Origin of the sequence: Kribbella sp. VKM Ac-2571, assembly GCF_004362255.1 — a bacterium.
Lineage (GTDB): Bacteria > Actinomycetota > Actinomycetes > Propionibacteriales > Kribbellaceae > Kribbella > Kribbella pratensis.
In genome coordinates this window covers 226942-283701 of record NZ_SNWS01000005.1, presented here as the reverse complement: position 1 = coordinate 283701, position 56760 = coordinate 226942, and the positions used below count along the sequence as shown (strand labels likewise).

Sequence of the window (56760 nt, the reverse complement as noted above, 5' to 3'; positions counted from 1 at the left end):
CGCAGGTGCTGGTCGGCGAGCTGCGTGCCCTTGCCCACCAGACCGCGCGGCTTCTGCGGGTTCATGAAGGTCATCAGGCCGGTCTCGGGCAGCGGGTTCACCGCGACGATCGAGGCGCCGTTGCGCTTGGCGGTCTCGAGGTGGGTGAGCATCCGCGGCGCGTTCGTGCCCGGGTTCTGCCCGACGACGACGATCAGCTCGGACTCTTCGAGCATCTCCAGCGTGACCGCGCCCTTGCCGCTGCCGATCACCCGCAACAGCGCCGTACCGGACGACTCGTGGCACATGTTCGAGCAGTCGGGGAGATTGTTGGTGCCGTACGCGCGGACGAACAGCTGATACAGGAAGGCGGCCTCGTTGCTGGTCCGGCCGGAGGTGTAGAAGACGGCGTCGTTCGGGTCGGCGAGGGCCTTCAGGTGCCGGGCGACGACCCGGAACGCCTCGTCCCAGCCGACCGGCTCGTAGTGCGTGGCGCCGGCCCGCAGCAGCATCGGTTCGGTGATCCGGCCGAGTTTGCCGAGGTCGAACTCCGAGATCCGGTTCATCTCCGCGACCGAATGCGAGGCGAAGAACTCCCGCGGCACCCGTTTGCGGGTCGCCTCCCAGGCCACCGCCTTCGCCCCGTTCTCACAGAACTCCGCGGTGTGCTTGTGCTCCGGGTCCGGCCAGGCGCAGGAGGGGCAGTCGAACCCGCGGTCCTGGTTCATCTTCAGGAAGGCGCGGCCGGTGCGCACCGGCCCCATCTCGCGGAGACCGAACTTGAACGACGACAGCACGGCGGGCACGCCGGCGGCCTTCTGCTTCGGCTGTTCGATATCGACCATGTTTCAACAATAGGTCCAGCTATCGTGACGCGCTGCCCTGATAGCCAAGGTTGTGGATGAGTGGCTCGCCGGGCTATGCCGCCGCGTCGGGTTGTGTGGCCGCATCCCATAGTGCGCGGGGGTCCGGATTTCTACAGTCATCGGCCATGGAGACCCGTCGAGCCCTCGTCACCGGCGCCGCGTCCGGGATCGGTGCCGCGTGCGCCCAGCGCCTGGCCGCGGACGGCGTCCACGTGGTGGCCGTCGACTTCGACCAGGCCGGTCTGCAGACGCTCGGCGCGCTGGACGGCGTTGAGACGGTCGTGGCCGACCTGTCGGACCTTGAGCGGCTGTCCGACCTCCCGACGGATGTCGACATCCTGGTGAACAACGCCGGCGTACAGCAGGTCGCACCGGTCGAGCAGTTCCCACCGGAGCGGTTCAGCTACATCCTGCGGCTGATGCTGGAGGCGCCGTTCCGGCTGATCCGGCAGACGCTCCCACACATGTACGGCGCCGGCTGGGGCCGGGTGGTGAACATCAGCTCGGTCCACGGGCTGCGGGCCAGTCCGTTCAAGGCGGCGTACGTCGCTGCGAAGCACGGACTGGAGGGACTCAGCAAGGTCGTCGCTCTCGAAGGTGCTGCGCACGGTGTGACCAGTAACTGTGTGAACCCGGCGTACGTCCGGACGCCACTGGTCACCGCGCAACTGGCGGACCAGGCCGCGACCCACGGCCTGTCCGAGTCAGAGGTGCTGGACAAGGTCCTGCTCGAGCCGGTCGCTGTGAAGCGGCTGATCGAGCCGGACGAAGTGGCAGAGCTGGTGGCCATGCTGTACGGCCCGGCGTCCGCCTCCATCACGGGGAGCTCGTTCGTACTCGACGGCGGCTGGACCGCCCATTAACTCAGGAGCCCGCCCAATGACAGCTACAGAACCAGTGCGCACCCGTTCGTCGATCGTGCGGGTGGTCGGCGCGAGTCTCGTCGGTACGACGGTCGAGTGGTACGACTTCTTCTTGTACGGGGTCGCCGCATCGGTGGTGTTCGGCGACCTGTTCTTCCCGAAAGGCGAGGAGCTCACCGGAACGCTGCTGAGCTTCGCCACGTTCGCGGTCGGTTTCTTCGCCCGCCCGATCGGCGGCGTGGTGTTCGGGCACTTCGGTGACCGGCTGGGCCGCAAGCAGTTGCTGGTGCTGTCGCTGCTCATGATGGGTATTGCCACGTTCGCGATCGGTCTGCTGCCGACGTACGCACAGGTCGGTGCGCTAGCTCCCATCCTGCTGACGGTGCTCCGGCTCATCCAGGGGTTCGCGCTGGGTGGTGAATGGGGAGGCGCGGTACTGATCGTCTCGGAGCATGGTGATCCGGCGCGACGTGGCTTCTGGGCGTCCTGGCCGCAGGCCGGTGCGCCAGCGGGTCAGCTGATCGCCAACGGCGTACTGGCCGGGTTGGCTGCGTTCCAGACCGATGCGGCCTTCGACTCGTGGGGCTGGCGCATCCCGTTCCTCTTGTCCGCAGTACTCGTGCTGGTGGGGCTCTGGGTGCGGCTGCGCATCGAGGAGTCACCTGTCTTCCAGGAGGCGCGCGCTCGTTCGCAGGAGGAGCCGGCAGAGAAGCTTCCGATTCTCGAGGTGCTCACGCGGTACCCACGTGAGGTGCTGACCGCGATGGGTGCGCGGATGGCGGAGAACGTCAGCTACTACATCTTCACCATCGTGATCGCGACGTACGCGAAGGAACACCTCGGCATGGGCAAGTCCTTCGCCCTGAACGCCGTACTGATCGCCGCGGTTGTGCACTTCTTCGCCATTCCGCTCTGGGGCGCGCTGTCGGACCACATCGGCCGCAAGCCCGTGTACCTCATCGGCGCGGTCGGTGTCGGTGTCTGGGCGTTCCTGTTCATCGCCCTGGTGGACACTCGCAACTTCGCCCTAGCGACGCTCGCTGTGACAGTCGGCCTGGTGCTGCACGGTGCGATGTACGGACCGCAGGCGTCGTTCTTCACCGAGCTGTTCGGGACACGGGTGCGGTACTCCGGGGTGTCGGTCGGCTACCAGCTCGCATCGATCGTCGCGGGCGGTCTGGCGCCGTTCATCGCGGTCGCATTGCTCAAGGCGTACGACTCCGGCTACGCGATCGCTGTGTACGTCGCGGCCTGTGCGGTCATCTCGATCGTCGCAGTGACGTCGTACTCCGAAACACATCGTCGGGACCTCACTACGCTGTAGAACCATGGAGGAGCTTCTGCGGCTGCTGGCTGAGGATGCGTCCGGCAGCGAGCTGGCCCGGGCGGCGGGCGAGGACGCGGTGGCACGCGACCTCGCCCTGCGGATCCGGGCGGGCATGGACGCCAGCAAGAAGCGTGAGGCCGAGCTGTCCGCACTGGTCGATGTGGCACGGGAGCTGGCGTCCGCCCGCGATCCTGGCGGCGTACTGCACACCATCGTCCACCGCGCCCGCACACTCGTCGGCACGGACGTCGCGTACCTGACCCTGTACGACGAGACCCGTGGCGACACGTACATGCGGGCCACCGACGGCTCCGTCTCGGCCGCGTTCCAGCAGTTGCGGTTGCCGCTCGGCGCAGGACTGGGCGGACTGGTCGCGGAGACCTACAAGCCGTACTGGACCGCGGACTATCCCTCTGACCACCGCTTTCGGCACACCACGCCGATCGACGACGCGGTCGGCGAGGAAGGGCTGGTAGCGATCTGCGGTACGCCGTTAGTGGTCGACGGAGCGTTCGTCGGTGTGTTGTTCGCGTCCAACCGGACACGACGCCCGTTCAGCCGTGACGAGGTGTCGCTGCTCGGTTCATTGGCCACACTGGCCGCGGTGACCCTGGTGCAGGTACGTGCCGCGGCGGAGACCGCTGCCGCACTGGACCAGCTGTCTGCTGCACATGCGGGGGTCGAGCACGCAGCCGCCGCGCACGACCGTTTTGCGGAGATCGTGTTGTCAGGCGGGGACGTGGACGCCATCGCCGCCGCACTGGCCGAGCTGCTCGACATGTGGGTCGTACTGGTCGATGCCAGCGGCAACGAGCTGGCAGCGGCCGGAAACGTCCCCGGTACGCCGGTGCCCTGGCAGGAGTCCGAGTCCGGTCGATTGACTCGCATCGGTGACTGCTGGGTCGTGGCAGCGACCGCGAAGGGCGAACGGCTCGGTGCGCTGGTCATTGGCGGTGCCGACGACCTGTCAGGCGCAGACCAGCGCATCGTCGAGCGAGCAGCCGTCGTCACCGCCCTGGTTCTGCTGTTCCGTCGACAGGCCGCTGAGCAATCCCAACGTGCACAGGCAGACCTGTTGGCCGACGTACTGAGCGGAAGCGCCGATCCGCGCGCTCTGACCGATCGACTCCGGTTACTCGCACCCAACCATCGGAACGATCCCCTGGTCGTCGCAGTGTGCCGTGGCGACCACACCGCCGTACGTGCTCGGCTGTCCGCGCCACTGGAAGACAGACTGGTGCTGTCTGGTCCGTACGGCGGGGACCTGGTGCTGCTGTTTGCTCGTACGAGTGCCGTGTCCACTGCACGTGACCTGTCCGAGCTGGCCAAGCGCACCGGCGTCACAGTCGCTGTCACCGGCCCCGCGACCTGGGGAGAGCCCTTGGTCGAGGCACACCGGCAAGCATCTCGCCTAGTCACCACGATGGTCCGCCTGAGCCGCTTTTGCGAATCCGCCACACCTGACGACCTGGGTGTGGCCGGTCTGGTCGGTGCCTCCGAGGTCGACGTCCGCACCCACGTGCACCATGTGCTCGGCAAGGTCCTCGACTACGACACCCAACGAGGCACCGACCTCATCGGCACCCTGCAGGCCTACTTCGCCGCCGGCCAAAGCCCAACCCGAGCCGCCACCTCACTCCACATCCACCCCAACACAGTCCAACAACGCCTAGACCGCATCACCGCTTTGCTAGGCGACGGATGGCAGTCACCGGACCGCGCCCTCGACGTCCAAGTAGCCCTCCGCCTCCACTCCGCCCTCGGCTGATCCCTGTCAGGCGTTCGGCTGACGCGACGTCGTCCGAACGATGCGGCCTGTCATCCGTTCACCCGCTGTGACGAAATCCCCCTGACGGCCACTCTTAGTGCCAGGTCAGCGCCGTAAGCGATGACAGCGAGTGGCGCAGGGGGTGGGTCAAGATGTCGGACGGGCGGATCATCACCGTCTTCGCAGCCAAAGGCGGCTGTGGAAAGACGACGATCGCGACGAACCTGGCCGTCAGCTTGTGGGCCTTCGGTGCCCGTCGGGTCTGCCTCGTGGACCTCGACCTGCAGTTCGGCGACGTGGCCATCGCGCTCGGAATGCGCTCGCAACGCAGCCTGTGTGATGCGGTCCAGTGGACCGGCTCTCTGACCGTCGAACGCGTCGCCGGACTCATGACGCCGTTCCGCCCGGGCCTGGACTGCCTGCTCGCTCCGACAGGTCCTGGCAACGCGATGCAGATCCCGCACACCCTCATCGACGAACTCCTGCCCGTACTGCGTGATGCGTACGACTACGTAGTCGTCGACACGCCGGCGCAGTTCAACGCGTCCGTACTTGCGGCCTTGGACGCGGCCGACCACCAGGTGCTGGTCGCGACGTCAGAACGGCCGTCGCTGAAGAACCTGCGGCTGACGCTCGACGTCCTCGACCTCCTGTACGACGCGAGCGCTCGGTCGGTCGTGGTCAACCGGTCGGACCGTCGGGCCGATCTGACCGCGGCCGACGTGGACCAGCTGGTCAGGACTCCGATCACGGTCCAGCTCCCCAACTGGACCGACGTACCCGCCTCCATCAACCGCGGCGAACCCATCACCGTCGGCTACCCGGACCACCCCGTCAGCCAGGCCGTGCGCGAGTTCGCCGACGTCCTGGTCGCGAGCGACGGGAGGTGCAGCCGCGATCCGCCCTCCGCGTAGCACCACCGTCACATCCATCAAATCCTTTGCACAGAAAGAGAAAACCAATGCTCAACCGAATCCAGAAAGCCCGCAACAACCAGTCCGGCTTCACCCTGATCGAACTCCTCATCGTCATCGTCATCCTCGGCGTCCTCTCCGGCATCGTCGTCTTCGCGGTCAAGGGCATCACCGACCGCGGTGACCTCGCCGCCTGCAAGACGGAGGTCAAGACCATCGCTGTGGCCGAAGAGGCTCACTTCGCCAAGACCACGCCGGGTGCGTACGCCGATCTCGCGGGGCTCGTGACTGATGGGCTGCTGCGACCGGGCCCGACCAAGTACGTCCTCAGCGCCAGCGCGACGGACGGCTCAATCGCGATGAAGGCCGGTGTGCCTGTCGGTTGCGACGCTGGCTAATCCGCAGATCTCCGGTGGGGAGGGGTTTCCCCAAGGGCCCTTCCCCGCCGGTTCCACGCTGTACACCAACTACCTGGAGAAGCACCATGATCAGTCTTGCTCGTGGCAGCCGGGTCGACCTGCTGCTCGAAGAGCTCTGGAACGCCGGCGGCACCGACCTCCTGCTGACCGCGGGCATGCCACCGCAGCTGCGCGTCCACGGACGCCTGTACTCCGTCAACGGCCTGGACGCACTGACCCGCGACGACACCGACACCCTTCTCGACGAGATCCTGACCGCCGAGCAAAGCGCGGAATGGAACACCAAGCACGAACACGACTTCTCGTTCTCCTGGCGCGACGAGGCCCGGATCCGCGGCAACGCGTTCACCCAGCGCGGTGACACGGCGGTCGCGCTCCGGATGATCCCGCGCCAGATCCCGACCATGGACGAACTCGGCCTGCCGCCCGTCCTGTACGACTTCGCCCGCAAGCACCAGGGCCTGGTCCTGGTGACCGGCCCGACGGGCTCCGGCAAGTCGACGACCCTGGCCGCGATGATCGGGCAGATCAACACCGACCGCGCCTGCCACATCATCACTGTCGAAGACCCGATCGAGTACGTCCACGACCACAAGCTCTCCGCGGTCAACCAGCGCGAGGTCGGCAGCGACACCGCCAGCTTCCCGGACGCACTGCGCTCGGCGCTCCGCGAGGACCCCGACGTACTGCTGGTCGGTGAGATGCGGGACCTGGAGTCGATCCGGTTCGCGCTGACCATCGCCGAGACCGGTCACCTGGTCTTCGCCACCCTGCACACCAACGACACGGCGCAGTCGATCGCCCGCATGATCGACGTGTTCCCGGCCGAACAGCAGTCCCAGGTGCGAGTACAGCTCGCCGCCGCACTGACCGGAGTCGTGTACCAACGGCTGATTCCGCGGATCGGCGGTGGCCTGATCGCGGCGTACGAGGTGATGGTCGCCGACGCCGCCGTACGCAACCTGATCAAGGAAGGCAAGACGCACCAGCTGCGCAACTCGGTCGTCACCGGGCAGCGCGACGGCATGCTCACCCTCGAACAGTCGCTGTCCACCCTGGTGCAGAACGGCATGGTCACGTACGACGACGCCGTCGCTCGCAGCCTCTACCCGAAGGACGTCGAGGCGCGGCCGCGCCTCCGGGCGGGGGTGCCGGCATGAAGCTCCGCAAAGCCGCCCCCGAACCCCGGCACGCCGCGCCGAACGCGCGACCCGAGGTACTCCCGGCCGCCACCGAACAAGACCTGCACATCGAGCGGACCAAGGCTCGTCACCTCGCCGAGCAGCACAACCTGGAACTGGTCGACCTGCGCACAGCCAGCCCTGACCCGACTGCCGCAGCCCTGATCGACGAACACACCGCACGCAGTCTGGTCGCCGTACCGCTCGAGGTCCGTGACGACGTCGTCACGGTCGCAGTGGCCGACCCCTCGGTGGTCGAGGATCTGCAATCCGCACTCGGCCGGCGGGTGATCGTCAAGCTCGCGGCACCGACCGATGTCCTTCATGCGATCGGTACGGCGTACCGCGCCCTGACCGGAATCGACGATCGGGTGAAGGTCTTCGAGGCCCGCGACGCGGTCCGCAAGGATTTCCGTGACGATGCTCCCGGTGCCAGCGACGACGCGCCTGTCGTGCAGGTCGTCCAGCTGGTGATCACCCAGGCGTTGCGTGACCGGGCGTCCGACGTACACATCGAGCCGCACGGCGAACGGGTCCGCGTCCGCTACCGCATCGACGGCGCGCTGCACGACGTACTCGAGCTGCCAGGGTCGATCGGCCCGGCGGTGGTCAGCCGGATCAAGATCCTCGCCGACCTCAACATCGTCGAGCGCCGGCGCCCGCAGGACGGCCAGATCAGCATGGACGTCGAGGGACGGCCCGTAGACATCCGGGTTTCCACCACGTCGGTGATCGGCGGCGAGAAGGTGGTACTGCGGTTGCTCGACAAGAGCCGTCCGCTGTACCAGCTGGCGCAGCTCGGGATGCCGGACCACATGGCCGCGACGTACTCCAACCTGCTCAGGGCGCCGTACGGCATGGTCATCTGCGCCGGACCGACCGGCAGCGGCAAGACCACGACGCTCTACGGATCGCTGGGTGAGATCAACAGCCCTGAGCGCAACATCATGACGATCGAGGACCCGGTCGAGTACACCTTCGACTCGATCAACCAGATCCAGATCAACGAGGCGGCCGGCATCACGTTCGCCGGCGGTCTGCGATCGATCCTACGGCAGGACCCCGACGTGATCCTGGTCGGCGAGGTCCGCGACGTGGAGACCGCGCGGATCGCCGTACAGTCGGCTCTGACCGGTCACTTCGTGCTCTCGTCGTTGCACGCAACCGATGCCGCGACCGCGCTGCATCGCCTGTTGGACATGGGGATCGAGACCTTCTTGATCGCGTCCTCGGTCACCGCCGTGGTCTCTCAGCGTCTGGTACGGCGGGTCTGCGCGAACTGCCGCGAGTACTACCAGCCGAAGGCCGAGGAGCTCGCGTTCCTGGCCAGCGTGGGTGGTGCATCGCCGGTGGACGGCTTCATCCGTGGCGCCGGCTGCAACTTCTGCACACACACCGGCTTCCTCGAGCGGACCGGCGTCTACGAGCTGATGGCGGTGTCCGACGCGATCCGCGAACTGATCGTGGACCGCGCATCGCACGACGAGATCCGCAAGACCGCTCGCTACGAGGGCATGCGGACCCTCACGGAGGAAGGTGTGCGGCTGGTCGAATCCGGCGTCACCACTCTCGGCGAGGTCATGCGTTCCATCTACATGGTCGGGAGCTGACCGATGACCAGGTACGCGTTCGTCGCGATCGCGCCCGACGGGCAGGTCGCGAAAGGTACGACGAAGGCGGAGACCCAGGAGGAGGCCGAGCTGGCGCTGTACGAGCGCGAGCTCCGGGACATCCGGGTCACCGAGAAGCGTGGGATCCTGCAGTTGGAGATCACGCCGCGCCGGGTGAAGCGCGAAGAAGTCATGCACCTGTCCCGGCAGCTGGGTGCCTTCATCAAGGCCGGTCTGCCGCTGATCGACGCCGTACACTCACTGGGCGAAGAGGCCGACAACGCCTCGGTCCGGCGGATGATGACCGAGGTCGAGCACGGACTGCGCGGCGGCGAGAAGCTGTCGGACTGCTTCGACCGGCACCCGAAGATCTTCCCCGAGTACTACCGCGGCATTCTCCGCTCGGCCGAACTCAGCGGCCAGCTCGAGTCGGTGCTCCAGCAACTGGCGAAGTACCTCGAGCGCGACCTGGAGGCGCGGCGCAAGGTCAAGCAGGCGATGATCTATCCGACGATCGTCGCGCTGATGTCCTTGGTCACTGTGGTCGTGCTGTCGGCCTTCGTGCTGCCGCGGTTCAAGGACTTCTTCGCCAGCCTGCACGCCACCCTCCCGCTGCCGACCCGGATGTTGCTCGCCGTCACCGACTTCTTCACAGCCTGGTGGTGGGCGGTCGGCGGCGGCGTCGCTGTCCTTGCGCTTCTGATCCTCGGCATCATCCAGACTCACGGCGGCCGCTACGTGCGGGACAAGCTGTTCCTCGCGCTGCCGGTGCTCGGCAACACGATCCAGTTCGCGCTGGTCGAACGGTTCTGCCGGATCCTCGCGTCGATGGTGGGCGCCGGCGTGCAATTACCGGAGGCTCTTCGCGTGGCGACCGGTTCGCTTCCGAACCTTGTGTTTCGGCGCTCTCTCGGTGAGGTGGGCGAGGCACTGCTGGAGGGCGAGGGGCTGGCTCGTCCGCTTGCCGCGACCAAGCTGTTCCCCAGAACTGCGGCCCAGATGATGCGGGTCGGCGAAGACACCGGAACCCTGGACATCCAGCTGGAAGTCACCGCCGAGTACTACGAGGGCGAGCTCGACTACAAGCTCAAGAAGCTGATCGGCCTCTTCGAGCCGCTCGTCATCGTCGTCATGGGCGTCATCGTCGGCTTCGTCGCCGTCGCCCTCGTCTCCGCCATGTACGGCATCTTCCGCCAGGTCCAGACATGACCAGGCCACCATCATCGGATGAGACCGGCGAGACGCTTCTCGAAGTCTTGATCGCTGTAGCCATCATGGGCATCGCCGTGGTGGCGATCATGGCCGGTCTGACCACATCGATTCTGATGTCCGATATCCACCGCAAGCAGGCTACTGCGGGGACCTACGTTCGTGACTACGCGGAGGCTGTGCAGACCTCGGTTGCCGGAGGCACCTACGGCAGCGCGGCGGACGACTACGCGCCGGACAAGGTTGCTTTCGAGGTTCCGCCAGGGAGCGGGCTCATCGCGACAGTGGATGCCATGACGTGCTGGAGCGGTAGCGCATGGCAGTCGTGCGGCCTGGGCGACACCGGCCTCCAGCGGATCGCGCTCAAGGTCACCGACAACAAGCGCGTGACCGAACGCCTTGTGACGATCGTGCGGAAACCGTGAGGGGAGTGCTGATGTCAAGGACACGTCGCCGGCCACGATCCGATGCCGGTTTCACGATCGTGGAGTTGCTGGTCGCAGTTGTGATCCTCGGTGTGATCACTGTTCCGCTGTCGAACGCGGTGATCGGGATCCTGCACAACGCACAAGGGACGAGCGCCCGGCTCGAACTGTCCCACGATGCACAGATCGCAGGGGCATACTTCGCCGCCGATGCCGCGACCTTGGGCGTCAGGGACTACGTCACGGAACCCGTCGGTGGCGGGGTCGCGTTCAACCGCTCCTTCTACGTGGGATCAGGAGGTCCTGCCTGCGGCCCGTCGTCGATCGTGAAGATCCTGTCGGACAACTGGCAGGGCGGCTCCGCCGCGACCGATGTGGTTTCGTACTTCGTCGACGGGACCGATCTTCGAAGGGCCAAGTGCGAGCGCGGATCGACGACGCCGTCCTCGAACACCGTGGTAGCGCATCACGTCAAGACGGTCGGTGCGCTGAAGTGCAAACCGTCTTGTTCCGACAACGCCCCACAGACTCTCGAGCTGACCTTGACGGTCGCCACAGCTCAGGCCGACGACTACACCTTCACCCTCTCGGGACAACGGAGGCAGACATGATCCGCCGCAGGCATCGCGATGAGACCGGCGCAGCACTGGTGCTTGTGCTTGTCATCATCTCGATCCTCGCCTTGGGCCTGGCCGGGCTCCTGTCCTTGTCCGACACGAGCGTCCGTACGACGATCGGTCTGGACGAGCAGGCCGCAGATCAGTACAACGCGGATGGTGCGACGAAGGCCGCCATCGGCAACCTTCGCAACGGCAAGTTCAACAACGACGTAACCAGTACCACGTACCCCTACTGCTTCGGCAACGGCGTCGGCGGAAATCCCGGTGCCGAACTGCCGCTGCCGAACTTCTACCCACCTGCGGGCAAGGTCCAAAGCCAATCTTCAGCGGCTGTCAGCTGTGCGCCGGATCCAAACAGCGGGGCCGCGGGGGGACTGGTGCCGATCCACGAGGACAACAAGCCAGGCAACGCCATCCTGACCCTGGGACAGGTAGCCGGCGAGGACGGCATCAACATCAAGGCGCTGGCGAAGAACACCAAGAACGAGCCGGTTCCGTTCAACGTTCGCGGTCAGATCGTCTCGGATTCGAACATCAATGTCGTCAGCGGCACCCTCCAGAGCAATGTCAGCGTACGGGCGCACTCGGGCTGCAGCGGGACGATCATCAGCAACCCGGCGCCGCTGTGCGCTTCGAGTACCGTTGGCGATCCCAACTATCAGACCGAACTGGCCTTCGACCCCGACCCCAATGCGGTGGCAAAAGCCTTGACCCTGCAGAAGGTTCCGAGCACCTGCCCGGGAAAGATCGTGACGTTCACCGCGGGGTACTACGACGACGCCAACGCGCTGTCGCAGTTGATGGACGGGACCGGATCGTGCCGTGGAAGCGTCTGGTGGTTCCAGCCGGGCACCTATTACTTCGACTTCAAGAACAACGCGAACCCGTTGCTGTCCAAGCAGAGCGGCGACGTGTGGACCATCAAGGACGCCGGCAGTCAACTGGTCGCGGGGTCACCTTGTGTCAACCGAGTGAACCCGAACACGACCCGCTGCACCCCGACCCCCAAGCCGCAGGTACCCGCTCTGACGCCGGGGGCATGTCAGAGCCCGGCCGAGAACGACGACACGCGTTACCCCGGCGTGCAGTTCATCTTCGGCGGCGACAGCAGGCTCACAATCGCGGCCGGTGACGTCGAGATTTGCGGCACCTGGCACGACCACCGGCCACCGATCGCCCTGTTCGGCCTGAAATCAGGTACGGCGACCGACGCGTCCCAGACTGGACTCAGTCTGACCAAGGTCACGACGCCGGGTGATTACGGCGCCAGTGCGACGGTGGCTGCCCTCGGCGCCGCAGGTGGCGATTTCGCCACCTGGAAGAGCAAGAAGAACAATGACAGCGGAAGCATGACCGTCGAAGGGTTCGCGCCGGCGACCCCGATCCCGGCTGGATCGATGCTGAAGTCGGCCACCGTTCGGGTCACGCACCGGCACGCGCTCGGATCGACGGATGCCTTGTCCGTGACTGTCACTCCGACCGGCGGGAGCCCTCTGGCGGCGGCGAGCGCAACAGGCGTGGTCGGCCCGAGCACCTTCAAGGAGACGCCCATTCAGGTGGACACGAGCGGAGACGGCTCACTGGCCGACCAGATCTACAAGGGAACATTCAGCGGTGCCAAGATCGCGCTGACGACGGGGCTCCTGACGACCGGAGACATCGAGGACATCGACACGATCGCGCTCGACCTGGTCTACGTGCCGCCGGCGTTCCGGGGTGAAACCGAGACCTCGGTTCCGGGCAACTGTCTGACCCTGGCCTACACCGGCGGTGGCGGGCCGTGCGCGGTGTTCTCGACCACCACCAACTACGCGGACAAGTTGTATCTGCAGGGCACGACGTACACGCCTGCCGCAGTCGTCGACATCACCTTGAGCAATGTCACTCAGCAGGTGCTGCGGTTCGGATTGGTCTCCCGGGCTCTGTACATCAAGGAGACCGGCGCGCTGTCCTATTCGGGGCCCGTGATCGAGTTGCCGGACAATTCACTCGGCTACGGACCGGGCGGGACGATCGTGTATCTCAGCACCTACGTCTGTCCCGGCAAGCCGAGCTGCAGCTCGTCGACAGGCACTTTGCTCGTGCGGTCGAGAGTGTTCCTCTACGACCCGAGTGGCACGCCCGAACCTGTCAGCAGGAAGGTGGTGATCCAGAGTTGGTCTCGAACACGCTAGCTGTCCTGGCCGGGCTGCTGGGGCTCGTTGTCGGGTCGTTCCTGAATGTGGTGGTGTATCGGGTGCCGCGGGGGGAGTCGATCGTCAGTCCGCCGTCGCATTGTCCGCGGTGTGGGAGTCTTGTGCGGGCCAGGCACAACGTGCCCGTGGTCGGGTGGGTGTTGCTGCGCGGGCGGTGCGCGGACTGTCGGCTGCCGATCAGCGTGCGCTATCCGCTCGTCGAGCTTGTTACGGGGCTGTTGTTCGCCGCGGTGGCGTTGCGGTTCGGCGGTACTGCGGCGCTACCGGCGTACCTGTGGTTCGCCGGTGTCGGTGTGGCGCTTGTGTTGATCGATCTCGACGTACGGCGGTTGCCGAACGTGATCGTGGCGCCGTCGTACCCGATTCTGCTGGCGCTGCTCGTCGGGGCCGCCGCGTGGGATCACGATTGGCGGGCGCTGATACGCGCTGTGATCGGCGGTGCGGTGCTGTTCGGGTTCTACCTGCTCCTGGTGGTGGCGTACCCGGCCGGGATGGGCTGGGGTGACGTCAAGCTGTCCGGCCTCGTCGGCGGCGTACTGGCGTACCTTTCGTGGCAGGCGTTGCTGGTCGGTGCCTTCGCGGCCTTCGTGCTCGGTGCGGCCGTCGGCCTTGTGGCGATGGGGATTGGGCGCGGTGGCCGGAAGACTGCGCTTCCGTTCGGGCCGTTCATGATCGCCGGCGTCCTGCTCGCCGTCTTCGCCGCGGGCCCGCTGTCCGCGTGGTACGAAGCGCTCCTCGTCTGAGGGTGCCCGGCCTCCGCAACTTGGTTACGGAACGTTTAGGTTGTTTAGATTAAAAGCACCTGTTTCAAAATGCGTAACGATCCGTGAGCGGGCCCGATGATAGTTACAGCAGGTGACGCTCGTCACGCTGTGCTGGGGGACTCAACGGGGGCAGAAATCATGGGCAAGCCGATCACGGTCGTCGTCGTCGACGGCCACACACTGACCAGGTACGGACTGATCCGGCTGGTCAGTGCGGACACCGACATCAAGATCGTCGGTGAATGCGGCCTCGCCGCCGACGCGCCAGCCCAGATCGCGGCCGCGGTCCCTGATGTGGTCGTGCTCGACGTCGTGCTGCCGGATGCCGACGGCCTCCGGCTCGCCCGGGAACTGCGCGACAGGCATCCAGCCTTGGGGATCGTCGTACTCACCTGCCACGACGAGGACGACATTCTGTTCCGGGCCTTGGAGACCGGGGTGTCGGCGTTCGTGGCCAAGACCGCCCCGAACGCCGAGTTGCTCGGGGCGATCCGGCACGCTGCGGTGGCGTCCGCGTCCTTTACCGCGACCGGTCTTGCATCGGCTCTCGCCCGACGCGGGCAGGTTGCCTTGCACCCGGCCGCCACTCTCGCCCTCAGCCCGCGAGAGCAGGAAGTCCTGTCGTTGCTGGCCTGCGGGCACTCGGTGCCGACTATCGCGGCCTCGATGTTTGTCAGCCTGTCGACGGCCAAGACGTACGTGTCACGCCTCTACGACAAGCTCGGAGCGACGAACCGGGCCAACGCGATCATGGCCGGGCTGCGCCTCGGTCTGATCAAGTCCGAGTTGAGTGCTACCGCCTAGGGCACCAGGACGAGTCGGCCGCGCACACCGCCCGCAGCCACGCGCTTGTAGGCGGCTGCGGCCTCGGTGAGCGGGTGAACGTCCGCGACGCGAGTGGAGAGCGCTCCTGCGTCGACGAGTCGCACCAGTTCCTCCAAATCACTGCGGTTCGCTTGCACGAGGATTTGCTCCACGCTGATCCCTCGAAGGTGTGGTGGGCATGGTCCTCCTTGTACATGCACATGGCGGCCGCCGTTGCGTACAGCCTCCTGTGCGCCGACACCGACCACCGCTGCGTCCACCAGGGCGTCGACGCCGGCCGGTGCGATCCGCCGTACGGCTGTAGCTAGGTCCTGCGACCGGTCGACGAAGTGTTCCGCGCCCATCAGCCGCACCAGTTCCTCGTCGTGCGCGCTGGCGGCGGCGATGACGGTCAGGCCGAGGTACTTCGCGATTTCTACTGCGTACCCGCCCACTCCTCCTGCGGCGCCGGTGACCAACAGCGTCTGACCTGGCTCAGGCTCGAGCGCCTTGATCGCCTGCAGCGCTGTCAGACCGTTGAGGCCGAAGGTCGCAGACTCGACCAATGAGAGTCTGTGGGGCGCCGGCACTACGGTGTCCGCGTCCAGCACCACGTACTCCGCATGAGTCTTGAGATCGCGCCCGAGCAGGTCGGCAACTCCGACCGCCGCGTCCCCGATGTGAAGTCGGCCTCCGCGCGTGGTTTCGCCGCGGCCACCGTTCTGGGTCGGTCCGACGGCGTCCACAGTGCCGGCGACGTCCCAGCCGAGGCCGAACTGCTGCCTCGCAGCAGTCAGGCCGAACTCGACCAGCGCCCCGGTAGTGACCGCCAGATCCACGGGGTTGATCGCGGCGGCTGCGACCTTGATCCGGATCTGGCCTGCGGCGGGTTCGGGTGCGGCGGTCTCGATCAGTTCGATCGCTTCCGGCCCGTCCAGGCGGCGGGCTACCAGTGCGCGCATATCGTTCTCTCCTCGTGGTGTCTGGGACTGCACCACTCTCGGAGAGCTACTCTCTCCTGGGAAGTACGCACTTCGGAGTGCGTTCCGTACGTCGAGGAGAGCCATGCCGACCCGCACCGCAGCACAGCTCCGCGAAGAAGCGGCGCGCGAGTACGACGCGTTCCTGGCGACCTGTCCTGCGCGGCAACTTCTCGACCGCATCAGCGACAAGTGGGTGACGCTCGTACTGACCGCCCTCGCGGACGGCCCGCAGCGCTACTCGGACCTGTCGCGCCGCATCGCCGGTGTCAGCCAGAAGATGCTGACCCAGACCCTCCGATCCCTGGAACGCGACGGCCTCCTGACCCGATCGGTCACGCCATCCGTCCCCGTCCGCGTCGACTACGACCTCACACCACTGGGCCGCACCCTGATGCCACTCATCTCCGCCATCAAGTCGTGGGCCGAAGCCCACATGCCCGAAGTAGCCGCCGCCCGCAGCACCTACGACGCGAGCACCCCAGCATGACCACTTCGGACGGGGCAGACCGTCGGGTGGTGGTGGTTGTCGTGCCGGACGCTGGGACCTGGGCTCCGCCGGGCAGGGACTCCGAGGCGTGGCGGTTGGCGATGGCCGAGGACACGTACGAAGTGATCGCCGCGCTCGACCGGGTCGATGTCGCGGTCGCAGTCGCCGGCAACGAGAACGCTGTGGCCGAGGTGCGCGCACTGACCTGGCCCGGCACGCCGACGTACGCCGTCGATCCCGATCGGCCCGTCGTGCATGCAGTGGAACTCGCCGGCCCCGCCGCAGCAGTGGTCGCGGTGTCGCACGACGTACCGGATCTTCCCGGGCTGCTCATCGGCAAGCTGTTCCGTGCCTTGAGCAATGCCGACATCGCCGTCACGCCCGCCGAGGACGGCTCGCTGGCGGCCATCGGGGTGGGGCTCCCCGTCGCCGACTGGCTCGTCGAACTCGCCCCGACGTTCGACACCCCACTCGAACTCCTCGAGGCCCGCAAACCCCGCCGTCACGCCGTGGCGATCGGGCCCGGCTGGCACCGTCTGCGATCGAATGCTGACCTAGCGCGACTGGATCCCGGCCTCGAAGGCTGGGACGCCACACGATCCATACTTCGTCACTCCTGAGCCGTCACCTTCTGCTCACCCGCTCGTTCACCATGCAACGGGGAACACGGGCAGTACGGGGAAGCCCGAACTGATCGCCGATGCCGTTCAGGGGCGGTACCCGACGACGACCCGACCGCACCGGGGGGATGCGGCTCGGGCCTGCCATACAACGGCGATCGCACCACAACGGCGTGCCGCAGTCGGGGGACTGCACACATCGGCACCACCCCGGGGACGCTGTATCACGGGGAACGCTGTGCCAACGGGGGATCGCAGTACGACCAGGGGAAAGGCACGGGGGTGCCTGGAACCGCTTTACCAGCAGGTGATCACAGCACGGGGGACAGTACGACGGGGATGTGCAGGTGGTTGTTGCGGGGCTGAGGGGGAGTGCCCTGCTGTGGGGAGGTGGGCCGGCTGACTTGAGTCGGCCCACACGCCTGTGTTCCTCGGGCGGTCAGGGCTGCGGGATCTGGTGGTTGGCTCGGGTTGAGAGGCTCTGGACGCTGGTGTCGGTGTCAGCCGGAAGGGCGTTCAACGGGAACCACGCCAGGTCGTCCGACTCGTCGCTGACGACGTACTCCGTCGTTGTCGCGGTGACCAGGAACTGCACGTCGAGGTGATACGCGCCCGCGCAGCCGCCGGCCTGCAGGAGGTGGCGGGAGAGCTGGAGCGGTTCACGATTGACCGTCAGACCCGGGAGCCCGGACTCCTCAGTCGCTTCGCGTAGGGCAGCGCCGCTCAGCGTGGTGTCGCCGGGCTCACAGTGGCCGCCGAGTTGGAGCCATCGGCCGACTGTCTTGTGCAGGGTCAACAAGGTGTTCTGACCCGTGCTGTCGACGACCAGGGCGCTCGCCGTCACATGCTCCGGTCGGCAGCTCCGCCACATCCCGTCGGGATGCGTCGCCAGGTGCCGCAGGTAGTGCGCCCGCAGCTCCTCCTGCTCCGCATCCGGTGCATGCCACCGCTCCAACACCTCAACCGCATCCCCATGAAGCACCCCGCAAGTCTCCCCATCCCGACCCAAACACTCTCAGGCGGGGTGGGACGACCGCACCGAGGCGGGGGTGAGCGACCGCACCGAGGCGGGGGTGGGGCGACCGCACTCAGGCGGGGGTGGGGCGACCACACTCAGGCGGGGGCAGGACAACCCCACCGAGGCCGGGGGTGGGAAGACCACACTCAGTGGGGGTGGGACGACCACACTGAGGCGAGGTTCGGCGACGGCTATTGGGTTGGGGTGTCGCCGGCTGCTCCGTGGGGTGTTGTTGCCCTTACTTGGTGGGGTTGTCGCCGTCGTCGTCCTCGGGCTTCTCGGATGTCTCTTCGTTGAGGAAGTCGCTGATGTCGATGTCCGAGAGTTCGCCGGCGTGCTGCGCGAAGCCGATCGGGTCGTCCAGGTCGCTGGTGCTCGGGATCAGGTCCGGGTGGGACCACAGGTTGTCCCGGCCGTCGACACCGCGGGCGTCGCGGACGGCGGCCCACAGGTTCGCGGCGTCACGCAGGCGGCGCGGCCGCAGTTGGAGACCGACAAGGGTCGCGAACGTCTGCTCGGCGGGACCACCGGCAGCACGACGACGCCGCACCGTCTCGGCAAGCTGCACCGCAGCGGGCATCCGATCCTTCGTCGCCTCCCGTACGACGTCATCGACCCAGCCCTCGACCAGGGCCAGCGTGGTCTCGAGCCGGACGAGCGCCGCCTTCTGCTGCGCCGAGTCCTCAGGCTCGAACAAGCCGCCGGCGAGCGCTTCCTGCATGGCTTCGGGGTTCTGCGGGTCGATGTCGGCCATCGCCCGCTCGATCTTTCCGGTGTCGACCTCGATCCCGGCCGCGTAGTCGGCGACCGCCGCCAGCAGATGCTGGCGCAGCCACGGCACCCCGGCGTACAGCCGCTGGTGCGCGACTTCACGCAGCGCCAGGTACAGCCGGACGTCCTCGTCGGTCAGCCCGAGGCCGTCGGCGAACTTCGCCACGTTGTCCGGCAGCAGGATCGCCTGGCCGGTCGGACCCAGCGGAAGCCCGATGTCGGACGAGCTGACGACCTCACCGGCGAGCTCGCCGAGACCCTGTCCGACCTGCGCTCCGAAGACCGAACCGCCCAGCTGCCGCAGCATCCCCGCCATCGGGCCGGCGAACTGCTGCGCCTCGGCGGGCAGCGCGTTGCCCATCGCGCCCGCGACGTGCTCCGCGACCGGATCGACGATCGTCTGCCAGACCGGGAGCGTGTTCTCGACCCACTCGGCGCGGCTCCAGGCCGCGGAGGTCGCGGACACCTCGGGAAGGGTGGTCGCGTCGTCCAGCCAGTGCTCGGCGAGGCGGACCGCGTCCGCGACCCGATCGCTGTCGGTGGACGTCATCGACCGGTCGCCGGCGGTGGAGACGGTCTTGCGGGCGATGTCCTTGGCCAGGTCCCAGTTCACCGGCTTGCCGTCGGTGGACCCGCTCAGCATCTGCTGGACCTGGGCGAAGATCGCGTTCAGGTCCGGGGCGCCGCCCGCGCCGGCCGCACCGGAGAACTGCTGGAACATGGCCTCGAACGGCGTTCCCTTGAACGGGTTGTCCGGGTTGTCCGGTTCGTCGCTCATTGGAGGGCCTTCCTGTGCGGGTGGGGCGTACAACTCCAACGTACTGGTTCCGTCCATCAGTTCCTCGCCGGGTGAACGGACAACCGTCCCTGTTCGCCGCAGGCAGAGCCGAACTCCGGTCCCGGGAGGTAGGTGAGGAAGGCAACGGTCTCTCCCGGTGTACGCCGTACCACGCACCGCAGCCCGTAAGTCGGGACGCGGAGAGGGAGGGGGTGTGCTGGACAGGGAGGGTGGGAGGGAGAATTGCAGTACGAGGGGCTGGAATGGTGGGGGATGCAATGGTGTGGTGTGAGCGTGGGGACCTGGCCGGAATGAGGAACGGATGAGCGACGCGATCAGACTGCTGGACATTCGCGACAGTGCGTTGTCCAGCGACGAGGTGCTGGCGGCTGTCGCGGACCCGACGGCGGGTGGAACTGCGCTTTTTATCGGCACTGTGCGCAACCACGACCAGGACAAGCCAGTCGACCGCTTGAGCTACGAGGCGCATCCGGACGCGCTGGAGCACCTGCGAAAGGTTGCGCAGCGTATTTGCGACGACCCCGCGGTGACCGCGCTGGCCGCCGTCCACCGGACCGGGGACCTGGTGATCGGAGACGCCGCCGTGATCGTGGCGGTGGCGGCGTCGCACCGGGACGTGGCGTTCACCGCCTGCCGGCAGCTGATCGACGACCTCAAGGCCGAGGTCCCGATTTGGAAACACCAGCTCTTCACCGACGGTGGCAGCGAGTGGGTCGGCGCTCACTGACCCGTACGCTGGGCGCATGAAGGTGGCCGGATGAAGATTTTGGCGTGGCTGGCGTTCCCGCTGGTCGCCACGCTGCTGGCGATGTGCTGGGCGGCGTGGCGCGGGTGGCGCAGCCGTGAGCGCCGCCGGTCCGGGGCCCCCTTCGCCTCGGTCGAGGACTTCCGCCGCTTCAACGCCGCGCTCGCCGCGCCAGGCCCACGGGCCACTCCGGAACGTCGCCGTCGCCTCGGTCGTCGTAACCATCAGCCGGTCTCTTCCGAGATCCGTAGCTCCGGCTCCAAGATCGCAGGGCAGGGTTCGTGACACGTCGTACCGCCACATTGGTCACCTCGATCGTCGTGCTTGTCGTCTCGCTGGGCCTGGTCACCGCGTTCCCGGTGCCGTTCGTCTCGTTCAGCCCCGGGCCCGTCAAGGACACCCTGGGATCGGCGAAGAACAAGCCGGTCGTCGAGATCAGCGGCCACGAGACGTTCCCGACCACGGGCCAGCTCGACCTCACGACCGTCTCGGTGACCTCGCCCGACCGGCAGCTGACCCTGCCGCAGGCGATGCGTAACTGGCTCGACCCGCACCACGACCTGTTCCCGCGCGACATCATCTATCCGCCGGACCAGAGCGCCGACGAGGTCGAGCAGCAGAACACCGCGGAGATGACCGGCTCGCAGGACAGCGCGGTCGCGGCCGCGCTGCAGGCGGCGAGGGTTCCGTTCCATACGAAGGTCTCGACAGTCGCCGACAACTCGCCGGCGCAGGGCAAGTTGAAGCCGGGCGACATCGTGCTGGCCGTGGACGGCAAGACGGTGACGCAGGTCCCGCAGGTCGGCGAGTTCGTCCGTAGTCACAAGGTCGGCGAGAACGTCGTGTTCCTGATCCGCCGCGGCACCGCCGAGCAGACCGTCCAGCTGAAGACCGCCGCGACGCCCGGTGACGAGACCCGGCCGATGGTGGGGATCACGATCGGCGTCGACTCGCAGGTCAAGGTGACGGTCAACCTCGGTCAGGACATCGGCGGCCCCAGTGCGGGCACCGCGTTCGCGCTGGCCATCTACGACAAGCTGACCCCGGGAGCGCTGCTGAACGGGAAGCACGTCGCCGGAACCGGGACGATCGACGCGCTCGGCCAGGTCGGCGCGATCGGCGGTATCCAGCAGAAGATCGCCGGCGCCAAGAACGACGGCGCGACGGTGTTCCTGGTCCCGGCGCCGAACTGCGCGGCCGCACTGCACGCGGACGTGAAGGGCATCCAGCTGGTGAAGATCAGCACGCTGACCGACGCCATCAGCGCCCTGCAGGCGGTCTCGGCCGGCAAGGGAGATGTCCCGTCGTGCAGCCAATGAGCTACAGGTACGTACTGGTGAGCCGAAGGGAAGATCTGCCGGCATGGATTCCGTAGGCACGCTGCCACCGGACGCGCTCAGCCGCGCGGTGGTCGAGATCGAGAAGCACGTGAGCAGCGCGGGCTGGGACCAGCCCGCGCAGTTGTTCGCGCTGGTTCCGACAGCGGATCTGCTCCGCGCCGAACCGCACCTCGCCGCCGAGCTCGGCGCCGAGGACGCATCGCAACCACTGACCCCGGTCGCCCAGGGCGAACTTCCGGGCGGTGTCGAGGACGACCATCTCGCGGACACGCTGGGCCGGATCGAATGGCCCGACGGCGTCGCCGGATGCGCACTGGCGATCGAGCGGATCGTGCTGCCCGCGGCGGCCGAGTCCGGCCTGTCCAGCGTCGAGTCGGACGCGGAACTGGCCCGGCTGGCCGGTAGCGATCCGCGCCGGCACGAGGTCCGGATGGTCGCGGCGGTGCTCCGGGAAGGAACCCGGTTCGGCGCTGTCCGGTTGCGCGCCCACGACGAGGACAGTGCAGTGCTCACCGGTGTCGACTTGGTCCCCACGCTGTGCGAAGTACTGTCTTTGACATTCGAACCTTCGGCCGGCATCCGGTCGGGCGAAGGTCCTGGGGTCGACGGCATGAGCGACGACGAGGAGAAGCGACCATGAGCGACGGCGTCTACGACATGCCGGAAGAGCCGCCGGCCCGCAGGACCCGGCGAACAGGCGGACGCCCGCGCGCTCTGCTCCCGACGATCGCGACGCTGATCGTCCTGCTCATCCTGTTCAGCGTCTTCACCGACGTCTGGACCCAGCGGCTCTGGTACCGATCGGTCGACCTCGGCTCGGTGTTCAGCACCGTGCTCGGCACCCGCGTGCTGCTGTTCGTGGTCGTCGGTCTGCTGATGGCGGCCGCGGTCGTTGCGAACGTCGTCGTCGCCTTCCGCACCCGTCCCCGGGTGGCACTCGCCCCGTCGCCCAGCCCCGGTTTCGAGCGGTACGGCGATCTGCTGCAGCAGCACGGGAAGATCGCGGTCGGCGTCGTCGCGACCCTGATGCTGGTCTTCGGCGGCTCCGCAGCGTCGGGGGAGTGGAAGGTCTTCCTGGCCTGGCGGAACCGGACCCCCTTCGGCGTCACCGACAAGCACTTCAACAAGGACATCGCGTTCTTCGTCTTCGACTACCCATGGCTGCGCGTCCTGCTCGGTTTCGGCTACTCGATCGTCCTGCTGTCGCTGGTCGCCGCGATCATCACCCACTACCTGTACGGCGGCTTCCGCCCGTCCGCCAAGGGCCAGAAGGCCTCCGGTGCGGCGCAGGTGCAGTTCTCGGTGCTGCTCGGCCTGCTTGTTCTGCTCAAGGCCTTCAGCTACTGGCTGGACCGGTTCGGTCTCACGACGTCGGACGCCAAGCTGTTCACCGGTGTCTCCTACACCGGCGACAACGCCGTCCTGCCGAGCAAGGAGATCCTGGCCGTCATCGCGGTCCTGTGTGCGATCTTGTTCTTCGCCAACGTGGTCCGCCGGACCTGGCTGCTTCCCGGCGTGGGAACGGTCGTGCTGATCCTGTCGGCGATCCTCCTTGGTGCGCTCTGGCCGGCCGCGCTCCAGCAGCTGCGGGTGCGACCGAGCGAGCCGGTGAAGGAAGCGCCGTACATCAAGAAGAACATCGACGCCACGCGCCAGGCGTACGGACTCGAGGACACCGACGTCACCGAATACAACGCGAAGAGCACGGCGAAGCCGGAGGACCTGACGGCGGATGCCGAGGTCCTGCCGGGTATCCGGCTGATCGACCCGACAGTGATCGGACCGACCTTCGAGCAGCTCCAGCAGGTCCGAGGCTTCTACTCGTTCCCGACCGATCTCGATGTCGATCGGTACAAGATCAATGGCAAGTTCAAGGACACGGTCATCGCGGCCCGCGAGGTCCAGGTCGACCGGCTGCCGGCCGGGCAACGGAACTGGAACAACGACCACACCGTCTACACCCACGGCTTCGGTGTGGTCGCTGCGAACGGGAATCAGTCGCAGGGCGGTACTCCGGTGTGGACCGAGAAGGACCTGCCACCGACCGGCGATCTCGGCAAGTACGAGCCGCGGATCTACTTCGGCGAGCAGTCGCCGGACTACTCGATCGTCGGCGCCCCGGAGGGCGGCCAGAAGGTCGAGCTCGACACGCCGGAAGGTCAGAAGGGCGGCGACCCGACGCTGAACACCTATGAGGGCAAGGGCGGCGTCCCGATCGGCTCGTTCGGCAGCCGGTTGCTGTATGCAACAAAGTTCCGGGACGCGAACATCCTGCTGTCCAGCCGGGTGAACCCGGAGTCGAAGATCCTCTACGACCGCACCCCGCGCGAGCGGGTCGAGAAGGCGGCCCCGTGGCTGACGCCCGACGGTGACCCGTACCCGGCGATCGTCGACGGCCAGGTGGTCTGGATCGTCGACGGTTACACCACCTCGGACAACTATCCGTACTCCGAGAAGGTCGACCTGGACGTCAGCACCCGGGACACCACCACCGGCCGCGGGACGATCGCACAGCAGCCGAGCGAGAAGATCAACTACATCCGCAACTCGGTGAAGGCTGTCGTCAACGCCTACGACGGCTCGGTCGAGCTGTACGCGTGGGACGAGAACGACCCGGTGCTGAAGACCTGGATGAAGGCATTCCCCGGCACGGTCAAGCCGCGCTCGGACATCTCGCCGGCCCTGATGTCGCACCTGCGCTACCCCGAGGACATGTTCAAGGTGCAGCGCGACCTGCTCGCGAAGTACCACGTCCAGGACCCCGGCACCTGGTACCAGAACAGCGACCTGTGGCGAGTGCCGGACGACCCGACCGCGGTCTCCTCCGGCGGTGACTCGGCGACGCATATCAGCCAGCCTCCCTTCTATCTCTCGTTGCGGATGCCCGATCAGACCGAGCCGAAGTTCTCGCTGACGTCGGTGTACGTACCGAACGGCGAACGGGAGAACCTGACGGCGTTCGTGGCCGTCGACGCCGAGGCCACCTCGCCGGACTACGGCAAGTTCCGGGTGCTGCGATTGCCGGGGAACCTGCAGATACCTGGTCCGGGGCAGGTGTACAACAAGTTCCAGACCGACGAAGGCATCAGACAGGCGTTGCTGCCGATCAACCAGCCGAACAGCGGAGCAAGAGCGCAGTACGGCAACTTGCTGACGCTGCCGCTCGGTGGTGGTCTGCTCTACGTCCAGCCGGTCTACTCGGTCCGGACCAGCGGGCAGGGTAGTTACCCCGTCCTGCGGTACGTACTTGTGTCCTTCGGCGACGGCGTCGCCTACGGCGGGACGCTGCAGGAAGCCCTCACGAAGGTCTTCAAGACCAGCGTCGACACCGGTGAGCTGCCTCCAGGAACGGAGAAACCGCCCACTCCACAGCAGCCGAACCAGACGGTCAAGCAGGCCATCGCCGACGCGCAGGCCGCATGGACCCGGGCGCAGACAGCCCTCAAGAACGGCGATCTTGCCGGCTACCAGACGAACCTCAACCAGATGAAGGCCGCGCTCGACCGTGCCGCCGCCGGTGCAGCAGGGACGCCTGCCCCGACACCATCGTCGACGCCGTCGGCGAATCCGTCGAACCCGCCGGCGTCGACGACACCGACGAGCCCACCGACCTCACCGACAGGCTGAGCCCGCAGGGCGGTTCCGGGGCGGTGACACCGACATCAGTCGGGGTCGCCGCCCCGTTCGTTTCGCCCGCCGGCTCGCCCGTTCGTTTCGTGCGCCGTTCGGCCCGCCGTTTCGCCAGGCTGGTTGCCTACGGCATCAGGTCGTCGGCTCCGGGTGGAACCCGGCCGCGGTGTCGAGCACGTCCTCGTCGGTGAAGCGGTCGTGATCGATCGTGACCTCGGCCGCGACGCCAGGCTCGATGAAGTAGAACACCTCGTTGCCGGCGAACAGACCGTCGTACCCGCCGACCTTGACCGGTTCGAGCTGCCAGTCGCCCGGCTCCTTCTCCTCGTACTCGACCAGGAAGTCCTTCACTGCCTCGAGATCGGTGAGTTTCTCGCCGCGGAGGGTCTTCACGGTCAGGTCGACCTTGAACGCTCCCTCCGGATCCGGTCCGGTCTCCCAGACCCGGCTGTGGAAGGACACGTCCCCCCACTCGTACTCGAAGTCGCTCGGCGTGCCGAGGCCGTCGGGAAGGTTCTCGATCACGAAGCCGTCCAAGTTGCCAGCCCTTTGCTCGGTCGATGGATGATCCGCGGAGTACGTCGACGACGGGGTGAAACCTGTTGCTGAGGCAGGGACTGTCGTCGAGAGCCCGAGTGCGGCCAGGAAGACCGCGCCTCCGATCACGATACGGCGGGCGGACGGCACGGCTCGGGAACGAAGCGATGAACGCGACATGGCTGCCTCCTGGATACGGCGGCGCCCCGCCTGCTGCGAGACGCCCTTCGTGACCAAGAAGGTGCAGTGATCGTCCCTCGCCTGAACCGGCGAGTTCGGATCTGTGGACAACCTCGCCGTCAGTGCCCGATCAGTGCCCGATCAGCCGATGCAACCGGTGGAACGTCTGCCGGAACCCGAGCCGCGGCCACGCCCGCGACGACAACAGGTTCGTCACTCGCCAGTCGGTCACGACCGACGTGTACCCGGTCTCCGCCGACCACTGCAGCACGGCCTCGCCCAGCGCGCGCCCCGCGCCGAGTCCACGAGCCGACGGCAGCACAGCCGCGAACCCGAGGAACCCCGCGTTGTCCGGTTTCGCGAGCCCACTGTGCGCACTCGACTTGTCCAGCGAGCAACCGACCGACGAGCCGATGACCTCACCGTTGTACGAGGCAACGAAGGTCGCGTAGTCCTGATCGTCGATCGATTCCTCCCAGTCCGCCACCGCTTCCTCGAGAGTCGGCAGCTCGCCGGACGAGAACACCGGCGACAAGCCCTGATGGCGGGGCAGTTCGAGATCGAGCTCCGCGAGTACAGGAATGTCCGCGCGCAAAGCGCGGCGTACGACCAGATCCGAAGGCGGCGAGAGGGGAGCGTCAGGCACAGGGCGTACGGCGTGCGCGTGTTGCGAACCGAACGCGAGACGGAACCAGGCGTCGAGCAGCGCGGGGTCGTCGGGCGCGAGGACGTAGTGCGCGATGCGGCCGTCGTCCACCCACTTCGCAGCAGCAGCGCCGTACAGGTCGCGAATGTGTTCTGGCTCACGTACGGCGTGACCGGCGGCCTCGACCCAGATGTTCGGACCCCAGACCGGGGACTGCTTCGGGGCGGCCAGCAGATAGCCGGTGATCTCCCCATCTTCGACCATCACCGCGCCGGACGCACCCTCAGTCTCCCAGGCGGCCGTCACCTCGACCAGCGCCAGCTGTTCGTCCTCGTAGTCAGCGGGAAGCAGCGGGTGACGCTTGCGATGTGCCTGATGCCGCTCGGCGAGCAGACCCGCCGCGGCCGGCAGATCCGTCTCCTCGAACGGACGAACGAGGTGTCGGGACATACTCGGACGGTACGCCGCCGGCCCTCCGGCAGACACGGGTTTTCGGCGCACCGGGAACCGATTTGGTTGCTCGGCCCAGATCCTCTAAACTAAAGACACAACGACGCGGGGTGGAGCAGCTCGGTAGCTCGCTGGGCTCATAACCCAGAGGTCGCAGGTTCAAATCCTGCCCCCGCTACTTGGAAAGGCCCTCTGACCAGGAAACTGGTCAGAGGGCCTTCGTCATTCGCGGCGAGTCGGTGATGGATCGGGCTGGACTCCAGCGCCGGGTGAGTCGAGGGTCAGCTGGCATTGGATCCGGTAGTGGTCACCGCGGGTGATGGCACGGACGTGCTCGACGGGGCGCCTGCGCGGCCGGCTGGGTCCGCTGGCCGGCGTGCTCGGTGCAGCCGCCCTGCTTGCCGCGCCTCTCGATACGATCGGAGCAGGATGACGATCAACGCAGTGAACGACGCCCTGGAGCGGATCCGGGGCGGAGTGGTTGTCTCCTGCCAGGCACGGGGCTCGGATCCGTTGCGCGATTCGCGGGTCATCGCCGCCATGGCGGCGAGTGCGGTGCAGGGTGGTGCGGTCGGACTCCGGCTGGAGGGGCCGGCCGACATCCGCGCGGTCCGCCCGCTGGTCGACGTACCGATCATCGGCCTCTGGAAGGTCGACCTCGAGCCCAGCGACGTCTACATCACGCCGACTGTGCAGCACGCCCAGGAGGTCGTGGCGGCCGGGGCAACCATCGTCGCGCTGGACGGGACCGCACGAGCCCGTCCGGACGGCAACCCACTGATCCGTAGCATCGAGGCAATTCATGAGGCCGGGGCTCTGGTGATGGCCGACGTGTCGACGCTCGAGGAAGGCGAAGCGGCCGCAGCGCTCGGCGCCGATGTGGTCTCCACAACCCTGTCCGGCTACACACCGGACAGCCCACAGGTGGAAGCCCCGGACCTGGCCCTGGTCGGTGAGCTGGCCAAGCGCGTGCAGATCCCGGTTGTCGCCGAAGGCCGGTACCGCACCCCCTCCCAAGCAACGCAAGCCCTATCCGCCGGTGCCTGGGCAGTTGTCGTTGGCACTGCAATCACAGCGCCCGGCTGGATCACCAGCCAGTTCGTCCGCCGCCTGCAACAGGCCGAGGACGAGAAATAGCGGCCGCGGTGCTCATGTCCCCGCCAGACCGGAGGAGGACGGGCAGTCGATACATCGGAGCTCGAGCTGGCTCAGTGGTAGGCGGAGGCTTGGAGGTTGAAGAGTTCGGCGTAGAGGCCGTTCTTGTGGACTAGGTCTTCGTGGGAGCCGTGTTCTGCGATTGTTCCGTGTTGGAGAACGACGATGGTGTCGGCCATGCGCACTGTGGAGAATCTGTGAGAGACCAGGACAGTGATGGTGCCGGCCTGCACTCGGAGATCACTTGCGGCCTTGGTCCAAGCTTCGAAGAGGCGGTGCTCGGTTTCGGGGTCCAGGGCTGCTGAGGGCTCGTCGAGGAGCAGCAACGCAGGAGCGGGGCGCATCATTGCTCTGGCAATGGCGAGCTTCTGCCACTGGCCCCCGGACAAGTCGACCCCTGCTGGCCACCCTGAGCCAAGCTGTGTGTCGAGCCCGCGGGGCAGGGCGGACAGTACGTCGGTAGCTGCGGCGCGCTCGAGCGCGTCAAGGACCAACAGGTCGGAGTCAGCGTTCTCGATGTCTCCGAGCGCCACGGTTTCGCGCACCAGGAGCTCGAAGCGGGCATGATCTTGGAACGCAGCAGAGACTCTGTGCTGCCATCGGGTGAGGTCGATCGAAGCTAGATCTTTCCCGTCGATGGTGATGGTGCCGTCGGTCGGGTTGTAGAGGCCCGCAAGGAGTTTGACCAGAGTCGACTTGCCGGCGCCGTTCTCCCCGACGATGGCGATTGTCGAGCCGGCAGGCAGGTCCACATCAATCTTCTCGAGGGCAGGCTGCGCTGCGCCGTCGTACTGGTAGGAAACGTTGCGCAGCGAGATGCCGTGCGCAAGCCGCGGCGGCACCGGACGGTGGCCACGTTGGGCCGCGGGGCCGAAGAGGTCCTGCAGGCGGACAAAACGGTCGGCGGCGACCAGACTTTGGATCGTGAGCTGTAGGACCTCACTGGAACCGCTGACCAGCCCTAGCACTTGACCGGCCAGCACCGCGATCAGCGCGGCTTCGCCGATCGTTGCCTCGCCAATGGTGACCAGCCGCACCACAAACGCGATGGAAGCGATGTATCCGGCGATGAAGACCAGTCGTCCGGAGAGACTCCAGCCGGCGGCCTGGAGCTGGGCTCGTCCATGGAGGCGTCGAATCTGGTGGTGCGCCCGCTGAAACCTGCGCAGCATCTCCGCTTGCAACCTGAACAGGCGGACCTCCTTCGCGCCGCCCGGCGTGGCCGTCAGCTCAACCAGATGCTCAGCAAGCCGGGCGGGCCCGGCTGCGCGCCGGCCACTGTCGCGGAAGATGCGGCTTGTCCTGAAGCTGACGAGCAGCGACGGCACCGCGAACAACGGCAGGGCGAGGAGGAGCGGATCGACAAGAACCATGAGGACCGCGGTCGTGACGATTTGCACGGTGACGGCGCAGAGTTCGACCATCCTCGGCAGGACCTGACTGAGCTGGTGGCCCTCTCGTTGGAACGCATACAGCTCGCTCAGATGGTGGGGGTTCTCGTGGAGTTCCAGTGTTGGCGTGGCGCTGACCAGGTTGAGAATTTGCGCGTTCATCAGGTACCGGGTGTGATCGCGGAGCCGAGACTGGGCGCGTTGTCCGCCGTAAGCGACGGCGACACTGGCGGCAATCGAGACGACGCCTCCGACAGCGCCGACCCCCAGGGGAAGTGGACTGCCGGTGTGGATGCCATCCACGATGAACTTCAGCCACAGCCCGTACAACGACTGTGTGATTGCCCCAAGCCCGGCCAGCACGAACGCGAGCACCGCCGCTGCACGATCTGCTTGCCAAGCTAGGCGCAGCATCGTTGCGATGACGCGCTGTCGGCTGGTACGGCGGGAGTTCTCAGCCATCGATGTCCTCCTCGGCGTTGGAACTGAACCGCATCGCTTGCTTGCGGAACATGCGTGCGTACGTGCCGTCGGCCGCGAGGAGCTGTTCATGACTGCCGTCTTCGGTGACCTGGCCGCGATCGAGCACGATGATCCGGTTGGAGCGACGGATCGTGGAGAAGCGATGGCTGATCACGACGCTGGTCAAGCCGGCCGTGAGATCGAGGAACCTGTCGTAGAGGTCCGCCTCGGCGCGTACGTCGAGTTGCGCGGTTGGTTCGTCGAGAACGAGAACGCGCGCGCCACCTTGCACCGCCATGAGCGATCTGGCGAGGGCTATCCGCTGCCACTGTCCACCCGACAGGTCAACTCCACTCTCGAGCCGGGCAGAAAGGGTCGTATCCAGACCGTGTGCGAGCGCGTCGAGGATGGCATCCGCGCCGGCTCGTACGGCGGAGCGCTCGATTTCCCTGTCGATCGATGGTTGTGCCAACTGCTCGACTGCGCCGAGACCGATGTTGTCCCGTGCGGACATCTCGTAGTGAACGAAGTCCTGGAAGATCGCCGCCACGGACTTCCGCCACGATTCCTGATCGAGCTCGCGAAGATCGGTTCCGTCGATGAGGATCCGGCCACTTTGCGGTACTTCGAGCCCGGTGAGCAGCTTGATCAACGTGGTCTTGCCTGCTCCGTTCAGGCCGACGATGCCGAGCGACGTACCCGCCTGGATCTCGAGGTTCAGCCGATCGAAGATGACTTTGCCGGACTCGGGATATCCGAAGGTCACCTCCTCGAAGACGATCGACTCCGTTGGACGTCCCAACGCAGTGGCTGTGCCAGGGCGTGTAGTGGCGTGGCGGGCGACGAGGTGTTCCAGTTCGAGAACGACCGGCACGCGACTGGCGCCGTACTCGATGAGATCGTCACCGGACTGATCGGCGAGAAGGCTCATGCCGAGCATGCCTTGGAGCAGCAGAACGACAGCGCCGACACTGAGGTCTGACCGTGTGGCCAGGACGATGACGGCGGCATTGACCACAACAACGAGGGCGAGGAGCACGGCCAGCGGGCGCTGTCCGATCTTGCGGGCCTTGGCCAGCTCGGCGAGTATGCGAGCCGTCTGGCGACCGTACCGATCCGACAACCAGCCGGCGAGGCCGAAGATGCGGACCTCTTTGGCCCACTCCTGACGCAAGCCGATCCGGTGCGTGTAGCTCGCGGCGTGTACGGCGTCTTCCCAGGTGAACTGATCCGAGCGACGCATGTTTGCCTGGAGCCTGTTGCCGACCAGGATCCAGACCAGGAACAGGATTGCAGCGGCCGGGACGGAGACGGTGGCCACCAGCACGGCGGCCGCGAGACCCTGGGCTTGCAGGGGCCACTTCATGCTCACGCCGTCGACCAGATCCCCGGGTTCGAGGCCCGCGATGCGCACGGCACGGTCAGTCTTGGCGGCCAGGTCGGGCCGCTCGAAGATGTCCAAGGTGCCTGCGCTGAGAGCGGCCCGGATCACGCGACCGATCAGGTGTTCCTCGTATCGCCGGTACAGCGCCCAACGCACCACTTCGTAGGCGGCGCGCGTTATCTCCTGCGCTGCCAGCACAAGCGCGATGCCTGCGAGGGCCGAGATGACGGCGGCTGCTGCCGGCGAGTTCGAGCCTGACCGGGCGGCTGCGGGAAGGATCGTGATCAGGTGTGCGACCAGTGCCGCGAAGATCGCCGGCCAGATGGCGGTGAGGACGATGCACCCGATCAGCAAGGCGAACCAGCGTGGGAACGCGCGAGCCAGTGCGACGACCGCAAGCACGCGCGGCGACCGGAACAGCCGATGCCGTGAATAGTTACCCTGGGTGCACTGCAGGAATGTGACAGCTCCTACCCGCCGTGTCAAACCCTTCCCGGCGGGGGCTCGGCTTGGGCGGGCTTGCTGATGGTGGCGGTGCGTTCGCGGGCGACCTTGGTGAAGCCGAAGCGGGTGTACCAGGGGACGAGCTCGTCTGAGGTGCCAAGGGCGGCTTGGGAACAGCCCGTGGTGGCTGCGTGAGCTAGGGCGGCTGCTACTACTGCTGACGCTGCGCCTCGGCCGCGTTCCTCTTGGGGTGTGGCCACTGACCAGAGGTTGGCTGTGTGTCCGGCAGTGATGACGGTTGCTGACGCCACCAGGGTGTCGCCCTCGAAGGCTCCGACGATGTCGGCGGCGCCCGTGCCGTGGAAGAAGCCGGTGAGACCGTCTGGGTCGTCGTACACGCCTCCGACCATGCGGAGTAGTCGGGCTCGCTCCTCAGAATTGCTGATGATTGCGGTGGTGAACTCTGAGGGTGGTGACGGCGGGCGGTCGGCGAGGTCGCAGAGCATCAACGGCGCGGTGTTGGTGGACGTCGGGTGGAGCTCATCGAGTGCCGCCGCGAGATCCGGGCGATCGAGGATGCGGAGGGAGAGGTCGCAGCCGTCCTGAGGAGTCGGCGAGTCCAAAGCCAGGCGAATCGACCGGGTCATTGCCTCGCTCGATGGCGCACTCAGGAACAGTTGATGCGCGATCTTGCCGGGCCGGCCGGCCCACCAGAAGCAGTCGGCGTCGCCCTGCTGTTCCCAGGTGAACACCCCGTCGGCCGACGGCAGCTGCGCCAACCGGCGCCAGCCGCTGACCGCGGCATCCCAGACAATCTGTCCGTTCATCCCCGGCAGCTCAGTTGACGGCGAGTTCGCCGAGTTCGGACCAAGTGTCCTGGGGGAGTTTGAAGTTGACGATGCGGGGGGTTTCCACCAGGTGGGGTGGGAGGTGTTGCTGGGCGGCCTTGAAGTGGTCGGAGGTGACGTGGTGGGTGGCGGCGTCGTCGTCGGCGAAGGCTTCGACGAGGACGTACTCGTTCGCGTCGTCGACGGAGCGGGACCAGTCGAACCACAGGCAGCCGGGTTCGGCGCGGGTTGCGGTGGTGAAGTCGGCGGTGATGGCCGGCCAGTTGTCGGCGTGCTCGGGCTTCACGCGGAACTTCGCGGTGATGAAGATCATGAGGACAAACCTAGCGGCCACCGCGGCGGTGGCGGTCGCAATCTGAGATCAGCGAAGGGTGAACCCGGTGCCGAGGGCGTCGCGTGGGTCCAGGCCGAACGTCGCGGTGCTGGTCCGGTAGGCGGTGCCCGTGACTTCGGTGATGACGCCGTCCGGGGTCTCCTCGACGACGCGGCCGAGGAACGTCGTGCCGACGATGGAGTCGTGGCGCAGGACCTCACCCATGCGCAGACGTCCTTCGTCGTGCAGTAGGGCCAGGCGTGCCGACGTACCTGAGCCGCAGGGCGAGCGGTCGGCCTCTCCGTCGGCGAACACCGCAACGTTGCGCTGGTGCGCCGGCCCGAGATCGTCGTACAGGATCGTTCCGTAGAGACCGCTCAAGCGAGGATCGTGAGGATGTACGGCGACCGCGTCCAAGGCCCACTTGATCTCGCGGCCGATCGCGACCAGGTCCGCATAACACGCGGGCGTCACCGACAGACCGACCGATGAGGCGAGGACGGACGCGTAGAACGCGCCGCCGTAGCTGATGTCCGCCAGCACCTCGCCGCGCGCCGTCGGCACCTGCAGGCCACGGCCCAGCACGTACGACGGAACGTTGCGGAAGGCAACGCTCACCACAGAACCACCGGCGCAACTGACCCGCGCGACCACCCGCCCGGACGGTACGTCGATGACAACATCCGTCTCGCCATCAATAGCCACCTGGACCAGACCGCTTTCGACCGCCCAGGTCGCGAGCGCGATCGTCCCGTGCCCGCACGCCGTCGAGTACCCGTCCTTGTGCCAGAACACCACGCCGAAGTCGGCGCCGTCGTCATCACCCGGTACGACGAACCCGCCGTACATGTCGGCATGACCACGCGGCTCGTTCACCAGCAACCGCCGTACGGCGTCGATGGCCTCGGACGACTGCGCCACGACCCGGCGGTCTGCCACGGAGGTTCCCGGGATCTCGACCGAGGTCACGATCCGGAACGGCTCCCCGGCCGTGTGATAGTCCACCACGCTGACATCGTCCACAGACGTACCTTAGACAAACGAAAGCCGCCGTCTGCCCCGATCAGAGGGCAGGCGACGGCTTGAGCGACCGGGTGGTCAGGCAGCTTGCAGCGCGCGGTTCCGGGCGGCCCAGACCGCTCGGCGCAGTCGGGCTTTGTCCGGGTAGCCGGCCTCGCGGCCGACCAGGTAGACGTCGTGGTTGCTCATCTTGACCATGCCCGCGACGAACCAGACCGGGCTCCCCTCGGCCAGCATGGTGACGATCATGTTCCGGATGTCGGTGGTGATGTTCATTCTGACCCTCTCCTTTGGTCGCTCTTACTGATACGTCGGACCAGAGGGGCCGGATTCGACACGTCCTCGAAAAGAAAATCGGGAAAACAAAGCGCCCCGATCGATGACCGGGGCGCTCGTCCGTGTGGGTCCCGGGGGGAGTGGGACCACCACACGTTGGGGGGGACCTTGACGTTAACCCGACGAAGGGGTCACGCTCAGCAGTTTTCGCCGAACGGCATCAGAAGCGCGTTCAGCGGTTCGACCATCTCCGATACAGCGAAGTCGCCAGGACGACGGAGAACAGGAGTAGACCACAACACCACGCGAGTGCGACCCAGCTCTACCTGGACGGCGTCGCCGCGTTCATTGACCGGGTCGGATGATCGCGTCGGCCGCCGGTGCGGTGGCGGCGATCAGGTGGGCGTTGCGTTCGTCGGAGCCGTACGTGCGTTCGTGCGCTTCCTCGGGTGATCTGCCGAAGGCGCGGTGCCTGGCCTCGAGTCGGGCGTGCCGGAGCTCCTCGGGTACCTCGACGTACCAGCATTGATCCAGCAGACGGCGTACGGTCGACCAGGGCGTCTCGTCGAGCAGGAGGTAGTTGCCTTCGGTCAGGACCAGCGTGACCTCGGGGGCGATTCCGATGCTCGCGGCGATGGAGTCCTCGATGCTGCGGTCGAAGCGCGGCGCCCAGATCTGCTCGTCCGGTGATTCCTTCAACCGCTTGAGGAGCGCGACGAAGCCGTAGCTGTCGAAGGTGTGCGGCGCGCCTTTCACATCGGCCAGTCCCTCAGCTTCCAGAACTGATTGGGCGAGGTGGTAGCCGTCCATCGGCACGAGCGCGACCTTGTGCCCGTCCGCGGTCAGCTTCGCGGCTAGTTGCTCGGCGTACGTCGACTTGCCGGCGGCCGGCGCACCGGTGATCCCCAGAATCTGCCGCCGCCCCCGCGTCGCCAACTCGACGGCAACGTTGTAGGCGGCGGCTGAGTCCAGAGTAAGCACGTCGAGGATCCTAAGCGAGGTAGCCGTCCGGGCGGATCAGGATCTCGTCGCCCGGCTGGGCGTGGTAGATCGCGAACGCCTCGGGTGAGGTGATGTCGACCGTGTGCGGGTGCGTCGCCGGTGTGGTGGGGGCGAACCGCAGCAGCGTCTCGTGCGGACCGCGGAGGAGCTCGAACAGGCGCACTTTGTTGCCCTCGGCATCTGTGAGCGGCGCGTCGGGGGCGCGGTCCCCGGAGGCCAGGGCTCGGGTGTCCGCCGGGTTGCGGTACGAGATGTCCAGCTGGCGGGTGTTCTCGCCGCGCTCCAGTGCCGACTGGTCGCCGTCGATGTGCTTCTGCAGCAGGTCCTGACTGATACCGAGGACCCGCTCGGCGTTCGTGCGGCGTTCGGTCTCGTACGTCGCCAGCACCTCTTCACGTCCGTCGGCCAGCTTCCAGCCGAGGTTGTACGCGTCCTGGACGCCGGTGTTCAGACCTTGACCGCCGGTCGGTGGGTGCACGTGGGCGGCATCGCCGGCGATGAAGACCCGGCCTACTCGGAACTTCGCGGCGAGCCGCACGTTCGGACGCCACACGGTCGACCAGGTGAGGTCGCGGAGCTTCGCCGTACCCGGGCCGGCGAATTTGTCGACCACCTCCTGCAATGCTTCGAGCGAAGTGTCCGCGTCCTCGCCATCGAGGGGAGCGCCGAACTGGAACTGATCGCCGCCGGACAGCGGAGTCATCGCGATGCCGGACATCGGATTGTCCGCGGCGCCGAACCAGTAGCCCACCTCGTGGTCGAGCCCGTCGGCCGCGACGTCCCCGAGCAGCATGCGGATCGACTCGTCGGTCGTCCCTTCGAAGGGGACGCCGAGGTGCTTGCGGACGAAACTCCTCCCGCCGTCAGCACCGACCAGGTAGTCGACGGTCAGCGTCTCGCCGGTCGACAGGTCGGCGGTCACCGCGTCCGCGGTCTGTGTGAAGCCGACGATCGCGGTGCCGAGTTCGACGCTCACGCTGTACTCCGCGAGCTTGTGGCGCAGGATCTTCTCGGTGCGGGACTGGCTGAGCATATGGCCGTTCGGGTACGGGATGTCGGGTGTGGGCTCGACCGGATCGGCCATCCGGCGCTCGTCGACGAGCCGGCCGCCGACGTAGATCTTCATCACCGGGACCGGGCGGCCCTGCTGCAGGACCTCGCCCAGTACGCCGAGATCCTCGAACACCTCGAGCGTCCGCGGCTGCAGGCCGTCGCCGCGCGATCCGTTGAAGAACTCGGTCGCCTTGTCGATCACCCGGACCGCGATGCCGCGCCGGGCCAGCTCGATACCGAGGGTCAGGCCGGTCGGTCCGGCACCCGCGATCAGGACGTTCATGGTCGTCTCCGTGACTGAATTATGATTCACTGAATTCAGATTCAGTTTGTCCGGGACTAGGGTTCGCTGTCAAGGAGGTACTCGTGACGGACACGGTGAGCCGCCGGCAGCGGGCGGCCGGGACCGAGGTGGCGCTGAAGCAGGCCGCGCGCGACGTCTTCGCCGAGCGCGGGTACCTGAACACGAAGATCACCGACATCACCGCGGCCGCGGGCCGCGCGACGGGGTCGTTCTACAACCACTTCGCGAGCAAGGAAGAGCTGCTCGAGGCGCTGCTCCGCGACATGCTCGCGGCAGCGGACGAGGCGGTCGTCGACGACGCCGGACACGACGCCGACTTCAGTAAGCGGTCGGCGATCCGCTGGCATGTGGCCGCGTTCTGGCGGTTCTACCAGGCGCATCTGCCGGAGATGATCGCGGTGAAGCAGGCCGCGATGGCGGACCCGGAGCTGGGGCGGCGGCTGCAGCAGATCATGGCGGACGACGACCAGCACATGGTCGAGCACTTCGCACACCTGCCGAACCCGCCGGCCGACCCGCTCGTCACGATCTCCGCCATGAACGCCCTGATGGAGGGCTTCGCCTACACCTGGCTCGTCGTCAACCCGTCCAACGGCCAGACGATCTCCGATGAGAACGCCATCGACACCCTCACCAACCTCCTGCACCACGGTCTGGCGGGGTAGAGGCGAACGCCCAGCCCATCACAATCGAGCGGTCTCGATCCCCGTCCGGCGTGGAGCCGGCAGTTCGACGCAATTGTGATGGCCTGGAGATGCGGACCCTAGTCCTCGGGCGGAGGTGGTTCCTCGGCGCCTTCGCGTTCGTCGCGGGCGGCCCAGTCCATCAGGGTGTCGAGTGAGTAGACGTTCTCGTCGATCGTGGCGTGCAGGTCGCCGAGTTCGGCGTAGCGGGCGGGGACGGTGGCGATCGTGAAGTCCTTCGGGTTCACGTCGTCGATCTCGTCCCAGCGGATGGGGGTCGAGACCGTGCCTTCCGGGTTGCCGCGGACCGAGTAGGCGGCCGCGATCGTGTGGTCGCGGGCGTTCTGGTTGAAATCCACAAAGACCAATCGCGGGTCGCGGTCCTTGCGCCACCACGTGGTCGTCACGTCCTCGGGCGCACGCCGCTCCACCTCACGCGCGAACGCCAGCGCCGCCCGCCGTACGTCGGAGAAGCCGTACGTCGGCTCGACCCGGACATAGATGTGGATGCCCGATCCGCCCGAGGTCTTCGGGTAGCCGACCGCGCCGAGCTCGTCGAGTACTTCGTGCACCGTGTGCGCGACCCGCCGGACCCGATCGAACGGGCAGTCGGGCATCGGGTCGAGGTCGATCCGCCACTCGTCGGGCTTCTCGGTGTCGGCGCGCCGCGAGTTCCACGGATGGAACTCGACCGTCGACATCTGCACCGCCCAGGCGACGTGGGCGACCTCGGTGACGCACAGCTCGTCCGCGGTCCGGTTGTACCGCGGGAACTTCACCCGCACGGTCTCCATCCACGGCGGCGCTCCGTGCGGCAGCCGCTTCTGATGGACCTTCTCGCCCGCGACACCCTCGGGGAACCGGTGCAACATACACGGCCGCTCGCGCAGCGCGTTGACGATGCCGTCCCCGACGGACAGGTAGTACTTCACCAGATCCAGCTTGGTCTCCCCGCGCGCAGGAAAGTACACCCGCTCCGGATTGGAGATCCGAACGGTCCGCTCACCCACCTCCAGCTCGATCGCCGGAGACTTCGCCTTGGACTGGGCCATGACGCCAACCTAACCGGCGCCGGGGACAAACGGCATCAGGCCAGGCGGGTGAGCCAGCCGCGGGTGTCCGGGGTGCGGCCGTACTGGAGGTCGAGGAGCGTGCTGCGGATCTTCGCGGTGACCGGCCCGACGCCGTGGTTGATCGAGTGGTCGCCGATGGTGAGGTCGCCGTCGGGCCAGGCGAGGCGTCCGATGGGGGTGATGACGGCGGCCGTGCCGGAGGCGAACACCTCGGTGATCTCGCCGGAGCGGATGCCGTCCTTGCATTCGTCGGCGGAGATGCGGCGCTCTTCGACCGGGTGGCCCAGGTCGGCGGCGAGCTCGAGCACGGAGGCGCGCGTGACGCCTTCGAGGATCGAGCCGTTCAGTTCGGGCGTCGCGATCCGGCCGTCGGCGTACACGAAGAACATGTTCATGCTGCCGATCTCCTCGAGCCACTTGTGCTCGACCGCATCGACGAACGCGACCTGTTCGCAGCCGTTCGCAACCGCCTCGGCCAGGCCGGCGAGGCTGGACGCGTAGTTGCCGCCGCACTTGGCCGCTCCGGTCCCGCCTGGCGTCGCCCGGATGGTCGAGGTCGTCAGCCAGATGGACACCGGCTTGGGGCCGGTGTCGAAGTACGGGCCGGCGGGCGAGGCGATGACGCCGAACAGCACCTCGTGGGCGGGCCTGACGCTCAGTGCGGCCTCGGTGGCGATCATGTATGGCCGGAGATACAGGCTGGTCTCGCCGTCATCGGCCGACGGCACCCACGCCTCGTCAACGGTCACCAGCGCCCGCAGGGCCGCGACGAACTCGTCCTCCGGCACCTGCGGCAGCGCAAGCCGCTCCGCACTCGCCGTGAACCGAGCGGCGTTCCGGTCCGGACGGAAGGCCCACACCGAGCCGTCGGCGTGCCGGTACGCCTTCAGGCCCTCGAATATCTCCTGCGAATAGTGGAAGACAGCAGCCGCCGGGCTGAGTGACAGCGGTGCGTACGCCGTGACCTTCGAGTCGTGCCAGCCACGGTCCACCGACCACTTGGCAACGACCATGTGGTCCGTGAACGACTGTCCGAAGGACGGATCGGCAAGCACCGCCGCCCGAGCCTCTGCACTGGCCGGGTCGCTGCGCAGTTCGACCGCGAAGTCCCATGCATCTGTCACTACCGTTGCCCGCTGTTCACCTGTCACTCGCCGCACGCTACCTCTGATCTCACCTCCAGCTCGACCCGCCGCCCACACTCCGACCACTCCGGTACGCCGATCGCGCCAGCAGTTGCCGTAGCTCGACTGCACCGGGCTCTGCCTGTACGACGTGCAGCACTCGATCGGCAGCGTCGTACACCAAGCAGTCCTGCCACTCGTCCGGTAGCTCGACCAGGACCCGGAGTGCCGTGGCCAGGCCTGCTGCGACTTCGCCCGCGACCACCAGGCACTCGGCCAGGCACAGGTCGAGTCGTGCACGTTCGCCGATCCAGCTCTCGGGGCAGAGCTCCCTGGCGCGCTCCAGCAGCACACAGCCGGGCACGCCGTACCCCAGCAGGGTGCAGACCCGTCCTTCGGCCCAGTGCAACTGGTACGGCAGGGCCTGTGGGGTGATGCGCAGGAGCTCGTCGCCGATACCGATCAGCTCCTGCAACGCGCGGTGCGCGTCCTGGGTGCGTCCGAGCTCGGCAAGGACGAGCGCTCGCGATGTCCGCGGCACGCAGCCTGCCGCGCCCGGCGCCTGCCGGTCCAGCGCGACGGATTCGTCCGCTAGCTCCAGCAGCTCTGCCAACGGACGCCGCTCGGCAAGACCGGTGATTGCTTCCTTGGCCCGCACCAGCGCCGGCAGCGGGCCCTCGCCGACGCTGTCCGCAGCCGCGCGTGCGGCCCACCACCAGCGCCTGGCAGTGCTTCGCTCACCCAGCCTGGCGAGGGTCTCGGCGATCAGCATGCTCAGCTCGGCTGCCTCTACTCCGTCAGCGCCGTGCAGCTGCCGCACCAGCTCCGGTAGCAGGCAGGCCGGTGGAACACTGCGGTAGTCGTCGGGCACCGGTCCGCCGGCATCGAGCGTGGCGACCAGCCCCCGCCACGCTGTCTCCAACGGGTCGGCCTCCGGCCGGAGCTGACCTGCGCGGGCGGGCCTTCGCTCGAAGGTGGCAGCCAGTCGGCCGTCAGTGCCGAGCTCCCGGTCGCAGAGCCGGGCCAAGTCCGCAGAGCCGGGCCGCTGCCCGCGCTCCACCTGCGACAGATAGCTGTGGTCGTACCCGACCCGTGCTGCGAGTTGGCGCAGGCTCAGCCCGGCCGCCTGCCTGCACTGCCGCAGCAACGGGCCGAACGATGCCCCAATCGACGTCCCAATCGATGTCTCGGTCACAGGACCACCCCGTTCGCGCTTCGAGCTCATGTGGTGCGTGCCGGACAAGCTACAAGCCCTCGCCGACAAAAACCGTGGAAAACAAGGGCATGTGGGCTGTGGGCTGTTCCCACAGCCCACAGCCCACACCTGTTGTGCGCACTGCGTTCTGGGTGATCCTGAGCAGGTGAACACGCTGAAGCGACAGGCTCGCCTCTTCCGTCTGGTCCGGCCCATCGCCGCCCCTGGTTCCCGGATGCTCGCGGAAGGTGCGGAGTGGTCCGATGGTGCCGTCGCGCTCAGGTGGCTCGGCCGCTGGTCGAGCACCTCGACCTGGGACGACATCGAGGCACTGCTGGCGGTTCACGCCGCCGACGGCGACACCCGGCTGCACTGGCTCGACCCGCCGCCGGTCCGGCCGGCCGCACCACCTCCCGAGCCGCAGGAGAAGACGGTCTGGCTGCCGGCGCCGGCTCCTGACGGCCTCTGCTCACGCTGCGGCCGCCCGTGGCCCTGCCTCGACTGCGGTCCCTAGGGCACGTCTCCCCAGCCGTGCGTGAGACATCGGTGTCAGGGATTACTTGACGCGGTTTAGTGTGAGGGGGTTTGGGCCGGGTTGGTGAGGGGTGGTGCTGGTGGCGGACGGTGCGGTGGTGGATCCGCTGGACGAACTGGATGCTCAGGTGGCTCGGCTGCGGGTAGTGGCGGACGAGTTGCGGGAGGCTCGGGGGAAGCCGGTTCTGGAGGGCAACCAGGTCGAGCTGATCGAGGACGGGCCCACACTGTTGCGGACTTACGAGGAGATGCAGCGCAGTTGCCGGGTGCAGGTCCGGGCGCTGGATCGGCCGCCGTACTCGACGCCGCCCGCGTCGCAGCAGAAGCTCGAGCTGAACCGGCTGGCGGACGGGCTGGTGTACCGGGCGATCTACGGGTTCGAGGTGTTCGAGTCCGAGGAGGTCATGGCGGTGCTGCCGGAGCTGCGGGCGGCCGGTGAGGTGAGCCGGGTGCTGCCGCAGATGCCGATGAAGATGGTCCTCGGGGACGACACCATGGCGCTGGTCGCACTGACGAAGCGGGCGCCCGCCGAGTCCCACCTGCTGATCAGGTCGTCCGGTCTGCTCGACGGGCTGATCGCGATGGTGGGGACTGGCCGTACCGATGCCGGAGCTGGAGGCCAACGGCGACGTGGCGGAGCTGCGGGCGCCGGACCGCGACATCCTGATGCTGCTGGCCGGCGGAGCCACCGACGACATGATCAGCAGGCGGCTGCGGATCAGTCCCCGGACGACCCAGCGCCGGGTCCGCGCGCTGATGGATGCCCTCGGCGCGCAGACCCGGTTCCAGGCGGGCGTCCAGGCCGCCCGCCGCCGCTGGATCTAGGTCCTAGTTGATCGTCACCACCGTTCCGGCCCGGTTCGGGAACTCGACGAAGCCGGTCGAGCGCTGACCGGTCGCCAGCCCGGACCACGACGCCGTCACCTGGAACGGCTTGAACGCGGCCGGTGCTACCGGCGGCGTGACCTTGAGCGAGCTACCGGTCGAGGAGGTCACGACGTTCGTCTGCATCGTGTACTCCGTCGTGCTCGCGCCCGGCGGGTTGGACAGGGTGATCGCAAGAACACCCCACACACCAGGAGTGGGTGCGGGCACGCTGGCGGACGCCTGGTTCGATCCGTCACCGACGAACGACAGGAACTGCATCTGACCGTTCACGACCTTGTACAGGACCAGCCAGATGCTCCCGGCCGGGTCCACGGTCTTGATGTTCCACTGCACTGCCTTGGTCTGGGAGGTCGCCGTCACCGGGTAGTCCGGAAGGTCGGCATCCGCTGCCCCAGCAGGCACCGCGCCAGGAACGAGAGGTGCCGATACCACGCCGTACGACCGGATCGGTACGCCGGCCTTGCCGACGGTTGCGGTGAACGAGGTGGAGCCGGAAGCGCCGGTGCCCGTGACTGCAGTCGGAGCAAGCACGGACGTCGGTACGACGACGATCGGGCTACGGACTGTCTTGTCGGCGCCCTGCCACGTCAGCCAACCGTTGCTGGTCGTGCCGGAGTCACCTGTGTCGAGAGTGAGCTTCACTGTGAAGGTCTTCGTCTCACCGGCCTTGCTGAAGTGCAGGATTGACGGCGTGACCACGGCCTTCATACCTGGTACCGAAGCAGTCGCTCGGTACAGGCCCGCAGTCACAGCGGTCACTCGCCGGGTGATGGTCTGCGTGCCCAGCAACTGGCCGACCGCGATCGAGGGAGCGTTGTAGTCACTCGGGTTGATGGCCGATACGCCGGTACCGGTCTTGACGCCGGTGCCCTCCAAGTAGCCCAGCCAGTCCGTGTCGCTCGAGTCGTAGACGAGGCCTGGGTCCAGCATCTTCGACGGCTGTACCTCACCGGCGCCGGCGTCGAAGGGGTTGGTGTTGACGGCTCCAGTAGAGGTCAGCACGTTGCCGGCAGTCGTCATCAGCGCCGACTTGACCGCCATGGGCGACCAGTCCGGGTGCTTCGACAGGTACAGGGCTGCCAGACCCGCCACGTGCGGTGCAGCCATCGACGTACCCGACAGGAACGCGTAGTTCTGTCCGCCGTTGGTGGGCGGTGCGACAGCGGCCAGCACGTTGACACCCGGTGCGGTGAGGTCAGGCTTGAGCAGGTTGCCGTTACTTGACAGAGACGGGCCACGCGACGAGAAGTCGGCCATCTGCGGGTACGGCGTCGTGGTGCTGGTCTGGTTGCCAGGTACGAGTTCAGCGGTCGCGTCTGCCTGCGTCGCGTAGGACTTCACCGACAGCGAGCCAGGGGTGTTCAGGTGCACAGTCGGTACGACGTGGGAGTCGCCGACCACGTCCTGGTCGAACAGGTTCAGCAGCACCATTCCGACGCCGCCGGCACGCTGTACCTCGGCGGACTTGTCCACGCGCGCACTGATGCCGCGTTCGCACGCGACGATCTTTCCGGCCGTCTTGGCGGGGTCGAGGGTGTTCGCGAGACAGATGAGTGCGTCCGAGTCGCTCACGCCGTCCTTCTTGACTGCGGCTCCGTTGACGAGCGGCCTGCTGCCCGTCGGCGACGTGATCGTCGTGCTGACGCCGGAGTACTTCTGGCCGTTGCCCAGCACGACTGTCCCGTTCCACGGGGCGACCGTGGTCGCTCCAACCGTGGTCACCCAGGGGGAGGTGTTGTCGAGCGTCGCTGCGTCGGGGCCGGAGTTGCCACCGGCTGCGGAGACGAAGACACCAGCCGACGCAGCGGACAGGAACGCTAGCTGGATCGGGTCCGTGGCCGGGGACTCGATGGTCGAGCCGACCGAGTAGTTGATGACGTCGACGCCGTCTGCGACTGCCTGGTCGATAGCAGCGACGATGTCGGAGGTGAGACCACCTGAGTCCTGCGTCGCCTTACCGGACCAGAGCGCCTTGTACACAGCGATCTTGGCGGCCGGTGCGACACCAGTCACCGTACCGAGGTCACGGCCGCCCAGTACGACGTCCACGTCAGCCCGCCCTGCCGCGGTGGTAGCGGTGTGCGTCCCGTGGCCCTCACCGTCGCGCGGCGACTCGTAGTCGGCACGGCGCTCCGGCGGGACCAGGCTGAGCCACCCGTCACCGAAGTACTTCGCACTGATGAGCTTGGTGTTGCACAGGTCGGCGGTGAAGTCCTGACCGGCCTCGCAGCTGCCGGTGAACGTGCTGCCGTCGGCCTTCTGCATCACAGTCGTCGAGCCGGACAGGTAAGGACGGTACGGGTCCGCAGCCGTCGCCGGCTCGGTGCCGAGCTTGGGGCCGGACAGCGACGCGCTCTCGGGCCAGATGCCGGTGTCGACCACACCTACGACGACACCCTGGCCCGCGGTCGCCGTACCGCCGAGCTTGTTCCATACGCCGGTCCGGCCGGACAGCTTCAGGAAGTCGGTCGGGTTGCGGTCGTCCAGGGCGACGTGCAGCTGGTCCGGTACGACGGCCATCACACCAGGTGTCTTGGTGAGCTCGTTGACCTGCTTCGAGGTCAGCGAAGCGGCGAAGCCGTTCAGTGTGGTCGAGTAGTCGTGGTCGACGTGTGCTCCGACCTTCGCAGCAACCTGTGCGTGCTTGCCGGTCAGATAGGCGCGGTACGCCTTCCCGCTGGTGCTGTTGACCTCGACCTTGCGGCCAGCTGCCGGCTTGGTGGCCTTCAGCCCGGTGACGCCACCCTGGTACGTCGCGAGTGGCTTGTCGGCCAGTGTTACGACGTACCGCCCAGGTGCGAAGGTGAGACGGCTGCTGGACGGCGCATCTGTGCCTGGTGCAGCGGAGCCCGGTGGAGCCACCAAGGCGGTGGTGATCAGCGCGGCGCCTGCAAGCAGTGCGGCGCGCCGACGCAGGTTGGGATGGTTCACGTGATGCCTCCACGGCATGTAGTCCTGGCCGTGGCTGTAGCCCCGGCCGCCCGCCCCCGAGCTCGGACGCCGAAGAGCCTGCCAATCCACCGCTCCGACCACACGGTTTTGGCTTCAACTAGCCGCTGGCGAAAACCTGCCAGTCAGCGCACCGCAGTTGCCAGGAGGTACTGCGCCTTCAGGCGTACCTGGCCGGTTGACGTGATCCAGTCGTCGGCGATTGTCTGCAGGACGCGCTTGCGTACTTCATCCAGGCGGCCGGCCTGTTCAAGGAGGGGGAGGGTTTCGATGCCCAGGGGATGGGCTGCGATGCGGGTCTCCCAGTAGTCCTCGGCGGACGCCGCCACGATGTCGAGTTCGAGCGTCGTGCCGGAAACCGCGAAGGCGTGCGGGTCGAGGAGCTCGGACAGTGCGGTCGGGTCATGCCACTTGAACGGCGTACCCAGGGCGCCTCCCGTGACCTCTCGGACCGCAGCGAGGATGACGCCGACGAGTTGGCTCAGGACTCCTGGTTGCCAGCTGGTCAGGAGGATTCGGCTCGCGGGTTTCGCGACTCGAGCGAGTTCGGCGATTGCGGCGGCCGGGTCGGGGGCGAAAATGACGGCGAAGTTGGACAGGATCACGTCGGCTGAAGAATCCGGCAGCGGGATCGACGCTGCGTTGCCGGCGACGACGGTCAGGTCGCGGTCCAAGGCTGTCTCGGCGATTACCTCGCGGAGGCGGGCAGCCGGCTCCACCGCGGTGACACGGGCGCCGAGATCGGCCGCGAGGAGGGCGACGTTGCCAGTGCCCGCGCCGACGTCGACCACGTGCTCACCGGGCCGGATGTTCGCTGCCGTCACCAGTTCCCGAGCTGCGGGCAGCAGATCCGCGGCGGTCGGTTCGTAGCTGCCCTTGCCCCAGTCCATCTCCGTCACGCGACCACCCTAGGCCGGGTTCCCGCCAGCGTCGGGTATCCGCCGTCGCCGACGCATTGACCGGTGATTATGGAGCATCTCTACTAACGAACTGGGAGTTGCAGGACAGCCACGCGCCGTACCTCGACTCCCTCCCTGGCCTGCCCGGCTCGCGCCGCCCCCGCGAGCCGGGCCGGAGCCTGTGGATTACCGATGTCTGTTTGTAGGGATCCGCTGGTATGAAGGAGGCATGACAGCGTCAACGACCCGCTCGGTGATCCTCACCGTCGACGACGATCCCGGCGTTTCCCGGTCGATCGCCCGTGACCTCCGCCGTCGGTACGGCGAGGAGAACCGCATCGTCCGGGCCGAGAACCCGGTGCAGGCGCTCGACGCGCTGAAGGAGCTGAAGCTCCGCGGTGAACCGGTCGCGCTGCTGCTGGCCGACTACCGGATGCCGCAGATGTCCGGCATCGAGTTTCTCGAGGCCGCGATGGACCTCTTCCCGCTGGCCCGCCGCGTGCTGCTCACGGCGTACGCCGACACCGACGCTGCGATCCAGGCGATCAACGTGGTCGACCTCGACCACTACCTGCTGAAGCCGTGGAATCCGCCGGAGGAGAAGCTGTACCCGGTGGTCGACGCGATGCTCGACCTGTGGCGGTCGACCCCGGAGCCGTCCGGCGACGAGACCCGGGTCATCGGTCACCGCTGGTCGGCGCCGTCGTTCGCGGCCCGCGACTTCCTCGCCCGCAACGCGGTGCCGTACCGCTGGCTGAACGTCGACGACGACGAGGCCAAGCGGCTCCTGGATGCCGCCGACGTGGACGGTACGACGCTGCCGGTCGTGATCACGCCTGACGCCACGGTGATGATCGCCCCGTCCGAGGCCGAGCTGGCGCAGAAGGTCGGCCTGTCCACGGCGCCGGCGAAGGACTTCTACGACCTGGTCGTGGTCGGCGGCGGCCCGGCCGGGCTCGGTGCGGCGGTGTACGGCGCCAGTGAGGGCCTGCGGACTGTGCTGGTCGAGCAGTTGGCGACCGGTGGTCAGGCTGGGCAGTCGAGCCGGATCGAGAACTACCTGGGCTTCCCGGACGGCGTGTCGGGCGCGCAGCTGACGGACCGGGCCCGGCGGCAGGCGGTCCGGTTCGGGGCCGAGCTGCTGACGACTCGCCAGGTCGTCGGCCTCGAGACGCTCGGCAACGCGCGGCGGCTGGTGTTCGCCGACGGCAGCGAGATTTCGGCGCACTCGGTGATCCTGGCGACCGGGGTCTCGTACCGGACACTGCAAGCCCCCGGTGTCGAGGATCTGTGCGGCCGCGGCATCTACTACGGATCGGCCACCACCGAGGGTCCGGCGTGCGCCGGCGCCGAGGTCTACATCATCGGCGGGGCGAACTCGGCCGGTCAGGCGGCGGTCTATTTCTCGAGGCATGCGAAACGCGTGCATATGCTGGTGAGAGGACCATCGCTCACCGCGACGATGTCGTCGTACCTCATCGACCAGATCGACGGGATCGACAACATCGAGGTGCACACCTGCACGCAGGTCGTTTCCTGTATCGGCTCGGAGCACCTGGAACACCTCACCTTGCTGAACAGCGAGACCGGGGAGAAGCGTGAGGTGGACACGGAATGGATGTTCGTGTTCATCGGCGCGGCCCCGCGGACGGACTGGCTGCCCGGTGACGTGCTCCGCGACGACCGGGGCTTCGTGCTCACCGGACCCGACCTGCACGGCAGACCGCCGGGCTGGCCGCTGGACCGGGAGCCGTACCACCTGGAGACGAGCATGCCGGGCGTGTTCGCCGCCGGCGACGTACGGGCCGAGTCGGTGAAGCGGGTCGCCTCCGCGGTCGGCGACGGAGCGATGGCCGTGACACTGGTGCACCGATACCTGGAGATGCTCTGATGACTGACCAAGCTGTGGCGCCGCGGCGACTGACGCCGGACGAACTCCGCACGCTGTTCCTCTTCGAGAGCCTCACCGAGGAGCAGCTGCAGTGGCTCTCCGAGGCCGGGTACGTCGAGTCCGTGCATGACGGGATCGTGTTCAACGAAGGCGACGAGGCGACCTGTTGCTACGTCCTGCTCTCGGGTGAGATCCGGCTCTGCAAGCTGTCGCACGGCGAGCTCGTGGAGATCAACCGGACCGGCCAGCGCGGGGTGTACTCCGGGGCGTTCAACGCGTTCTTCGGCGCCAACGATCACAAGTCCTACACCGCGACGATGCAGGTGACCGGGCCGTCGGAGTTCTTCGTGATCAGCGCCGAGACGATGGCGACGATGATGAACACCTGGTTCCCGATGGCGGTGCACCTGATCGAGGGCTTCGTGATGGGCATGCGGCGGACCAATGAGACCCTGGGGGAGCGTGAGCGGTTGCTTGCCCTCGGCTCCTTGTCCGCGGGTCTGACCCACGAGTTGAACAACCCGGCCGCGGCGGCGGTCCGGGCCGCGGCGACCCTGCGGCAGCGGGTGTCCGGGATGCGGTCGAAGCTGGCGATGCTTGCCGACGGCACCCTCGACGCGACCAAGCTGCACCAGATCGTCGCGTTGCAGGACGACGCGGTCGAGCGGCTGGAGAAGAACAAGGACAAGGACCTCCCGCCGATGGAGTTGTCCGACCGCGAGGACACGCTGACGGACTGGCTCGACGACCACGACGTCCAGGCAAGCTGGGACGTGGCACCGGTGCTCGCCGCCGCCGGCCTGGATGTGCCCTGGATGGAGAACGTGCTGGAGGCAGTCGGGCCGAAGTACCTCGAGGGTGCAGTCCGGTGGTTGATGTACACCATCGACACCGAGTCGCTGATGAACGAGATCGACGACTCCGTGACCCGGATCTCGACCCTCGTCGGTGCGGCGAAGCAGTACTCGCAGATCGACCGGGCGCCGTACCAGACCATAGATCTGCGGGAGTTGCTGAAGTCGACGCTGGTGATGATGTCGGGGAAGCTGCAGGGGTACGAGGTCGTCAAGGACTTCGATCCCGAGCTGCCCCCGATCCCGGCGTACGCCGCAGAACTCAACCAGGTGTGGACGAACATCATCGACAATGCGGTGAGCGCGATGGGCGGATCCGGGACGCTGACGCTCCGTACCCGTCGCGACGGCGCCTACGCGGTGGTCGAGATCGGCGACACCGGACCGGGCATCCCCGACGAGATCCGGCGCCGCATCTTCGAGCCCTTCTTCACCACCAAGCCGATCGGCGAAGGCACCGGCCTGGGCCTCGACATCTCCTGGCGCATCGTGGTGAAGAAGCACCACGGCGACCTACGCGTCGAGTCCGAACCGGGCCACACGGTCTTCAAGATCGTCCTACCCCTGGACCCCGAACGCGAACTGGAGTCCGACCCAGCCCTGCTTGCTTAAGGCAACCAGTCGACGATGGCGGTGACGACTGCCGGGTCCAGATGTCCTGGGACCTGGTAGTCGGCCATCGTCGACGGGCCCTCGCCGGGGAAGAACACGTGGTTGTCGGCATCGAGCACTGTGATCGTCGCGTCCGGGACGCCCGCGCGCCACGCCGGTAGGTCGTCGGCGACGGTGACCTGGTAGTCGCGACCGCCTTGCAGGACAAGGATCGGTGCGTCGAGCTTCGCGGCCGTCACGACCGGGTCGTACTCGCGCTGATCCAACCAGAACGACGCCGGGGCGCCGAACGGCAGGTCAGTCGCGAGGGTGTCCGGAGAGACGTCGTCGGCCGCGACCGCTTGCCGTTCGAAGAGTGTCACGGTCTCGGGTGGGACCGCCTCGGGATTCGTCTGGGCCAGGTAGCGCACGACGCGGACTGCCGCGTGCTGCATGGGCTGAGTATCGCCGGCCATGATCACGACCCCGGCGACGAGCGGTTCCTCGGCGGCGATCCTCGGTGCGATCTTGCCGCCCATGCTGTGGCCGATGAGGACGACCCGCTCGACGTGCTCGGCGAGCAGCCGTACGGCGGCGATCCCGTGCGGCACGTACTCCGCAGTCATCGTGTACCCCGGCTCGGCCATCGCTTCGGGCCGGTTCGCGGTGACCTTGTCGAAGCGCAGGACGGAGACGCCCCTCGTTGCCAAGCCCCAGGCGAGGTCCTTGAGCGGCTTGTTCGGTCCACTGGTCTCGTCGCGATCGAACGGACCGCCGCCGGTCAGCAGAACGGCACCTTGGCCGGTCGGTCGCGCAGGCAACGTCAACGTGCCTGGGACGGTTCGGCCGTCCGCCTCGAGGGTGATCTCGTGTTCGGTGAAGCCGGCGGGATCGGCGTACGGCGGGGGAGTCCAGGTCATCGGCGTACCTTTCTCATGATTTGAGAAAGGTAGCATGACGTGAGATTGTTGCGCCATGGGTCCGTTGGAGCTGCTGGGGCATCCGGTGCGGTTGCGGATTGTGCATGCGCTGCGCGGTGGACGTGAGTTGACGACCGCTGAGCTGGGGGAGCGGATCGCGGACGTGTCGAAGGCGACGCTGTACCGGCACGTCGAACTGCTCGCCGAGGGCGGCATTCTCGAGGTCGCGGAGGAACGGCGGGTGCGGGGTGCCGTGGAGCGACGCTTCCGGTTGCGGGTCGCGAGCGCGTTGATCACGCCGGAGCAGCTCGCGCAGTTGACGGTCGAGGACCACCGGCGCGGGTTCGCCGCGGCGATGGCGGCTCTGGTCGCGGAGTTCAACGCGTACGTCGAACGCGACGGAGCCGACCCGATCGCGGACCTCGTCGGCTATCGCCAGCACGGCATCTGGCTGACGGAAGCCGAACTCCACCAGCTGATCGAGGGGCTCCGAGCCGCCATCCTCCCAGTCCTGTCGAACGAGGCCCGCCCGGGCCGATCGCGCTACCTCCTCAGCCCGATCCTCTTCCCCACAAACGACGACGCCTGACCTCCACCCGAGTCACTTTGTGCACGGGATCCGTGCCGGCGGAGGCTGAATGTACGGATCTGGTGCACAAAGAGTGCGACAGCCTGGACGTAGGTCGCGGGCTAGAGCTGGCCGGCTTCGGCGTGACAGCTGCTTGACGCATTCCGATATGGGCATATGATTGCGGGCATGGCACGAGCGGCGACGACTTCGGACGTCTTCAACGCGATCGCCGAGCCGCAGCGCCGGGAGATCCTGGTGTTGCTGCGGGCGGGCGAGCGGCCGGTGACCGAGTTGGCCCAGGAGTTGGGGATGACTCAGCCGGGGGCGTCCAAACACCTGCGGGTGCTGCGGGAGGTGGGGCTGGTGCGGGACCGCAAGGCAGGCAAGCAGCGGCTGTACGGGCTGGATGCCCGCGGGCTGCGACCGGTCCATGAGTGGGCCGGCGGGTTCGAGCGGTTCTGGAACGAGAGCTTCGACCGGCTGGATGCATACGTGCAGGACCTGAAGCAGACACGGCAGGAGGAGAGCAGATGAGCGGGCAGGGTGCGTCGGCACAGTCCACGACGGGGCGCGGGGTGCCGGTGGGGTCTGCGACGGCTGAGCGGGAGATCGTCATCTCGCGGGTCATCGACGCTCCGCGGGAGTTGGTGTTCGAGGCGTTCACCGAGGTTCGGCACCTGTCGGAGTGGTGGGGGCCGGAGGGGTTCACTACCACCACGCGGGCGTTCGAGTTCCGGGTCGGTGGGGTGTGGGACTTCGTGATGCGTGGGCCGGACGGGACGGACTACGGCGAGTGGATCACTTGGACCGAGATCGTCGCTCCGGAGCGGATCGCGTTGCTGCACGGTGAGTCCCGCGATGACCCGAACTCGTTCGAGTCGGTGCTGACGTTCGCGCTCGACGGTGCGGCGACGCGGATCGAGATGCGCACGGTGTTCCGGACCAAGGAACTGCGCGACGAGGCGGTCGAGAAGTACGGCGCGATCGAGGGCGGCCGGCAGACGCTGAGCAAGCTGGCTGCGTACGTCGGCTCTCGGTTGGGAGTGGAGGGCTGATGGGCGGGAAGGTGTTCTTCGGGGTGTCGATGTCGCTGGACGGGTTCATCGCGCCCGATTCGCCCGAGGAATTGATGGGAAAGCAGTGGATGGAGCTGCAGCGGTGGGTCTTTCCGCTGCGGTTCTTCCGGGAGAACCTGAAGCTCGGAAAGGGCGGCGAGGAGGGGCGCGACAACGACATCGCGCGGGAGACGTACGAGCGCACTGGCGTGAGTGTGATGGGTAAGCGCATGTTCGATGCCGGCGAGCGGATGTGGCCGGAGGAGGCGCCGTTCCATACGCCGGTTTTCGTGGTGACGCACGAGAAGCGTGACCCGTGGGAGCGGCCGGGTGGGACGACGTTCTACTTCGTCAACGATGGCATCGAGGTCGCGCTCGAGCAGGCGCGCGAGGCTGCGGGCGATCGCGACGTGCGCATCGCGGGTGGCGGTGCGACGATCCTGGAGTACCTGAACGCCGGGCTGATCGACGAGTTCTCGATCGCGCTGTCGCCGGTGCTGTTCGGCTCCGGAATCCGCCTCTTCGAGGGCGTGGATGCGAGCCGCGTCGCCCTGGACCAGATCCACGCGGAGCACTCCCCGAAGGTGACACACCTGACCTACTCCGTCCGACAACGCTAGGCGAACCGAGCCGAGTCAACTGGCGCCTTATGTGACCGCCGACGGGTTGTGTACAACAGGCCAGCCACGAAACAACCCGCCACTCGGCGGACCGGCGGTGAAACAGGCCGCTGGTCGGCGGGTCGGCGGGAAGCAAGCTGCGGGGCGGTGGGGGACGGCCGGTCGGTTGGGTGGGGGGGTGGGGTTAGCGGAGGGCGGTGCCTTGGGTGTGGGTCAGGAGGGTTAGGTCTTGGCGGGTGGGGAGGGATTCCCAGTCGCCGTACGCCGTTACGCAGAAGGCGCCTGAGGTTGTGGCTCGGGTCAGGCGGGCGTCGGGGGCGAGGTTGTCGAGGATGGCGGAGAGGTAGCCGGAGACGAATGCGTCGCCGGCGCCGATGCTGTCGACGACCGTGACGGGGAGGGCGGGGCTGTGGATGGTGTGCACCTCAGGCGAGGGCGCGTCGTCGGATTCGGAGCCTTTGGTGTGGGACCAGGCGCCCTTCCCTCCGGCCGTCACGACGACTGTGTCGACGGACCTCAGAAGGTCGGCGACCGGATCTTCGGCGTCGGTGAGGAGGTCGAGTTCGTCGTCGGATGCGAAGACGGTGTGGATGTGGGGGAGAAGTTCGCGCAGCGCGGTGGCTGCTTCGGGGCGGGTCCAGAGGCGGGCGCGGTAGTTCACGTCGAGTGAGACCTGAGTGCCTGTGGCGGAGGCCGTGCGTACGGCGGCCAGCGTGGCGGCACGTGCGGTGTTGGAGAGCGCCGGGGTGATGCCGGTGACGTGGAGCAGCGTTGGGGCTGTCGCGGCGACCGCGGCCGTGGTCTCGTCTGGCGTGAGGGTGGAAGCAGCCGAGCCGCGGCGGTGGTAGCTCACGCGGGTGATGTCGTGCGACGGCTGGTCGAACGCGATGAACCCGGTGAACGCGTCGTCGGAGAACCGGATCTGAGTGCCGACGTTCTCGGCGCGGAGGGTGCGTTCGATCAGCCGGCCTGGTTCGTCGTTGCCCAAGGCACTCAGCCAGGTGACGTCGTGCCCGAGCCGCGCGACACCGATCGCCACATTGCTCTCGGATCCCGCGATCGAGAGCTGCGCATCCCCGCCGAGCCGCATCGGCCGGGCAGTCCGCACCGAGACCATCGTCTCGCCGAGAGTCAGCAAGTCCGTCATGTCAGCACTCCGGGAAACGGGGCGATCCCGCGGATCGCCGTCAGTTGCGGGGTCGCAAGCATCAGATGTTGAGGGCTGTGCGGAAGGTGCTTGCTCGGATGGCCAGTTCGGCGAGGGAGCCGCCGGTGCCGGCGTCGCCGAGGAGGGGGGAGCCGACGCCGACCGCGAGGGCTCCGGCGGCGAGGTACTTCGGAGCGGACACCGCGTCGATGCCGCCGACCGCGATGATCGGGGCGTCGGGGAGCGGCGCGCGAAGTTCGGAGAGGTAGCCGGGGCCGTGAAGCTTGGCGGGGAAGATCTTGACGGCGGTGGCGCCCAGATCCAGCGCGGCCACTACCTCGGTGGGCGTGAGTGCGCCGCACAACAGCGGCAGGCCGAGCTCGACCGAACGGTGGGCGCCGCGAGTGATCGCGGGCGTGACCGCGAAGTCGGCGTTGGCGGCGGCGACCTCGTCGGCCTGGAGGGCAGTGACGACGGTGCCTGCGCCGATCAGGATGTTCGCGTCGTACTGCGCACGCGCCTTGGCGATCGCCTCGATGCCGCCGGGCGTGGTGAGTGAGACCTCGAGGGCCGTGATGCCGGCCTCGACGAGGGTCTGGACACAGGCGAAGGCTGTGTCCGCCCCGTCGGCGCGCACGATCGCGAGCAGTTTCCGGCTCCGGAGTTCGGCAAGCAGATCCATAATCCCCAACCTATGTGATCAGTTTAGACATAGGACGTCCAATGAGCCCTGGCGTGGACGCTCACCGCGACCGAGCTGAACAGTATCCGCACCGCGGACAGCACGTCGGTGCCCAACGCCGTACTCGCTCTGCCCCTCGGGTGACATCACACCGGCCCGGCGGACAGCGTCAACCGCCAGGTCAGTTCACCGCTCGCCGGCACCACCGCGGCGTCGCCCGGACCGGCGGTCGCCAGATCGAACACGCGGCCCAGCATCGGCTCGACCCCCAGACTCCGGTACGGCGCATCGTCCGGGAAGCCACCCTGGTTACGCCACAACGCTGTGGACACTGGTTGCCCCGGGCAACTCAAGGTCATGGTGAGCTCGGCACCGCGATCACGGACCGAAACCGTTGGGCAGTCCACCAGAATCGCTCCGGCAGCCGTCCCGTCCGTCGGGCCGAAGGTTCCGAGGTCGAGAGGGGTCGGCCAGATGGCGGTCACCCAGTGGGCGTCGCCCGGCCACGTCCACGGCAACCACGGCGCGGCCTCGGGATACAGGCGGCATTCGGTGCCGGGTTGGGCGGAGATGGTCGCACCGGCCAGGCAGTCGAGGAGCGCGTGGGCGGCCCAGATGAAGCGGTAGCCGGCCGGAGCCTGCAGATGGTAGTCGACGCTGACGGTGTCGGTGCCGGCGGTGAACGCCCGCGTCAGGATCACGTTGTTGTACGTGACCATCCCGTCCCACGGCTGATTCCACAGACCGCCGTGGTCAGGGAACCCGCGGACGGTGGGGAAGCATTCGTCGACGCCGCCCGCGTCGATGAAAGTGGCGAGGCCGGTGCGTGGACCGGTGACCAGGCCGGGCCCGGCCCAGAGCCATTCGCGGCCACCGAGCTGCAGAGAGGTCCAGCGGCCGCCGTCAGCTGCATCGATGGTCACCATTCGGCAAATGATCCATCTTCGTGGGTCCACACCGGGTTGCGCCAGGCGTGGCCGGTTCGGTCCGCGGCGCGGACGGCCTCCTCGTCGACCGTGATTCCCAGGCCGGGCAGGGGGTTCCAGTCCGCATGACCGTTGACCCAGGCGAACGGCGCGGGATCCACGACGTACGACGTGAGATCGCTCGTCACGTTGTAGTGGATGCCCCGGCTCTGCTCCTGGATAAGGAAGTTCGGCGTCGCGAACGACACCTGCAACGAAGCCGCCAACGAGATCGGCCCGAGCGGGCAGTGCGGCGCGAGCATCGCACCGTGGGCATCCGCGAGTACGGCGATGCGTCGCACCTCGGAGATCCCGCCGGCATGCGAGACGTCGGGCTGCACGACCGCGACGCCCGCGTTCAACGGCGCCATGAAGTCGGACCGGTGGTACAGCCGCTCGCCGAGCGCAACCGGCACCGTCGACGTCGTGACCACCTCGGCCAGGTGAGCCATCTGCTCCGGCAGCACCGGCTCCTCGACGAACATCGGCTGCAGGTCCTCGACCGCGTGCAGGATGCGGCGCGCCGCGGCCACGCCGACCCGTCCGTGCAGGTCGATCGCGACGTCCCGGGAATCCCCGAGGACCGCGCGAGCGGCAGCGAGCCGGTCGACGATGTCGTTGACCTCGGCGACGGACGGCGAGGCCTGGATCTGCCCGCTGGCGTTCATCTTGACGGCCGTCATCCCGGCCGCCACCTGCTCCGCGACGGACTCACCGATCGCGGACGGCTCGTCCCCGCCGACCCAGGCGTACACGCGGACCCGATCCCGGACCCGCCCGCCGAGGAGCGCGGCGACCGGAGCGCCGTACACCTTGCCGGCGATGTCCCACAGCGCATGATCGAGCCCGGCGACCGCGCTGCTCAGCACCGGCCCGCCCCGGTAGAAGCCGCCCTTCGTCAACACTTGCCAGTGCCGCTCGATCTGCAGCGGATCCTGGCCGATCAGGTACTCCGACAGTACGTCGATTGCGGCCCGGACGACCTCGGCGCGCCCTTCGACGACCGGCTCGCCCCACCCGACGACACCGTCGCTCGTCTCCACCCGGCAGAACAACCAGCGCGGCGGAACCAGGAACGTCTCGATCCTCTCGATCTTCACCGGCGCCGCCGCCGGGTCGATCCGCGGACCTCGGTGAGGTCCTCGGCCGCCTTCGCGAGCAGTTCCCGCATCGCGAGCTCGGCGCCCTCGGGGTCGTGCGCGCGGACCGCGTCCACGACGCGCCGGTGGCTCGGCACGGGATCGTCCGACGGCTTCACCTTGTGGACCAGCCGGTCGCGGTCGGCGAGCCCGGTTTCCATGATCACTTCCATCTTCG

General features: G+C 67.4%; 55 protein-coding genes and 1 tRNA gene (2 of these 56 cut by a window edge). 31 read left to right on the top strand and 25 right to left on the bottom strand.

The annotated features are described in order from the left end of the window. Positions 1 to 824, bottom strand: partial view of an FdhF/YdeP family oxidoreductase gene (locus tag EV651_RS13900; protein WP_133785563.1) — the start only. Its footprint begins 1429 nt before the window's first position; the window shows 824 of its 2253 coding nt (coding positions 1-824); the start codon lies at positions 822 to 824; its stop codon lies beyond the left edge, outside the window. A gap of 146 nt (positions 825 to 970) precedes the next feature. On the opposite strand from EV651_RS13900, the gene EV651_RS13895 reads away from it, so the two are divergent. The 13 genes from EV651_RS13895 (at position 971) to EV651_RS13835 (ending at position 14944) form a co-directional block, all read left to right on the top strand. After that, entirely contained in the window at positions 971 to 1708 is a 738-nt protein-coding gene (locus tag EV651_RS13895; protein WP_133785562.1) for a 3-hydroxybutyrate dehydrogenase, read from the top strand. Positions 1709 to 1724: 16 nt separating this feature from the next. Continuing rightward, positions 1725 to 3032, top strand: coding sequence for an MFS transporter (locus EV651_RS13890; protein ID WP_133785561.1), 1308 nt, complete (start codon positions 1725 to 1727; stop codon positions 3030 to 3032). Between the two features lie 4 nt (positions 3033 to 3036). Next, positions 3037 to 4803: a helix-turn-helix domain-containing protein gene (locus tag EV651_RS13885; RefSeq protein ID WP_133785560.1), complete on the top strand. Its 1767-nt coding sequence runs from the start codon at positions 3037 to 3039 to the stop codon at positions 4801 to 4803. 152 nt (positions 4804 to 4955) lie between these two features. Beyond that, the gene (locus tag EV651_RS13880; RefSeq protein ID WP_133785559.1) at positions 4956 to 5717 is read left to right on the top strand and encodes an AAA family ATPase; all 762 of its coding nucleotides are present in this window, start codon (positions 4956 to 4958) and stop codon (positions 5715 to 5717) included. A 47-nt stretch (positions 5718 to 5764) separates the two neighbouring features. Then, on the top strand, positions 5765 to 6115 hold the full coding sequence (locus tag EV651_RS13875) for a type IV pilin protein (RefSeq protein WP_133785558.1): 351 nt from the start codon (positions 5765 to 5767) through the stop codon (positions 6113 to 6115). An 86-nt stretch (positions 6116 to 6201) separates the two neighbouring features. Continuing rightward, positions 6202 to 7296, top strand: a complete 1095-nt coding sequence (locus EV651_RS13870) for a type IV pilus twitching motility protein PilT (RefSeq protein WP_133785557.1) — start codon at positions 6202 to 6204, stop codon at positions 7294 to 7296. Then, positions 7293 to 8927, top strand: coding sequence for a GspE/PulE family protein (locus EV651_RS13865; RefSeq protein WP_133785556.1), 1635 nt, complete (start codon positions 7293 to 7295; stop codon positions 8925 to 8927). The genes EV651_RS13870 and EV651_RS13865 overlap by 4 nt, the downstream gene beginning before the upstream one ends. Before the next feature lie 3 nt (positions 8928 to 8930). Beyond that, complete coding sequence (locus EV651_RS13860) at positions 8931 to 10136, top strand: type II secretion system F family protein (RefSeq protein ID WP_133785555.1); 1206 nt, start codon at positions 8931 to 8933, stop codon at positions 10134 to 10136. Next, complete coding sequence (locus EV651_RS13855; protein WP_133785554.1) at positions 10133 to 10561, top strand: prepilin-type N-terminal cleavage/methylation domain-containing protein; 429 nt, start codon at positions 10133 to 10135, stop codon at positions 10559 to 10561. The genes EV651_RS13860 and EV651_RS13855 overlap by 4 nt, the downstream gene beginning before the upstream one ends. Before the next feature lie 11 nt (positions 10562 to 10572). Further along, the gene (locus EV651_RS13850; RefSeq protein WP_166658601.1) at positions 10573 to 11172 is read left to right on the top strand and encodes a type II secretion system protein; all 600 of its coding nucleotides are present in this window, start codon (positions 10573 to 10575) and stop codon (positions 11170 to 11172) included. Beyond that, positions 11169 to 13355: a hypothetical protein gene (locus EV651_RS13845; protein WP_133785552.1), complete on the top strand. Its 2187-nt coding sequence runs from the start codon at positions 11169 to 11171 to the stop codon at positions 13353 to 13355. Before EV651_RS13850 ends, EV651_RS13845 begins: the two co-directional genes overlap by 4 nt. Next, positions 13337 to 14119: an A24 family peptidase gene (locus EV651_RS13840; RefSeq protein ID WP_133785551.1), complete on the top strand. Its 783-nt coding sequence runs from the start codon at positions 13337 to 13339 to the stop codon at positions 14117 to 14119. The genes EV651_RS13845 and EV651_RS13840 overlap by 19 nt, the downstream gene beginning before the upstream one ends. A 159-nt stretch (positions 14120 to 14278) precedes the next feature. After that, on the top strand, positions 14279 to 14944 hold the full coding sequence (locus EV651_RS13835) for a response regulator transcription factor (protein WP_133785550.1): 666 nt from the start codon (positions 14279 to 14281) through the stop codon (positions 14942 to 14944). On the opposite strand, the gene EV651_RS13830 is transcribed toward EV651_RS13835, so the two are convergent. Continuing rightward, positions 14941 to 15906 (bottom strand): NADP-dependent oxidoreductase, encoded by a 966-nt coding sequence (locus tag EV651_RS13830; RefSeq protein ID WP_133785549.1) that lies wholly within the window; start codon positions 15904 to 15906, stop codon positions 14941 to 14943. The two genes, EV651_RS13835 and EV651_RS13830, sit on opposite strands and share 4 nt — an antisense overlap. 103 nt (positions 15907 to 16009) lie before the next feature. Here EV651_RS13830 and EV651_RS13825 point away from each other — a divergent pair, with 103 nt between their 5' ends. Together EV651_RS13825 and EV651_RS13820 are read left to right on the top strand one after the other, a co-directional pair. Next, positions 16010 to 16414, top strand: coding sequence for a helix-turn-helix domain-containing protein (locus tag EV651_RS13825; RefSeq protein ID WP_133785548.1), 405 nt, complete (start codon positions 16010 to 16012; stop codon positions 16412 to 16414). Beyond that, entirely contained in the window at positions 16411 to 17034 is a 624-nt protein-coding gene (locus EV651_RS13820; RefSeq protein WP_202870324.1) for a DUF2064 domain-containing protein, read from the top strand. Before EV651_RS13825 ends, EV651_RS13820 begins: the two co-directional genes overlap by 4 nt. A 439-nt stretch (positions 17035 to 17473) precedes the next feature. Here EV651_RS13820 and EV651_RS13815 read toward each other — a convergent pair whose 3' ends face one another. Together EV651_RS13815 and EV651_RS13810 are read right to left on the bottom strand one after the other, a co-directional pair. Continuing rightward, the gene (locus EV651_RS13815; protein WP_133785547.1) at positions 17474 to 18016 is read right to left on the bottom strand and encodes an NUDIX hydrolase; all 543 of its coding nucleotides are present in this window, start codon (positions 18014 to 18016) and stop codon (positions 17474 to 17476) included. A 274-nt stretch (positions 18017 to 18290) separates the two neighbouring features. Continuing rightward, positions 18291 to 19601 (bottom strand): zinc-dependent metalloprotease, encoded by a 1311-nt coding sequence (locus EV651_RS13810; RefSeq protein WP_133785546.1) that lies wholly within the window; start codon positions 19599 to 19601, stop codon positions 18291 to 18293. A gap of 322 nt (positions 19602 to 19923) precedes the next feature. Here EV651_RS13810 and EV651_RS13805 point away from each other — a divergent pair, with 322 nt between their 5' ends. From EV651_RS13805 to EV651_RS13785, 5 genes are read left to right on the top strand one after another with little or no spacing between them, the layout of a single operon-like run. Next, entirely contained in the window at positions 19924 to 20349 is a 426-nt protein-coding gene (locus EV651_RS13805; RefSeq protein ID WP_133785545.1) for a molybdenum cofactor biosynthesis protein MoaE, read from the top strand. Positions 20350 to 20379: 30 nt separating this feature from the next. Beyond that, on the top strand, positions 20380 to 20652 hold the full coding sequence (locus EV651_RS13800) for a hypothetical protein (protein WP_238156867.1): 273 nt from the start codon (positions 20380 to 20382) through the stop codon (positions 20650 to 20652). Continuing rightward, complete coding sequence (locus EV651_RS13795) at positions 20649 to 21686, top strand: PDZ domain-containing protein (protein ID WP_133785544.1); 1038 nt, start codon at positions 20649 to 20651, stop codon at positions 21684 to 21686. The genes EV651_RS13800 and EV651_RS13795 overlap by 4 nt, the downstream gene beginning before the upstream one ends. A gap of 43 nt (positions 21687 to 21729) precedes the next feature. After that, a complete protein-coding gene (locus EV651_RS13790; protein WP_202870323.1) occupies positions 21730 to 22347 on the top strand; it encodes a PPA1309 family protein in 618 nt (205 codons plus the stop codon). Further along, positions 22344 to 25334, top strand: a complete 2991-nt coding sequence (locus EV651_RS13785) for a UPF0182 family protein (protein WP_133785543.1) — start codon at positions 22344 to 22346, stop codon at positions 25332 to 25334. The genes EV651_RS13790 and EV651_RS13785 overlap by 4 nt, the downstream gene beginning before the upstream one ends. Before the next feature lie 135 nt (positions 25335 to 25469). Here the strand turns inward: EV651_RS13785 and EV651_RS13780 are convergent, their stop codons facing one another. Both EV651_RS13780 and EV651_RS13775 read right to left on the bottom strand, forming a co-directional pair. Further along, entirely contained in the window at positions 25470 to 26054 is a 585-nt protein-coding gene (locus EV651_RS13780) for a hypothetical protein (RefSeq protein WP_133785542.1), read from the bottom strand. A 130-nt stretch (positions 26055 to 26184) separates the two neighbouring features. Further along, positions 26185 to 27150: a GNAT family N-acetyltransferase gene (locus tag EV651_RS13775; RefSeq protein ID WP_166658600.1), complete on the bottom strand. Its 966-nt coding sequence runs from the start codon at positions 27148 to 27150 to the stop codon at positions 26185 to 26187. 104 nt (positions 27151 to 27254) lie between these two features. Between EV651_RS13775 and EV651_RS13770 the strand changes: the two genes are divergently transcribed. Both EV651_RS13770 and EV651_RS13765 read left to right on the top strand, forming a co-directional pair. After that, positions 27255 to 27328 (top strand) — tRNA-Met (locus EV651_RS13770). 251 nt (positions 27329 to 27579) lie between these two features. Continuing rightward, the gene (locus EV651_RS13765) at positions 27580 to 28287 is read left to right on the top strand and encodes an N-acetylmannosamine-6-phosphate 2-epimerase (protein ID WP_202870322.1); all 708 of its coding nucleotides are present in this window, start codon (positions 27580 to 27582) and stop codon (positions 28285 to 28287) included. A 71-nt stretch (positions 28288 to 28358) separates the two neighbouring features. Here the strand turns inward: EV651_RS13765 and EV651_RS13760 are convergent, their stop codons facing one another. The 8 genes from EV651_RS13760 to EV651_RS13725 all read right to left on the bottom strand — a co-directional run bounded on the left by EV651_RS13760 (position 28359) and on the right by EV651_RS13725 (position 36781). Then, positions 28359 to 30158: an ABC transporter ATP-binding protein gene (locus tag EV651_RS13760; protein ID WP_133785541.1), complete on the bottom strand. Its 1800-nt coding sequence runs from the start codon at positions 30156 to 30158 to the stop codon at positions 28359 to 28361. After that, positions 30151 to 31944, bottom strand: coding sequence for an ABC transporter ATP-binding protein (locus tag EV651_RS13755; RefSeq protein ID WP_238156866.1), 1794 nt, complete (start codon positions 31942 to 31944; stop codon positions 30151 to 30153). The genes EV651_RS13760 and EV651_RS13755 overlap by 8 nt, the downstream gene beginning before the upstream one ends. An 80-nt stretch (positions 31945 to 32024) precedes the next feature. Then, on the bottom strand, positions 32025 to 32813 hold the full coding sequence (locus tag EV651_RS13750; protein WP_133785540.1) for a GNAT family N-acetyltransferase: 789 nt from the start codon (positions 32811 to 32813) through the stop codon (positions 32025 to 32027). Positions 32814 to 32823: 10 nt separating this feature from the next. After that, on the bottom strand, positions 32824 to 33147 hold the full coding sequence (locus EV651_RS13745) for a putative quinol monooxygenase (RefSeq protein ID WP_133785539.1): 324 nt from the start codon (positions 33145 to 33147) through the stop codon (positions 32824 to 32826). 48 nt (positions 33148 to 33195) lie between these two features. Then, on the bottom strand, positions 33196 to 34170 hold the full coding sequence (locus EV651_RS13740; RefSeq protein WP_133785538.1) for a proline racemase family protein: 975 nt from the start codon (positions 34168 to 34170) through the stop codon (positions 33196 to 33198). Positions 34171 to 34245: 75 nt separating this feature from the next. Beyond that, positions 34246 to 34443 (bottom strand): hypothetical protein, encoded by a 198-nt coding sequence (locus EV651_RS13735; protein ID WP_133785537.1) that lies wholly within the window; start codon positions 34441 to 34443, stop codon positions 34246 to 34248. Between the two features lie 345 nt (positions 34444 to 34788). Next, positions 34789 to 35424, bottom strand: coding sequence for a nucleoside/nucleotide kinase family protein (locus tag EV651_RS13730; RefSeq protein ID WP_133785536.1), 636 nt, complete (start codon positions 35422 to 35424; stop codon positions 34789 to 34791). Positions 35425 to 35434: 10 nt separating this feature from the next. Beyond that, positions 35435 to 36781, bottom strand: a complete 1347-nt coding sequence (locus EV651_RS13725) for an FAD-dependent monooxygenase (RefSeq protein ID WP_133785535.1) — start codon at positions 36779 to 36781, stop codon at positions 35435 to 35437. Positions 36782 to 36864: 83 nt separating this feature from the next. Between EV651_RS13725 and EV651_RS13720 the strand changes: the two genes are divergently transcribed. Next, complete coding sequence (locus EV651_RS13720; protein ID WP_202870321.1) at positions 36865 to 37467, top strand: TetR/AcrR family transcriptional regulator; 603 nt, start codon at positions 36865 to 36867, stop codon at positions 37465 to 37467. Between the two features lie 98 nt (positions 37468 to 37565). On the opposite strand, the gene ligD is transcribed toward EV651_RS13720, so the two are convergent. The 3 genes from ligD to EV651_RS13705 are packed head-to-tail and all read right to left on the bottom strand — an operon-like array spanning position 37566 to position 40877. Further along, positions 37566 to 38537: a non-homologous end-joining DNA ligase gene (ligD, locus tag EV651_RS13715; RefSeq protein WP_133785534.1), complete on the bottom strand. Its 972-nt coding sequence runs from the start codon at positions 38535 to 38537 to the stop codon at positions 37566 to 37568. A 35-nt stretch (positions 38538 to 38572) separates the two neighbouring features. After that, entirely contained in the window at positions 38573 to 39718 is a 1146-nt protein-coding gene (locus EV651_RS13710; protein ID WP_133785533.1) for a branched-chain amino acid aminotransferase, read from the bottom strand. 13 nt (positions 39719 to 39731) lie between these two features. Then, positions 39732 to 40877, bottom strand: a complete 1146-nt coding sequence (locus EV651_RS13705) for a helix-turn-helix transcriptional regulator (RefSeq protein ID WP_166658599.1) — start codon at positions 40875 to 40877, stop codon at positions 39732 to 39734. 166 nt (positions 40878 to 41043) lie between these two features. On the opposite strand from EV651_RS13705, the gene EV651_RS41360 reads away from it, so the two are divergent. Further along, a complete protein-coding gene (locus tag EV651_RS41360) occupies positions 41044 to 41391 on the top strand; it encodes a hypothetical protein (protein WP_166658598.1) in 348 nt (115 codons plus the stop codon). Between the two features lie 100 nt (positions 41392 to 41491). Then, on the top strand, positions 41492 to 42247 hold the full coding sequence (locus EV651_RS13700) for a hypothetical protein (protein WP_133785531.1): 756 nt from the start codon (positions 41492 to 41494) through the stop codon (positions 42245 to 42247). On the opposite strand, the gene EV651_RS43085 is transcribed toward EV651_RS13700, so the two are convergent. Continuing rightward, on the bottom strand, positions 42240 to 45230 hold the full coding sequence (locus tag EV651_RS43085) for a S8 family peptidase (RefSeq protein ID WP_202870320.1): 2991 nt from the start codon (positions 45228 to 45230) through the stop codon (positions 42240 to 42242). The two genes, EV651_RS13700 and EV651_RS43085, sit on opposite strands and share 8 nt — an antisense overlap. A gap of 143 nt (positions 45231 to 45373) precedes the next feature. Then, positions 45374 to 46138, bottom strand: coding sequence for a class I SAM-dependent methyltransferase (locus tag EV651_RS13690; protein ID WP_238156888.1), 765 nt, complete (start codon positions 46136 to 46138; stop codon positions 45374 to 45376). Between the two features lie 238 nt (positions 46139 to 46376). Between EV651_RS13690 and EV651_RS13685 the strand changes: the two genes are divergently transcribed. Both EV651_RS13685 and EV651_RS13680 read left to right on the top strand, forming a co-directional pair. Beyond that, complete coding sequence (locus tag EV651_RS13685; protein ID WP_133785529.1) at positions 46377 to 48038, top strand: FAD-dependent oxidoreductase; 1662 nt, start codon at positions 46377 to 46379, stop codon at positions 48036 to 48038. Then, positions 48038 to 49504, top strand: a complete 1467-nt coding sequence (locus tag EV651_RS13680) for an ATP-binding protein (protein WP_133785528.1) — start codon at positions 48038 to 48040, stop codon at positions 49502 to 49504. The genes EV651_RS13685 and EV651_RS13680 overlap by 1 nt, the downstream gene beginning before the upstream one ends. Here EV651_RS13680 and EV651_RS13675 read toward each other — a convergent pair. Then, positions 49501 to 50403, bottom strand: a complete 903-nt coding sequence (locus tag EV651_RS13675; RefSeq protein ID WP_202870319.1) for a S9 family peptidase — start codon at positions 50401 to 50403, stop codon at positions 49501 to 49503. The genes EV651_RS13680 and EV651_RS13675 overlap by 4 nt on opposite strands. A 55-nt stretch (positions 50404 to 50458) precedes the next feature. Here EV651_RS13675 and EV651_RS13670 point away from each other — a divergent pair, with 55 nt between their 5' ends. The 4 genes from EV651_RS13670 to EV651_RS13655 all read left to right on the top strand — a co-directional run bounded on the left by EV651_RS13670 (position 50459) and on the right by EV651_RS13655 (position 52649). Further along, a complete protein-coding gene (locus EV651_RS13670) occupies positions 50459 to 50992 on the top strand; it encodes a helix-turn-helix domain-containing protein (protein ID WP_133785526.1) in 534 nt (177 codons plus the stop codon). Between the two features lie 168 nt (positions 50993 to 51160). Next, positions 51161 to 51508, top strand: a complete 348-nt coding sequence (locus EV651_RS13665) for a metalloregulator ArsR/SmtB family transcription factor (RefSeq protein WP_133785525.1) — start codon at positions 51161 to 51163, stop codon at positions 51506 to 51508. Further along, complete coding sequence (locus EV651_RS13660; protein ID WP_133785524.1) at positions 51505 to 52029, top strand: SRPBCC family protein; 525 nt, start codon at positions 51505 to 51507, stop codon at positions 52027 to 52029. Before EV651_RS13665 ends, EV651_RS13660 begins: the two co-directional genes overlap by 4 nt. Then, positions 52029 to 52649 (top strand): dihydrofolate reductase family protein, encoded by a 621-nt coding sequence (locus tag EV651_RS13655; protein ID WP_133785523.1) that lies wholly within the window; start codon positions 52029 to 52031, stop codon positions 52647 to 52649. Before EV651_RS13660 ends, EV651_RS13655 begins: the two co-directional genes overlap by 1 nt. A 184-nt stretch (positions 52650 to 52833) precedes the next feature. On the opposite strand, the gene EV651_RS13650 is transcribed toward EV651_RS13655, so the two are convergent. The 5 genes from EV651_RS13650 to EV651_RS13630 all read right to left on the bottom strand — a co-directional run. Next, entirely contained in the window at positions 52834 to 53796 is a 963-nt protein-coding gene (locus EV651_RS13650; RefSeq protein ID WP_133785522.1) for a sugar kinase, read from the bottom strand. Positions 53797 to 53857: 61 nt separating this feature from the next. Next, positions 53858 to 54478, bottom strand: coding sequence for a bifunctional 4-hydroxy-2-oxoglutarate aldolase/2-dehydro-3-deoxy-phosphogluconate aldolase (locus tag EV651_RS13645; protein WP_133785521.1), 621 nt, complete (start codon positions 54476 to 54478; stop codon positions 53858 to 53860). 146 nt (positions 54479 to 54624) lie between these two features. Beyond that, positions 54625 to 55404, bottom strand: coding sequence for a hypothetical protein (locus EV651_RS13640; protein WP_133785520.1), 780 nt, complete (start codon positions 55402 to 55404; stop codon positions 54625 to 54627). Then, positions 55398 to 56543, bottom strand: coding sequence for a galactonate dehydratase (gene dgoD, locus EV651_RS13635; protein WP_133785519.1), 1146 nt, complete (start codon positions 56541 to 56543; stop codon positions 55398 to 55400). Before dgoD ends, EV651_RS13640 begins: the two co-directional genes overlap by 7 nt. Next, a protein-coding gene (locus tag EV651_RS13630; protein WP_238156865.1) for a FadR/GntR family transcriptional regulator crosses the window boundary here: on the bottom strand, positions 56540 to 56760 show its end. It continues 520 nt past the right edge of the window; 221 of the gene's 741 nt are visible here — the last part of the coding sequence; its start codon lies off the right edge, out of view — the gene reads right to left on this strand; it ends in the stop codon at positions 56540 to 56542. Before EV651_RS13630 ends, dgoD begins: the two co-directional genes overlap by 4 nt.

Coding starts and splice junctions, on each gene's coding strand:
- EV651_RS13875 (WP_133785558.1), top strand. CDS start 5,765: ATGCTCAACCGAATCCAGAAAGCCCGCAACAACCAGTCCGGCTTCACC.
- EV651_RS13685 (WP_133785529.1), top strand. CDS start 46,377: ATGACAGCGTCAACGACCCGCTCGGTGATCCTCACCGTCGACGACGAT.
- EV651_RS13665 (WP_133785525.1), top strand. CDS start 51,161: ATGGCACGAGCGGCGACGACTTCGGACGTCTTCAACGCGATCGCCGAG.
- EV651_RS13890 (WP_133785561.1), top strand. CDS start 1,725: ATGACAGCTACAGAACCAGTGCGCACCCGTTCGTCGATCGTGCGGGTG.
- EV651_RS13640 (WP_133785520.1), bottom strand. CDS start 55,404: ATGGTGACCATCGATGCAGCTGACGGCGGCCGCTGGACCTCTCTGCAG.
- EV651_RS13790 (WP_202870323.1), top strand. CDS start 21,730: ATGGATTCCGTAGGCACGCTGCCACCGGACGCGCTCAGCCGCGCGGTG.
- EV651_RS13780 (WP_133785542.1), bottom strand. CDS start 26,054: ATGTCGCGTTCATCGCTTCGTTCCCGAGCCGTGCCGTCCGCCCGCCGT.
- EV651_RS13675 (WP_202870319.1), bottom strand. CDS start 50,403: ATGACCTGGACTCCCCCGCCGTACGCCGATCCCGCCGGCTTCACCGAA.
- EV651_RS13805 (WP_133785545.1), top strand. CDS start 19,924: ATGAGCGACGCGATCAGACTGCTGGACATTCGCGACAGTGCGTTGTCC.
- EV651_RS13760 (WP_133785541.1), bottom strand. CDS start 30,158: ATGGCTGAGAACTCCCGCCGTACCAGCCGACAGCGCGTCATCGCAACG.
- ligD (WP_133785534.1), bottom strand. CDS start 38,537: ATGGCCCAGTCCAAGGCGAAGTCTCCGGCGATCGAGCTGGAGGTGGGT.
- EV651_RS13860 (WP_133785555.1), top strand. CDS start 8,931: ATGACCAGGTACGCGTTCGTCGCGATCGCGCCCGACGGGCAGGTCGCG.
- EV651_RS13870 (WP_133785557.1), top strand. CDS start 6,202: ATGATCAGTCTTGCTCGTGGCAGCCGGGTCGACCTGCTGCTCGAAGAG.
- EV651_RS13845 (WP_133785552.1), top strand. CDS start 11,169: ATGATCCGCCGCAGGCATCGCGATGAGACCGGCGCAGCACTGGTGCTT.
- EV651_RS13745 (WP_133785539.1), bottom strand. CDS start 33,147: ATGATCTTCATCACCGCGAAGTTCCGCGTGAAGCCCGAGCACGCCGAC.
- EV651_RS13835 (WP_133785550.1), top strand. CDS start 14,279: ATGGGCAAGCCGATCACGGTCGTCGTCGTCGACGGCCACACACTGACC.
- EV651_RS13735 (WP_133785537.1), bottom strand. CDS start 34,443: ATGAACATCACCACCGACATCCGGAACATGATCGTCACCATGCTGGCC.
- EV651_RS13825 (WP_133785548.1), top strand. CDS start 16,010: ATGCCGACCCGCACCGCAGCACAGCTCCGCGAAGAAGCGGCGCGCGAG.
- EV651_RS13645 (WP_133785521.1), bottom strand. CDS start 54,478: ATGGATCTGCTTGCCGAACTCCGGAGCCGGAAACTGCTCGCGATCGTG.
- EV651_RS13680 (WP_133785528.1), top strand. CDS start 48,038: ATGACTGACCAAGCTGTGGCGCCGCGGCGACTGACGCCGGACGAACTC.
- EV651_RS13650 (WP_133785522.1), bottom strand. CDS start 53,796: ATGACGGACTTGCTGACTCTCGGCGAGACGATGGTCTCGGTGCGGACT.
- EV651_RS13660 (WP_133785524.1), top strand. CDS start 51,505: ATGAGCGGGCAGGGTGCGTCGGCACAGTCCACGACGGGGCGCGGGGTG.
- EV651_RS13810 (WP_133785546.1), bottom strand. CDS start 19,601: ATGAGCGACGAACCGGACAACCCGGACAACCCGTTCAAGGGAACGCCG.
- EV651_RS13885 (WP_133785560.1), top strand. CDS start 3,037: ATGGAGGAGCTTCTGCGGCTGCTGGCTGAGGATGCGTCCGGCAGCGAG.
- EV651_RS13690 (WP_238156888.1), bottom strand. CDS start 46,138: ATGGACTGGGGCAAGGGCAGCTACGAACCGACCGCCGCGGATCTGCTG.
- EV651_RS13855 (WP_133785554.1), top strand. CDS start 10,133: ATGACCAGGCCACCATCATCGGATGAGACCGGCGAGACGCTTCTCGAA.
- EV651_RS13895 (WP_133785562.1), top strand. CDS start 971: ATGGAGACCCGTCGAGCCCTCGTCACCGGCGCCGCGTCCGGGATCGGT.
- EV651_RS13765 (WP_202870322.1), top strand. CDS start 27,580: ATGACGATCAACGCAGTGAACGACGCCCTGGAGCGGATCCGGGGCGGA.
- EV651_RS13750 (WP_133785540.1), bottom strand. CDS start 32,813: ATGAACGGACAGATTGTCTGGGATGCCGCGGTCAGCGGCTGGCGCCGG.
- EV651_RS13725 (WP_133785535.1), bottom strand. CDS start 36,781: ATGAACGTCCTGATCGCGGGTGCCGGACCGACCGGCCTGACCCTCGGT.
- EV651_RS13850 (WP_166658601.1), top strand. CDS start 10,573: ATGTCAAGGACACGTCGCCGGCCACGATCCGATGCCGGTTTCACGATC.
- EV651_RS13880 (WP_133785559.1), top strand. CDS start 4,956: ATGTCGGACGGGCGGATCATCACCGTCTTCGCAGCCAAAGGCGGCTGT.
- EV651_RS13865 (WP_133785556.1), top strand. CDS start 7,293: ATGAAGCTCCGCAAAGCCGCCCCCGAACCCCGGCACGCCGCGCCGAAC.
- EV651_RS13785 (WP_133785543.1), top strand. CDS start 22,344: ATGAGCGACGGCGTCTACGACATGCCGGAAGAGCCGCCGGCCCGCAGG.
- EV651_RS13655 (WP_133785523.1), top strand. CDS start 52,029: ATGGGCGGGAAGGTGTTCTTCGGGGTGTCGATGTCGCTGGACGGGTTC.
- EV651_RS13670 (WP_133785526.1), top strand. CDS start 50,459: ATGGGTCCGTTGGAGCTGCTGGGGCATCCGGTGCGGTTGCGGATTGTG.
- EV651_RS13830 (WP_133785549.1), bottom strand. CDS start 15,906: ATGCGCGCACTGGTAGCCCGCCGCCTGGACGGGCCGGAAGCGATCGAA.
- EV651_RS13775 (WP_166658600.1), bottom strand. CDS start 27,150: ATGTCCCGACACCTCGTTCGTCCGTTCGAGGAGACGGATCTGCCGGCC.
- EV651_RS13820 (WP_202870324.1), top strand. CDS start 16,411: ATGACCACTTCGGACGGGGCAGACCGTCGGGTGGTGGTGGTTGTCGTG.
- EV651_RS13800 (WP_238156867.1), top strand. CDS start 20,380: ATGAAGATTTTGGCGTGGCTGGCGTTCCCGCTGGTCGCCACGCTGCTG.